The 56984-nt window shown below is 70.8% G+C and carries 50 protein-coding genes and 5 pseudogenes (1 of these 55 running past the window's edge); 23 read left to right on the top strand and 32 right to left on the bottom strand.

Going from position 1 to position 56984, the window contains the following annotated elements:
* On the bottom strand, window positions 1-609 hold the 5' portion of the coding sequence (locus ACFWB8_RS12380) for an asparaginase (RefSeq protein WP_385225012.1). The gene continues 393 nt to the left of window position 1, outside the view; the window shows 609 of its 1002 coding nt (coding positions 1-609); it begins with the start codon at window positions 607-609; its stop codon lies beyond the left edge, outside the window.
* A gap of 132 nt (window positions 610-741) precedes the next feature.
* On the opposite strand from ACFWB8_RS12380, the gene ACFWB8_RS12375 reads away from it, so the two are divergent.
* The 4 genes from ACFWB8_RS12375 to ACFWB8_RS12360 all read left to right on the top strand — a co-directional run bounded on the left by ACFWB8_RS12375 (window position 742) and on the right by ACFWB8_RS12360 (window position 6631).
* Window positions 742-1191, top strand: a complete 450-nt coding sequence (locus ACFWB8_RS12375) for an Lrp/AsnC family transcriptional regulator (protein WP_385225010.1) — start codon at window positions 742-744, stop codon at window positions 1189-1191.
* Between the two features lie 94 nt (window positions 1192-1285).
* Complete coding sequence (locus tag ACFWB8_RS12370) at window positions 1286-3391, top strand: PQQ-binding-like beta-propeller repeat protein (protein WP_385225008.1); 2106 nt, start codon at window positions 1286-1288, stop codon at window positions 3389-3391.
* Between the two features lie 82 nt (window positions 3392-3473).
* Complete coding sequence (locus ACFWB8_RS12365) at window positions 3474-4421, top strand: serine/threonine protein kinase (protein WP_385225006.1); 948 nt, start codon at window positions 3474-3476, stop codon at window positions 4419-4421.
* 5 nt (window positions 4422-4426) lie between these two features.
* A complete protein-coding gene (locus ACFWB8_RS12360) occupies window positions 4427-6631 on the top strand; it encodes a protein kinase (RefSeq protein ID WP_385225004.1) in 2205 nt (734 codons plus the stop codon).
* A 165-nt stretch (window positions 6632-6796) separates the two neighbouring features.
* Here ACFWB8_RS12360 and ACFWB8_RS12355 read toward each other — a convergent pair.
* From ACFWB8_RS12355 to ACFWB8_RS12340, 4 genes and pseudogenes are all read right to left on the bottom strand, one after another.
* Window positions 6797-7594 (bottom strand): annotated as a pseudogene (locus ACFWB8_RS12355) (serine/threonine-protein kinase); the annotation flags it as partial.
* A 174-nt stretch (window positions 7595-7768) separates the two neighbouring features.
* Window positions 7769-8455, bottom strand: a pseudogene (locus ACFWB8_RS12350) (SPFH domain-containing protein); the annotation flags it as partial.
* A gap of 361 nt (window positions 8456-8816) precedes the next feature.
* The gene (locus ACFWB8_RS12345) at window positions 8817-10148 is read right to left on the bottom strand and encodes a class I SAM-dependent RNA methyltransferase (RefSeq protein ID WP_385225002.1); all 1332 of its coding nucleotides are present in this window, start codon (window positions 10146-10148) and stop codon (window positions 8817-8819) included.
* 107 nt (window positions 10149-10255) lie between these two features.
* Window positions 10256-12304: an APC family permease gene (locus tag ACFWB8_RS12340; protein WP_385225000.1), complete on the bottom strand. Its 2049-nt coding sequence runs from the start codon at window positions 12302-12304 to the stop codon at window positions 10256-10258.
* Between the two features lie 219 nt (window positions 12305-12523).
* On the opposite strand from ACFWB8_RS12340, the gene ACFWB8_RS12335 reads away from it, so the two are divergent.
* Both ACFWB8_RS12335 and ACFWB8_RS12330 read left to right on the top strand, forming a co-directional pair.
* Window positions 12524-13192 (top strand): potassium channel family protein, encoded by a 669-nt coding sequence (locus ACFWB8_RS12335; RefSeq protein ID WP_385224998.1) that lies wholly within the window; start codon window positions 12524-12526, stop codon window positions 13190-13192.
* A complete protein-coding gene (locus tag ACFWB8_RS12330; RefSeq protein WP_385224996.1) occupies window positions 13189-13851 on the top strand; it encodes a potassium channel family protein in 663 nt (220 codons plus the stop codon). The genes ACFWB8_RS12335 and ACFWB8_RS12330 overlap by 4 nt, the downstream gene beginning before the upstream one ends.
* Window positions 13852-13952: 101 nt before the next feature.
* Here the strand turns inward: ACFWB8_RS12330 and ACFWB8_RS12325 are convergent, their stop codons facing one another.
* From ACFWB8_RS12325 to ACFWB8_RS12295, 7 genes are all read right to left on the bottom strand, one after another.
* Window positions 13953-14672: a DUF3159 domain-containing protein gene (locus tag ACFWB8_RS12325; RefSeq protein ID WP_385224994.1), complete on the bottom strand. Its 720-nt coding sequence runs from the start codon at window positions 14670-14672 to the stop codon at window positions 13953-13955.
* A 3-nt stretch (window positions 14673-14675) separates the two neighbouring features.
* Window positions 14676-15095 (bottom strand): OB-fold nucleic acid binding domain-containing protein, encoded by a 420-nt coding sequence (locus tag ACFWB8_RS12320; protein WP_385224992.1) that lies wholly within the window; start codon window positions 15093-15095, stop codon window positions 14676-14678.
* 24 nt (window positions 15096-15119) lie between these two features.
* Window positions 15120-15806, bottom strand: coding sequence for a response regulator (locus ACFWB8_RS12315; protein WP_385224990.1), 687 nt, complete (start codon window positions 15804-15806; stop codon window positions 15120-15122).
* Window positions 15803-18409 carry an ATP-binding protein gene (locus ACFWB8_RS12310; protein ID WP_385224988.1) on the bottom strand — a complete coding sequence of 869 codons (2607 nt, stop codon included), beginning with the start codon at window positions 18407-18409 and terminating at the stop codon, window positions 15803-15805. Before ACFWB8_RS12310 ends, ACFWB8_RS12315 begins: the two co-directional genes overlap by 4 nt.
* Before the next feature lie 184 nt (window positions 18410-18593).
* Window positions 18594-19373 (bottom strand): DUF3710 domain-containing protein, encoded by a 780-nt coding sequence (locus ACFWB8_RS12305; protein WP_385224986.1) that lies wholly within the window; start codon window positions 19371-19373, stop codon window positions 18594-18596.
* 1 nt (window position 19374) lies between these two features.
* The gene (gene dut / locus ACFWB8_RS12300; protein WP_385224984.1) at window positions 19375-19908 is read right to left on the bottom strand and encodes a dUTP diphosphatase; all 534 of its coding nucleotides are present in this window, start codon (window positions 19906-19908) and stop codon (window positions 19375-19377) included.
* A complete protein-coding gene (locus ACFWB8_RS12295) occupies window positions 19908-20492 on the bottom strand; it encodes a PaaI family thioesterase (RefSeq protein ID WP_385224982.1) in 585 nt (194 codons plus the stop codon). The genes dut and ACFWB8_RS12295 overlap by 1 nt, the downstream gene beginning before the upstream one ends.
* 58 nt (window positions 20493-20550) lie before the next feature.
* Here ACFWB8_RS12295 and ACFWB8_RS12290 point away from each other — a divergent pair, with 58 nt between their 5' ends.
* Window positions 20551-21006 (top strand): DUF3093 domain-containing protein, encoded by a 456-nt coding sequence (locus ACFWB8_RS12290; RefSeq protein ID WP_385224980.1) that lies wholly within the window; start codon window positions 20551-20553, stop codon window positions 21004-21006.
* Here the strand turns inward: ACFWB8_RS12290 and ACFWB8_RS12285 are convergent.
* From ACFWB8_RS12285 to ACFWB8_RS12270, 4 genes are all read right to left on the bottom strand, one after another.
* Window positions 21003-21941, bottom strand: coding sequence for a hypothetical protein (locus ACFWB8_RS12285; RefSeq protein WP_385224978.1), 939 nt, complete (start codon window positions 21939-21941; stop codon window positions 21003-21005). The two genes, ACFWB8_RS12290 and ACFWB8_RS12285, sit on opposite strands and share 4 nt — an antisense overlap.
* A 12-nt stretch (window positions 21942-21953) precedes the next feature.
* Window positions 21954-22250, bottom strand: a complete 297-nt coding sequence (locus ACFWB8_RS12280) for a DUF4193 domain-containing protein (protein ID WP_385224976.1) — start codon at window positions 22248-22250, stop codon at window positions 21954-21956.
* A 384-nt stretch (window positions 22251-22634) separates the two neighbouring features.
* A complete protein-coding gene (locus ACFWB8_RS12275) occupies window positions 22635-23879 on the bottom strand; it encodes a sensor histidine kinase (protein WP_385224974.1) in 1245 nt (414 codons plus the stop codon).
* Window positions 23880-23884: 5 nt separating this feature from the next.
* Window positions 23885-24538 carry a response regulator transcription factor gene (locus tag ACFWB8_RS12270; protein ID WP_243631034.1) on the bottom strand — a complete coding sequence of 218 codons (654 nt, stop codon included), beginning with the start codon at window positions 24536-24538 and terminating at the stop codon, window positions 23885-23887.
* Between the two features lie 245 nt (window positions 24539-24783).
* Here ACFWB8_RS12270 and ACFWB8_RS12265 point away from each other — a divergent pair, with 245 nt between their 5' ends.
* Window positions 24784-24951 carry a hypothetical protein gene (locus tag ACFWB8_RS12265; protein WP_385224972.1) on the top strand — a complete coding sequence of 56 codons (168 nt, stop codon included), beginning with the start codon at window positions 24784-24786 and terminating at the stop codon, window positions 24949-24951.
* Between the two features lie 95 nt (window positions 24952-25046).
* Here ACFWB8_RS12265 and ACFWB8_RS12260 read toward each other — a convergent pair whose 3' ends face one another.
* Entirely contained in the window at window positions 25047-25847 is an 801-nt protein-coding gene (locus ACFWB8_RS12260) for an inositol monophosphatase family protein (protein WP_385225086.1), read from the bottom strand.
* 14 nt (window positions 25848-25861) lie between these two features.
* Entirely contained in the window at window positions 25862-27031 is a 1170-nt protein-coding gene (locus ACFWB8_RS12255; protein WP_385224970.1) for a ferrochelatase, read from the bottom strand.
* A gap of 170 nt (window positions 27032-27201) precedes the next feature.
* Between ACFWB8_RS12255 and ACFWB8_RS12250 the strand changes: the two genes are divergently transcribed.
* Both ACFWB8_RS12250 and ACFWB8_RS12245 read left to right on the top strand, forming a co-directional pair.
* On the top strand, window positions 27202-28461 hold the full coding sequence (locus ACFWB8_RS12250; RefSeq protein ID WP_385224968.1) for an MFS transporter: 1260 nt from the start codon (window positions 27202-27204) through the stop codon (window positions 28459-28461).
* Window positions 28409-29740 (top strand): D-arabinono-1,4-lactone oxidase, encoded by a 1332-nt coding sequence (locus ACFWB8_RS12245; protein WP_385224966.1) that lies wholly within the window; start codon window positions 28409-28411, stop codon window positions 29738-29740. Before ACFWB8_RS12250 ends, ACFWB8_RS12245 begins: the two co-directional genes overlap by 53 nt.
* A 10-nt stretch (window positions 29741-29750) precedes the next feature.
* On the opposite strand, the gene ACFWB8_RS12240 is transcribed toward ACFWB8_RS12245, so the two are convergent.
* Entirely contained in the window at window positions 29751-30605 is an 855-nt protein-coding gene (locus ACFWB8_RS12240) for a hypothetical protein (RefSeq protein WP_385224964.1), read from the bottom strand.
* 539 nt (window positions 30606-31144) lie between these two features.
* Between ACFWB8_RS12240 and sepH the strand changes: the two genes are divergently transcribed.
* Window positions 31145-32161: a septation protein SepH gene (gene sepH, locus ACFWB8_RS12235; protein ID WP_385224962.1), complete on the top strand. Its 1017-nt coding sequence runs from the start codon at window positions 31145-31147 to the stop codon at window positions 32159-32161.
* Between the two features lie 135 nt (window positions 32162-32296).
* On the opposite strand, the gene ACFWB8_RS12230 is transcribed toward sepH, so the two are convergent.
* On the bottom strand, window positions 32297-33103 hold the full coding sequence (locus ACFWB8_RS12230; RefSeq protein WP_385225084.1) for a sulfurtransferase: 807 nt from the start codon (window positions 33101-33103) through the stop codon (window positions 32297-32299).
* 242 nt (window positions 33104-33345) lie between these two features.
* Here ACFWB8_RS12230 and ACFWB8_RS12225 point away from each other — a divergent pair, with 242 nt between their 5' ends.
* Window positions 33346-34131: a VOC family protein gene (locus ACFWB8_RS12225; protein WP_385224960.1), complete on the top strand. Its 786-nt coding sequence runs from the start codon at window positions 33346-33348 to the stop codon at window positions 34129-34131.
* Between the two features lie 447 nt (window positions 34132-34578).
* Here the strand turns inward: ACFWB8_RS12225 and ACFWB8_RS12220 are convergent.
* Both ACFWB8_RS12220 and ACFWB8_RS12215 read right to left on the bottom strand, forming a co-directional pair.
* A pseudogene (locus tag ACFWB8_RS12220) lies at window positions 34579-35199 on the bottom strand (thymidine kinase); the annotation flags it as partial.
* Between the two features lie 22 nt (window positions 35200-35221).
* Complete coding sequence (locus ACFWB8_RS12215) at window positions 35222-35692, bottom strand: MarR family winged helix-turn-helix transcriptional regulator (RefSeq protein ID WP_385224958.1); 471 nt, start codon at window positions 35690-35692, stop codon at window positions 35222-35224.
* A gap of 126 nt (window positions 35693-35818) precedes the next feature.
* Here ACFWB8_RS12215 and ACFWB8_RS12210 point away from each other — a divergent pair, with 126 nt between their 5' ends.
* A complete protein-coding gene (locus tag ACFWB8_RS12210) occupies window positions 35819-36418 on the top strand; it encodes an SgcJ/EcaC family oxidoreductase (protein ID WP_385224956.1) in 600 nt (199 codons plus the stop codon).
* On the top strand, window positions 36415-37158 hold the full coding sequence (locus ACFWB8_RS12205) for an SDR family NAD(P)-dependent oxidoreductase (RefSeq protein ID WP_385224954.1): 744 nt from the start codon (window positions 36415-36417) through the stop codon (window positions 37156-37158). Before ACFWB8_RS12210 ends, ACFWB8_RS12205 begins: the two co-directional genes overlap by 4 nt.
* On the opposite strand, the gene ACFWB8_RS12200 is transcribed toward ACFWB8_RS12205, so the two are convergent.
* The 6 genes and pseudogenes from ACFWB8_RS12200 to ACFWB8_RS12175 all read right to left on the bottom strand — a co-directional run bounded on the left by ACFWB8_RS12200 (window position 37134) and on the right by ACFWB8_RS12175 (window position 41133).
* The gene (locus ACFWB8_RS12200; protein ID WP_385225082.1) at window positions 37134-37307 is read right to left on the bottom strand and encodes a putative quinol monooxygenase; all 174 of its coding nucleotides are present in this window, start codon (window positions 37305-37307) and stop codon (window positions 37134-37136) included. The two genes, ACFWB8_RS12205 and ACFWB8_RS12200, sit on opposite strands and share 25 nt — an antisense overlap.
* 308 nt (window positions 37308-37615) lie before the next feature.
* Window positions 37616-38215, bottom strand: a complete 600-nt coding sequence (locus tag ACFWB8_RS12195; RefSeq protein WP_385225080.1) for a thymidine kinase — start codon at window positions 38213-38215, stop codon at window positions 37616-37618.
* Between the two features lie 87 nt (window positions 38216-38302).
* Window positions 38303-38572 (bottom strand): annotated as a pseudogene (locus ACFWB8_RS12190) (thymidine kinase); the annotation flags it as partial.
* A gap of 389 nt (window positions 38573-38961) precedes the next feature.
* The gene (locus tag ACFWB8_RS12185; protein WP_385224952.1) at window positions 38962-39351 is read right to left on the bottom strand and encodes a hypothetical protein; all 390 of its coding nucleotides are present in this window, start codon (window positions 39349-39351) and stop codon (window positions 38962-38964) included.
* Between the two features lies 1 nt (window position 39352).
* Window positions 39353-39916 (bottom strand): hypothetical protein, encoded by a 564-nt coding sequence (locus tag ACFWB8_RS12180; protein WP_385224950.1) that lies wholly within the window; start codon window positions 39914-39916, stop codon window positions 39353-39355.
* A gap of 624 nt (window positions 39917-40540) precedes the next feature.
* A pseudogene (locus ACFWB8_RS12175) lies at window positions 40541-41133 on the bottom strand (thymidine kinase).
* 46 nt (window positions 41134-41179) lie between these two features.
* On the opposite strand from ACFWB8_RS12175, the gene ACFWB8_RS12170 reads away from it, so the two are divergent.
* The 6 genes from ACFWB8_RS12170 to ACFWB8_RS12145 all read left to right on the top strand — a co-directional run bounded on the left by ACFWB8_RS12170 (window position 41180) and on the right by ACFWB8_RS12145 (window position 49922).
* Window positions 41180-42868 (top strand): recombinase family protein, encoded by a 1689-nt coding sequence (locus ACFWB8_RS12170; RefSeq protein ID WP_385224948.1) that lies wholly within the window; start codon window positions 41180-41182, stop codon window positions 42866-42868.
* Between the two features lie 1571 nt (window positions 42869-44439).
* Entirely contained in the window at window positions 44440-45360 is a 921-nt protein-coding gene (locus ACFWB8_RS12165) for a hypothetical protein (protein ID WP_385224946.1), read from the top strand.
* The gene (locus ACFWB8_RS12160) at window positions 45357-46055 is read left to right on the top strand and encodes an ATP-binding protein (RefSeq protein ID WP_385224944.1); all 699 of its coding nucleotides are present in this window, start codon (window positions 45357-45359) and stop codon (window positions 46053-46055) included. The genes ACFWB8_RS12165 and ACFWB8_RS12160 overlap by 4 nt, the downstream gene beginning before the upstream one ends.
* Window positions 46056-46935: 880 nt before the next feature.
* Complete coding sequence (locus ACFWB8_RS12155) at window positions 46936-47496, top strand: MobC family plasmid mobilization relaxosome protein (protein ID WP_385224942.1); 561 nt, start codon at window positions 46936-46938, stop codon at window positions 47494-47496.
* Window positions 47493-49208, top strand: a complete 1716-nt coding sequence (locus ACFWB8_RS12150; protein WP_385224940.1) for a relaxase/mobilization nuclease domain-containing protein — start codon at window positions 47493-47495, stop codon at window positions 49206-49208. Before ACFWB8_RS12155 ends, ACFWB8_RS12150 begins: the two co-directional genes overlap by 4 nt.
* A gap of 201 nt (window positions 49209-49409) precedes the next feature.
* Window positions 49410-49922 (top strand): hypothetical protein, encoded by a 513-nt coding sequence (locus tag ACFWB8_RS12145; protein ID WP_385224938.1) that lies wholly within the window; start codon window positions 49410-49412, stop codon window positions 49920-49922.
* An 11-nt stretch (window positions 49923-49933) separates the two neighbouring features.
* On the opposite strand, the gene ACFWB8_RS12140 is transcribed toward ACFWB8_RS12145, so the two are convergent.
* The 3 genes from ACFWB8_RS12140 to ACFWB8_RS12130 are packed head-to-tail and all read right to left on the bottom strand — an operon-like array spanning window position 49934 to window position 52558.
* Entirely contained in the window at window positions 49934-50362 is a 429-nt protein-coding gene (locus ACFWB8_RS12140; protein ID WP_385224936.1) for an NUDIX hydrolase, read from the bottom strand.
* Window positions 50355-51194 (bottom strand): DUF1932 domain-containing protein, encoded by an 840-nt coding sequence (locus ACFWB8_RS12135; protein WP_385224934.1) that lies wholly within the window; start codon window positions 51192-51194, stop codon window positions 50355-50357. Before ACFWB8_RS12135 ends, ACFWB8_RS12140 begins: the two co-directional genes overlap by 8 nt.
* Window positions 51191-52558 carry a hypothetical protein gene (locus tag ACFWB8_RS12130; protein ID WP_385224932.1) on the bottom strand — a complete coding sequence of 456 codons (1368 nt, stop codon included), beginning with the start codon at window positions 52556-52558 and terminating at the stop codon, window positions 51191-51193. Before ACFWB8_RS12130 ends, ACFWB8_RS12135 begins: the two co-directional genes overlap by 4 nt.
* A gap of 266 nt (window positions 52559-52824) precedes the next feature.
* On the opposite strand from ACFWB8_RS12130, the gene ACFWB8_RS12125 reads away from it, so the two are divergent.
* The 3 genes from ACFWB8_RS12125 to ACFWB8_RS12115 all read left to right on the top strand — a co-directional run bounded on the left by ACFWB8_RS12125 (window position 52825) and on the right by ACFWB8_RS12115 (window position 55409).
* On the top strand, window positions 52825-53421 hold the full coding sequence (locus ACFWB8_RS12125) for an ATP-binding protein (protein WP_385224930.1): 597 nt from the start codon (window positions 52825-52827) through the stop codon (window positions 53419-53421).
* A gap of 152 nt (window positions 53422-53573) precedes the next feature.
* On the top strand, window positions 53574-54008 hold the full coding sequence (locus ACFWB8_RS12120) for an NUDIX domain-containing protein (RefSeq protein WP_385224928.1): 435 nt from the start codon (window positions 53574-53576) through the stop codon (window positions 54006-54008).
* A 39-nt stretch (window positions 54009-54047) separates the two neighbouring features.
* Window positions 54048-55409: a radical SAM protein gene (locus ACFWB8_RS12115; RefSeq protein ID WP_385224926.1), complete on the top strand. Its 1362-nt coding sequence runs from the start codon at window positions 54048-54050 to the stop codon at window positions 55407-55409.
* Here the strand turns inward: ACFWB8_RS12115 and ACFWB8_RS12110 are convergent.
* Window positions 55372-56820 (bottom strand): NF041680 family putative transposase, encoded by a 1449-nt coding sequence (locus ACFWB8_RS12110; protein ID WP_385225078.1) that lies wholly within the window; start codon window positions 56818-56820, stop codon window positions 55372-55374. The two genes, ACFWB8_RS12115 and ACFWB8_RS12110, sit on opposite strands and share 38 nt — an antisense overlap.
* Window positions 56821-56984: the final 164 nt, after the last annotated feature.

Below are 56984 nucleotides of genomic sequence, written 5' to 3'. Positions count from 1 at the left end.
CGGCAGCTCCGGCATCGCCGGCAGCGCGAGCGCCGCCGACCGCTGGGGCGACCGCAGCACGGTGACCTTGCCGAAGCCGACCTTGCCCAGCAGTTCCTTCGAGGGGTCGGCGAACGCGTCCAGCGCCACGGCCTGGGTCTTCACGGTCCCGCGGGCCGCGTGCACCCGCCCGGCGAACGCGACCAGCACGCCCAGCCCCCGTACCGTCGCGGCGGTCAGCAGCGCGTCGTACAGATTGCCGGGACCGTCCCCGTCCGCCGTGCCCATGGGCCGCTGCGAGCCGGTGAACACCACGGAACGCGCGTCGTGGTGGTGCAGGTCCACCAGGAAGGCCGACTCCTCCAGGGTGTCGGTGCCGTGCGTGACGACGATGCCGTCCACGCCCGGGTCGGCGAGCACCTCGTGCACGGTGCGCAGCAGGGTGAGCTGGTGGGCGGTCGTCAGCCGGGGGCTGTTCACGCTGAACAGGTCCACGACCTCGACGGTGAGACCCTCGGGAAGCGGCGCGGTCGCCATGACCTCGCTCCCGTCGGCGTCCGCGGCGAAGCCGGATCCCTGCCAACGGCTGGCTATCGTGCCGCCGGTGCTGATGACGACGATGCGTCCCATGGCCGCCCTTCCCTCGCAAATCACCCAGAGGTCGTACAGATTTTCTATAGACGGCAATAGTAGGGGGATCTACGCGCAATGTGATTGCGGATTCAACCCGTCCTGTGACAAACCGTGGGGGATGATTGCGTCATGGACGCCATCGACAGAGATATCTTGCGTGAGCTCCAGGCCGACGGCCGGCTCAGCAACCAGGAGCTCGCCGCCCGCGTGGGCCTGACCCCCTCCCCCTGCATGCGCCGGGTCCGCCAGCTCGAACAGGACGGGGTCATCCAGGGGTACCGCGCGGTGATCTCCCCCGAGGCGGTCGGCCGCGGCTTCGAGGTGCTGGTCTCCGTCGAGGTCCGCCGCGACCGCGAGGCGGTGGAGGCCTTCGAGTCCGCCCTGCAGGACATCCCCGACGTCATCGAGGCCTACCGCCTCTTCGGCAGCCCGGGCTGCCTGCTGCGCATCGCGGTCGCGGACCTGCGCGCGTACGAACGCCTCTGGATCGAGAAGCTGACGGCCCTCTCCGGCGTCACCGAGGTCAACTCCCAGATCATCATGAAACGCATCAAGGAGCCGACGGGCCTGCCCGTCTGACACGGGGCCTGCCCGTCTGACACGGGCCTGCCCGTCCGGCCTCGCGGCCGCCGCCCTAGGATCGGGCCCGGCCCCGAACAGGAAGCAGCACCCCATGAAACCCCTCGGCTCCGGCGACCCGATCCGGCTCGGCCCCTACCGGATCCTCGGCGTCCTCGGCGAAGGCGGCATGGGCAAGGTCTACTTCGCCCGGGACAACGGCGGCGCCGTCGCCGCGGTCAAGGTGCTGCTGCCCGAGCTCGCGCACGATCCGCACCTCGCCCAGCGCTTCCTGCGCGAGGCCCACACCGCGCAGGCGGTCACCAGCGGTGGCGTCGCACGCGTCCTGGGCGCGCAGAGCGAGGACAGCCGGCCCTGGATCGCGACCGAGTTCCTGGCCGGTCCCACCCTCGACGAAGCCGTACGCCGGTACGGGCCGTTCGGCGCCGACGGGGTGCGCGCGCTGGCCGCCGCGCTCGCCGCCACCCTGCGCGACATCCACGCCGCGGGGCTGGTGCACCGCGATCTGAAGCCGGCCAACATCGTGCTGACGTCGACGGGACCGCGGGTCATCGACTTCGGCATCGCCCGCCCCGAGCACGGGCTGACGCTCACCACCACCGGCCAGGTGCCGGTCACCCCCGGGTACGGCGCCCCGGAGCAGGTCCTGGGGCAGCGCGTGGGTCCGGCCGCGGACGTCTTCTCGCTGGGCGCGGTGCTGGCGTACGCCGCCACGGGACAGCGCGCGTTCGACGGGACGCACGTGGCCGCGGTGCAGTACGAGGTGGTGCACGGGGAGGCGCGACTGGGCTCCGTACCCGATGAGTTGCGCCACCTGATCGCGCCGTGCCTCGCCAAGGAGGCCGCGTACCGTCCCACTCCCGACCAGGTCGGGGGTGCCTTCGCCCCGCCGCGCGGAGCGGATCTGGCCTGGCGCAAGGGGCCGTTGGCCGAGGACATCGCGCGCCGGACCGCCGAGGCCGCCCGCCAGGCCGTGCAGGGCGCACCGGGCGGGGGCCCGCAGTCCGGGGCCGGGCCGTCGCGGCGGCGGCTGCTGCGCACCTCGCTGGCGGCGGGCGGGGTACTGGCCGCCTCGGGCGGCGCCACCGGGGCCTGGTGGCTGATGCGCGACGAACCCAGGCGGTTCCCCGCTGCCGGCCTGCCGAGCAACGCACGGCCGCTGTCGCTTGCGGACGCGCGGTCAGGCGCCGCCCCGAAGCCGCTGTGGGGACCGCTGCGGGTGGCGGCGCAGCCCGAGGACGGCAGCGTCACCACCCCGCTGCCCCTGCGTGACGTGGTCGTCTTCGCGGCCGCGGGCGGCGGCCTGGCGGCGCGTCTGGCGACCGACGGCAAGGAGAAGTGGCGGCTGGCGGACGTCTCGCCGGCGGCCGGCGTCCTCGCGCTGTCCGAGAACTGGTTCACCGTCGCGGACGAGGCCGGCGCCCTGCACGCCTTCGAGGCCTCCACCGGCAAGCCGCTGTGGTCGGCGCCGGACGCCGACGCCGAACGCCTGCTGGCCGCCGACGAATCGGCGGTCTACCTGCTGACCCGCGACTGGCGGCTGCGCTGCGTGGAGACCCGCAACCGCACGGTCCGCTGGACCGCGCCGATCCCGGCGGGCACCGTGGAGAAACCCGGGCCGCGGGCCGCGGTGGGCAGGGACGCGCTCGTCGTCTCCGGCACGGACGGCACCGTCATCACCTTCGACACCGCGACCGGAGCGCAGGTCTGGAAGGCCGCGGGCCAGGCCCCGTCCGCCATGGCACCGCTGATCCACAAGGACATCGTCTACCTGGGCGGCCGGAGCCTGACGGCCCGTGTCCTGCGGACCGGCGTCGAGCGGTGGTCGGCCGAGGCGTCGGAGGTCCCGCAGAAGGGCGCCGGCGGCTGGGGCCCGCTGGTGCTCGGCGGCGACTTCGCCCTCGGCATGAACGGCACGTCCCTGTGCGAGGTGTCGCTGGACCCCGAGCGCGGGCGGCCCGTGACGCGCGGCCGCGCCGCACGGGGCCCGCTTCCGCACACCCCGCCCGTGGTGCAGGGCCGCGCGATCTGGGTGGTCGAGCCCGGCGGGCAGGGCGTCTCGGCGTACTCCGCGGCGCAGGGCGTACGGCTGTGGACCTGGGCGCCCGAGGCGCGGGGGGCCTGGGCGCTGTCCGGTGCCTGGAACCGGGTGTTCCTCGTCAACGGCGGGAAGCTCACGGCCATGCCGACGGTCGGATGACCCGGCCGGTTTTCGGTATGCCGTCGGGGACCGCTTAGGCTCGGGCGGCCGAGCAACCGACCCGGGGGACGGGACCACACGCATGGAAAGCCTTCGTCAGGACGATCCGACGCACGTCGGGCCGTACGTCACCCTGGCCCGGCTCGATGCCGCGTCCGCCGAACGGGCCGTCCCCGAACGCCGCTACCTCGCGCGCGGCGCCGACGGGGAGCGCACCGTGCTCGTCTGCGTGCCGCGCGTCGGGGCCGATCCCTCGCGGTGGGCCCTCGAGGCCGAGGGCGCCCGGCGGCTGTCGCCGTCGCTGCCGCGGTTCCTCCCTGTCACGGAAGTCGGCGGAACGGCCGGGTTCCCGTGGTACGCGGTCCCGTACACGCCCGTACTGCCGCTGCCGGCCGTGCTCGACGCGTACGGCGGGCCGCTGCCCGAGGAGTACGTACGCGGGCTCGGCGCGGCGCTCGCGCAGGCGCTGGCCGCCGCGCACGCCCAGGGGGTGGCGCACGCGGGGCTGTCGCCGGCCGCCGTGCTGCTCACCGCGGGCGGGCCGCTGCTGGGCTGCTTCGGCGCCGCACGTGCGGCGGCCCCCGACGGGGTGCACAGGGCGGGGCTGCCCGGGCTCGACCCGGGATGCCTGGCGGCGGAAACCGCCTCGGGCGGCCGGCCCGGGCCGCCGGGCGACATCTTCGCGCTCGGCGCGGTGCTGGCGTACGCGGCCACCGGTCACACCGTGCCGGAGCGGAGCGAACTCCCGCCCGGGCTCCGGGACTTGATCGGTGCCTGCCTGTCCTCCGACCCGGGGACGCGCCCCGGGTCGGCCCAGGAGCTGCACCGGATGCTCACGACGCCCGCGCCCGGCACCGGGCCCACCTGGGAAGACGCGGCCGCGCCCGTTGCGACGGTGCTCGATCACGCGGTCGCCCCGGCGGCGCCGGGGCGGGTCGTCGCCGCGCTCGCCGCGCAGTCCGCCCGCCTGCTCGCCGCGGAGCTGCCCGCCCCGCGAGATTCGTTCCCGCCGGCCCTGAAAGTGCACTGATCCCGATGCTCCCCACCCCGGCCGCGCGCGGCCCCCTCGCCCCGCTCGCCCATGACGATCCGCACCACCTCGGCGGTCACCGGCTGTTGGCCCGGCTCGGCAGCGGTGGCATGGGCACCGTCTATCTGGCCCGCTCGACGGCCGGACGCACGGTCGCGCTCAAGACCGTGCACGCCCGGATCGCCGCCGACGCCACCTTCCGCACCCGCTTCCGGCTGGAGGCCGACGCGGCCCGGGTCATCGGCGACCGGTACGGGGCCCGCGTGTTCGGCGCCGACCCGCTGGCCCAGACGCCCTGGCTGGCCACCGAGTACGTCATCGGCCCGCAGCTCGACGAGGCGGTCGCCGCCGCCGGTCCCCTGCCCGAACCGGTGGTCCGGGCCCTGGGTGCGGACCTGGCCCGGGCCCTGGGCCGGCTGCACGCCTCGGACGTGGTGCACCGCGACCTGAAGCCGTCCAACATCATGGTCACCGCCGCCGGGCCCAAGGTCATCGACTTCGGCATCGCGCGCGCCCTCGGCGACGAGCGGCTGACCGGCGTGGGGGTCGCGGCCGGCACCCCCGCCTTCATGTCTCCCGAACAGGCCGCCGGCCTCGAACACACCCCGGCCGGTGACGTGTTCGCACTCGCGGGGGTCCTGCTCTTCGCGGCCGCCGGGCACGGCCCCTTCGGCGGTGGGCAGGCCGCCGACCTGCTCTACCGGGTCCGCTACGCCGAGCCCGACCTGGGCGGCGTACCGCAGGCGCTGGCGCCGCTGCTCGCCCGCTGCCTGGACAAGGACCCCGCGCGGCGGCCCACGACGGCGGGGCTGGCCGAGCTGCTCGCCCCCGGCGCGGGGGTGTTCGCGGACGGGCTGCCGCAGCCGGTGCTCGCGGACATCGCCCGGCGCGCCGCGGCCGTGTGGCAGGAGCCGCCGCCCCGCCTCCCGGCCCCCGCCGGGGAACCGGCGACCGTGCCCGATGCCGGGACCACGGCCGGCGGCGGCATGTCGCGCCGCAGGCTGCTCACGGTCACCGGCGCGGCGGCCGGCGGGGTGGCGCTCGCCACGGGCGGCGGGCTGTGGGCCTGGCTGTCCGCCCGGGGGCAGGAGGAGGAGTCCCCGCCCGCCCTGGGCCAGCCGCCGGCCGCCCTGTGGGAGACGAGCGCCGTGAGCGCCAAACCCGGCAGCGAGCCGCTGCGTACGGGCGACGAGCTGATCGCGACCGCCGGCATGGGGGCCTTCGGCTTCAACCCGCAGAAGGGCAAGCCGCTTTCGGACCGGGGCATGGTCGGTGACGCCTGGCGCATCGCCACCGACGGCAAGGTGCTCTACGGGCTGAGGGACCACGAGGTCGCCGACAAGGCGCTCGTCGTCGTACGCCTCCCCCAGGGCGGGCGGGGGCAGCAGGAGACATCCGTACGGCTGGCGGCCTTCGACAGCGCCGAGCGGCTCAACCAGATCCTGTGCGTGGACGGCGACACCGTGTTCCTGTGCGCCAAGTCCGTTGCGGGCGGGCAGTGGTTCGTCCTGGCGGCGAGCCTGAAGTCCGGCGGTGAGCTGTGGCGCCAGCCCACCGCGCCGCCCGCCGAGGCCTCCCTTGCCGGGTCGCTCCCCTGCGTCGTGCGCGCCAAGACCCTGCGGGTGGGGCTGCTGGTGTGCCGGGGGGCGGGCCGGGGCGACTCGCTGCGCCTGTCGGTGCACGACCCGGCCACCGGCGCGGAGCGCTGGACGGTCTCGCTGCCCGCACCGGGAGCCCGGCCCCACCGGCTGGCGACGGACGAGGACCACGTCTACCTCGGCGCCGCGACCCTTCAGGCACTGCGGCTCACCGACGGGTCGGCGGCCTGGTCCTTCGGCGCGGGCCGCAAGGTGGGCGAACTACGGCCCGCCGAACGCCAGTACGGCATCCCGACGGTCCGGGACGGGGTGGTCTACGCCGTCGAGGGCACCCGCGGCATCGTCGCCGTCGACGCCCGCACCGGCAAGGTGCGCTGGACGGAGACCCCCCTGAAGGACGCCCGGCCCGACCGCGACCTGGCGCCGGTGGCGGGCACCGAGCAGGTGTACAGCATGGACCGAACGGGCCTGCGTGCGATCGACGTCCGCTCGCACCGCGCGGTCTGGCGCTACAAGACGTCCGCGATCACCGTGTCCCCGGATCCGGACCCGGCCGTCAACCAGCTCTACATCCGCGACGACACCCGCGTGCTGGCCCTCCCGACGCGGTAACCGCGGACAGCGCCACCCGCCCCGCACGCCAAACGCACGCGTACGACCCGCCCCCGTCCCCGTCCCCCGGGCTGAACACGACCCAAGGCGGCCACGCTCCCTGCCGAAGCCTCACCCGTCGCCGCGCACCGCCTCCAGGAACCGCGACGCGCTCCCCGTGGCGTGTCATCGGGAAGAGGGAGGGACCCGGGGCGGCGCGCTTGCCCAAGCCCCGGGTGCCGAGACGGTGGACACCTGATGCAGGCCGACCAGGGTGCGTACGGCACGCGGCAGCCAGTCCGTCAGGGTCTGCTCCTCGGCGCCTCCGATCCGTCGCAGGATCTCGGTGGGGGTGGGGCGGTCCGCGGGGTCCGACCTGAGGCAGTCCGTCACCACCGCGGACAGATCGCCGGGCAGCAACCGCAGCGCGTTGTCGAGAACGGCGCCCTCGGGGAAGGGGGCGGCTCCGCAGGCGTGGCACAGCACCATTCCGAAGGCGTACGCGTCCACGGCCGCGGTCAGCGGAGCACCGGTCAGCTGCTCCGGGGCGAGGAACCCGCGGGTGCCGACCACGAAGTCCGTGCGCGTGAGCGCCGTGCCGTCCGCGGCCCGCGCGATGCCGAAGTCGATGACGCGGGGTCCCGCATCCGAGATGACGATGTTGCTGGGCTTGAGGTCCCGGTGGATGATCCCGCAGGCGTGGATGCCCTCAAGCGCCTCGGCCACGCCGAGCGCCAGGGTCCGTACGGTCCGGGCGGGCAGCGCGCCGTGGGTGCGCAGCACCTCGTGCAGGGAGGGGCCGGGGATGTACTCCGTCACCAGCCAGGGCCGGGCGTCCTCCGCGCCCGCGTCGACCACGGGTGCGGTGTGGAAGCCGCCCACGCGGCGCGCGGCTTCGATTTCCCTGGCGAAGCGGCGGCGGAAGGACGGATCCTCGGCCAGCTCCTCCCGGACCACCTTGACGGCCACACGCCGGGCGCCCGGCGACAGGCCGAGGTAGACGGTGCCCATCCCGCCTTCGCCCAGCCGGGCCGAGAGCCGGTAGCGGCCCACCTGACGCGGGTCCTCCCGGCGCAGCGGCTCGTGGTGAACGGCGGGCGGGTTCGGCTCGGGCGGGGTGAGCGCTGAGCGTGGCTGAAGCGGCACCAGGAGCGCCTCCTGGGCCTCGGCCGCCTTGCGGATCTGCGCGATCTCGATCTCGCCCTCGGCGCGCAGGATGGCGGCCTGCTTCTCGCCTTCGGCGCGCAGGATCTCGGAGTGCCGGACGCTTTCGGCGTAGAGGATGGCGGCGCGCTTGTCGCGGTCGGCGCGCATCTGCTTCTCCATCGAGTCCTGGATGGCGGTCGGCGGCTCGATGGCCTTGAGCTCGACGCGGTTGACGCGGATGCCCCACTTGCCGGTGGCCTCGTCGAGGACGCCGCGCAGGGCCGCGTTGATCTCCTCGCGGGAGGTCAGGGTCCGCTCCAGGTCCATGCCGCCGATGATGTTGCGCAGCGTGGTGATGGCGAGCTGTTCGATGGCCTGGATGTAGCTGGCCACTTCGTACGTCGCGGCGCGGGCGTCGGTCACCTGGTAGTAGACGACGTAGTCGATGTTGACGACCAGGTTGTCCTGGGTGATGACCGGCTGCGGCGGGAACGGGACGACCTGTTCCCGCAGGTCGATCCGGTTGCGGATCCGGTCGAAGGGCGGGAACACCAGGTTGGGTCCGGTATGCAGCATCCGGGTGTGGCGCCCGTTGCGCTCGACGACGGCCACCGAGGCCTCGGGGATGATCCTCAGGGCCAGGGCCGCAAGGCCCGCGAGCACCAGCGCCAAGGCTCCCGACAGCACCATGACGTTCAACAGCGCCGCCCCTCACGCACCTGTCCACCCGGAACTGCAGTGTCGCAGAACTGCCTTGCCCCGCACAGGCTTTGGAAAGCCACCCGCACGACACCCGGCACGGTTGCCACGGGTGACCGTCTACCGACGCGGCGCGACCGGGCTGGCACCGGATGCGGCGCGCCGCCTCTCGGCGAGGCTACAGCGGGCGGTGCCGCGGAACGACGTGCCCCAGTCGACACGACGAACGGCCGCCCGCCGTAGCCGCGCCGGCAGCAGCGCGCGCCCTCCCGGACGGCGGCTGGCCCGGAGGGAAGTCACTGCGCTCAGCCGCACGGCTGGAGCGCGTGAACCCCGGCCGCACACTGCCCCAACCCGCAGGTCAGGCGCCCTTGCCGACCGGCTCCAGGATCGCCACGCACTCCACGTGGTGGGTCATCGGGAAGAGGTCGAAGACGCGCAGGGTACGGACCTTGTAGCCCGCCTCCTTGAAGTAGCCCAGGTCGCGGGCCAGGGCCGCCGGGTCGCAGGCCACGTAGGCGATGCGGCGCGGGGTGAGGCCGGCCACCTGGCGGACCGTCTGCTTGCCGGCGCCCGCGCGGGGCGGGTCGAGGACGACCAGGTCGCACTCGGTGATGCCGGTCTTCGGGAGGATCTGCTCGACCTTGCCCTGCTCGACGCGGACCCGGGGGAAGTCCGCCAGGTTGTGCCGGGCGTCCTCGACCGCGCGCTTCGTGGACTCGATGCCGAGCACCGCGCCCGTCTCGCCGAGGCGCTCCGCCAGGGCGCCCGCGAAGATGCCGACGCCGCAGTAGAGGTCGAGGGCCATCTCGCCCTTGCGCGGCATCAGGCCCTGCATGACGGCCTTGATCAGGGTGTCGGCGGCCTGCGGGTGGACCTGCCAGAAGCCGCCCATGCCGACGCGGTACGTACGGCCGTCCGCGCGCTCCCGTACGAAGGGGCGGCCGTGGACCCGGTGGACTCCGCCGTCCTTCTCCTCGACGCGCAGGACGGAGACCGGCTTGTCCAGCTCGACGAGGGGGAGGCGGCCGCCGGGGCGGGGGGTGAGGACCACCTGACGGTCGTTCGAGCCCGAGGCCGCGATGGCCTCGACCGACGCCATCTGGGGCCAGTCCTGCTTCTCGATGCCCAGCTCGCTGACGCCCGGCGCCGCGATCATGCAGTGGTCGATCAGCTCGATGTCGTGCGAGCGGTGCTTGCGCAGGCCCGCGTTGCCGTCCTCGTCGATGGCGAACTGCACGCGGGTGCGCCACTGCGGGACCTGCCCGGCGGGGAGCTTGTCGCCCTCGGCCGGCATGACCGTGCCGTCCCAGCCGGCCTCCTCCGGGGTGAGCCCGGCGAGCCGCTTGAGCTGCTCGGCGACGACCTCGCCCTTGAGCCGGCGCTGGGCGCCCGGCTTGGCGTGCTGCCAGTCGCAGCCGCCGCACTTGCCGGGGCCGGCGTACGGGCACGGAGCCTCGACGCGGTCCTTGGAGGGGTCCAGCACGGTGATCGCGTCGGCGCGCAGGAAGCGGGAGTCGACGTCGCCCTCGGTGACCTTCGCGACGACCTTCTCACCGGGCAGGGTGTGGCGGACGAAGAGGACCCGGCCGTCGGCGGTCCGGGCGATGCAGTGCCCGCCGTGCGCGACGGGACCGACCTCGACCTCGTACTCCTCCCCGACCAGTGACTGCTTCTCGTTCTGCTCGGTCATGGTGGGGAGGCTCCAAGGCTAAGAAAGGGAGAGACGGGGAGAAAACAAGGAACGGCCGGACGGCCGACCCACCAGTTTACGTGGATCTCGTCCGGCCGTTCACCACGCTACTTCGCGGCGGGGTCCTTGGGCCGCGGCGTGTCCACGGGCCCGCGGCGCACAGCGCCCGGGGCGCTCCACTCGGCCCGCTTCTTCGCCCGCTTCTTCGCGAGCTCGGAGGACTCCAGCTGGTAGGGCACCGAGGTGACCATCACACCGGGGGTGAACAGCAGCCGGCCCTTGAGCCGCAGCGCGCTCTGGTTGTGCAGGAGGTGCTCGTACCAGCGCCCGACGACGTACTCCGGGATGTACACGCTGACGGCGTCGCGCGGGTTCTCGCTGCGCAAGCCCTTGACGTACTCCACGACCGGCCGGGTGATCTCGCGGTACGGGGAGTCGAGGATCTTCAGCGGGACGTTGATCCCGCGGCGCTCCCACTCCTCGCGCAGCGCCTTGGTCTCGGCCGTGTCGACGCTGATGCTGAGCGCCTCCAGGGTGTCCGAGCGGGTCAGCTTGGCGAAGGCCAGGGCGCGCAGGGTGGGCTTGTGGACCTTGGAGACCAGGACGATCGAGTGGACCCGGGAGGGGCGCACGCTGTCGTCGCTGGGGCCCTCGGCCGCCGCGATCTCGTCGGCGACCCGGTCGTAGTGCTTGCGGATCGCGCTCATCGTTCCGTAGAAGATCAGCATTCCGAGCAGGGCGACCCAGGCGCCGTGCGTGAACTTGGTGGCCAGGACGACGACCAGCACCATGCCGGTGAAGAAGGCGCCGAAGGTGTTGATCGCCCGCGAGCGGTGCATCCGGCGGCGGGCGACCGGGTCGTGCTCGGACGCCAGGTGGCGGTTCCAGTGCCGGACCATGCCGATCTGGCTCAGCGTGAAGGAGACGAAGACGCCGACGATGTAGAGCTGGATCAGCTTCGTCGAGTCCGCGTCGTAGATCCACACCAGCAGCATGGCCGCGCCCGCGAGGAGCACGATGCCGTTGGAGAAGGCGAGCCGGTCGCCGCGGGTGTGCAGCTGGCGCGGCAGGTAGCGGTCCTGGGCGAGGATCGAGCCGAGCAGCGGGAAGCCGTTGTACGCGGTGTTGGCGGCGAGGAACAGGACCAGCGCGGTGGCCGCGGCCAGCACGATGAAGAGGAAGCTGCCGTTGCCGAAGACGGCTTCGGCCACCTGGGAGATGACCGGGTGCTGGACGTAGTCGGGTCCGACCGGGACCCCGTCCTTGAGCAGGTCGGTGGCGGGGTTCTCCGCCATCCGCACGTTGGTGGCCATGGCCAGGCCGATGATCCCGCAGAACATGGTGACGGCCAGGCCGCCCATGAGGGCGAGGGTGGTGGCCGCGTTCTTGCTCTTGGGCTTGCGGAAGGCGGGTACGCCGTTGCTGATGGCCTCGACACCGGTCAGGGCCGCACAGCCGGAGGAGAAGGCCCGCAGGAGCAGGAAGACCAGCGCGAAGCCTGCCAGCCCCTGTTGCTCGGCCTTGATCTCCAGGTCGGCCGTCGGGGCCTCCATGGAGTCGCCCATGACGAGGCCGCGCCAGGCACCCCAGGCGATCATGACGAATACGGCGCCGACGAAAATGTACGTCGGGATGGCGAAGAGGTTTCCGGATTCCTTCACGCCGCGCAGATTCATCAGCGTGAGCAGCAGAATCATGATCATCGCCGAGAGCACCTTGTGCTCGATGACGAAATCGACGGCGGAGCCGAGGTTCTCCACCCCGGAGGAGATCGACACGGCGACGGTCAGGACGTAGTCGACCAGGAGGGCGCTGGCGACGGTGAGACCGGCCTTGGGGCCGAGGTTGGTGTTGGCGACCTCGTAGTCACCGCCGCCGCTGGGGTACGCGTGGACGTTCTGCCGATAGGAGGCGACCACGGTGAACATCAGCACCACGACCGCGACGGCGATCCATGGGCTGAACTGGTACGCCGACACACCCGCGATCGACAGGACCAGCAGAACCTCGCCAGGGGCATATGCCACTGAGGAGAGCGGGTCGGAGGCGAAGACGGGGAGGGCGATTCGCTTGGGGAGGAGCGTTTCCCCGAGGCGGTCGCTGCGTAGCGCCCGGCCGATCAGGATCCGTTTGGGCACGTCGGTCAGTTTGGACACGCAGAGGATCGTAAGCGTTCGAAATCAGCCTGACGAACCCCCCGCCGGTATACGGGGCAAAGTGCCACCGCATCGAGGGCAATGCGCCGCCCCCTCCAGCGCAAATGGTCACACTGGTGACCGCCCGTGTGTAGCTTGGGCCATGGTCTGAGACCCTGTTAAGCCAGAGCAGCAATGAGGCTGGAAACCAGCGAGCCGCTGACAGCCGGAAGGACGGCCGTGCACATCGTCATTATGGGCTGCGGAAGAGTGGGTTCCGCCCTCGCGCAGACCCTGGAGCAGCAGGGGCATACGGTCGCCGTGGTGGACCAGGACCCCACCGCATTCCGTCGGCTGGGAGCGTCCTTCGGCGGCCGCCGCGTCACCGGCGTCGGCTTCGACCAGGACACCCTGCGGGAGGCCGGCATCGAGGATGCGGGTGCCTTCGCGGCCGTCAGCAGCGGTGACAATTCCAACATCATCGCCGCCCGCGTGGCCCGTGAGATGTTCGGCGTCGAGAACGTCGCCGCCCGCATCTACGACCCCAAGCGCGCCGAGGTCTACCAGCGCCTGGGCATCCCCACCGTCGCGACCGTGCGGTGGACCGCCGACCAGATGCTGCGCCGGCTGCTGCCCTCGGGCGCGGAGCCGCTGTGGCGCGACCCGAGCGGCGGTGTCCAGCTCGCCGAGGTACACACCTCCGCCGCCTGGATAGGCCACAGGGTCAGCAAGCTGCAGGAGGAGACCGGCGTCCGCGTCGCCTTCCTCACCCGACTGGGCGAGGCCATGCTGCCGACGTCGGCGACGGTCCTCCAGGAGGGCGACCTCGTCCACGTGATGATGCGCACGGACGAGATCGACAAGGTCGAGGCGTCCTTCGCCGAGGGGCCTGAGGAGGCACACGCATGAGGGTCGCGATCGCCGGAGCCGGCGCGGTGGGCCGCTCCATCGCCGGTGAGCTGCTGGAGAACGGCCACGAGGTGCTCCTCATCGACAAGGCGCCGACCGCCATCTCGGTGGAGCGGGTGCCGCAGGCCGAGTGGCTGCTGGCCGACGCGTGCGAGATCACCTCGCTGGACGAGGCCGCGCTCCAGCGCTGCAACGTCGTCATCGCGGCGACCGGCGACGACAAGGTCAACCTGGTCGTGTCGCTGCTCGCCAAGACCGAGTACGGGGTCCCGCGGGTGGTCGCCCGCGTGAACAACCCGAAGAACGAGTGGCTCTTCAACGAGTCCTGGGGCGTCGACGTCGCGGTCTCCACCCCGCGCCTGATGTCGGCCCTGGTCGAGGAGGCCGTCAGCGTCGGCGACCTGGTGCGGCTGCTGCGCTTCAGCCACGGTGACGCCAACCTCGTCGAGCTGACCCTGCCGCCCGACTCCTCGGTGGCGGGCACCCAGATCAGCGAGATCGCCTGGCCCGAGGACACCTCGCTGGTCACGATCATCCGCGGCAACCGGGTCCTCACCCCCCACGGCGAGGAGACCCTGGAGCCGGGCGACGAGCTCCTCTTCGTGGCCGCTCAGGCCCGCGAGGAACAGCTGGAGGACCTCCTCCAGGCCCGCCACTAGCCCCTGCGGGCACGCTGCCGGGCAGCCCCCGGCAGCGGCGCCGCACCCGCGCGCACGAAGGGGCGGGGTGACCATCCGGTCACCCCGCCCCTTCGTAGGGGTCAGGCCCCGCGCTCCCGGGCGGCGGCGTCCTTGGCCTCCCACTCCGCGATCACGTCGATCGGCGGCGGCGCCTTCGCCAGGAAGACCCACGTGAAGTACACCGCCAGCACCATCGGCGGCAGCTTCAGCGCGATCAGCACCCAGCCCAGCTGCGTCGCGTCGCCCCACCAGTACAGCGGGAAGAGGATCGCGTACTTCGCGAGGAAGATCAGGCCCCAGGCCAGGCTGGCCTTGGTGTACGCCTTCTTGCGCCCGGGGTTGCGCGTACGCCAGGACAGGTTCTCCTTGAAGACCGGCCCCAGCACCACGCCCAGCAGCGGGAAGCCCACCAGCGCGGAGAGCGTGAAGGCCACGCCCAGGCCGGCGCCGTAGATCATGCCCGGCAGGTAGAACCCCTTGGCACTGCCCGTGAACAGGGCGAAGGCGACACCGACGCCCACTCCGAAGACCCCGCTGAAGGCGTGCTTCACGGTGTCCTTGCGCAGCAGCCGCACGATCACCAGGAGCACCGCGAGGGCGCCCGCCGCGATGGCGGACAGCTTCACGTCCTTGTTGACCGTGTAGATCATGACGAAGAGCAGGCCGGGGAGCATCGTCTCCACGGTGCCCCGGATGCCCCCGAAGGCGTCGAACAGCGCCGCCTGGGTCACCGCCTTCTGGTCCTCGGAGGGAGCCTGGTCAGCGGATTGCGGGCTGGTCGGTTTGTCGAGTGACGTCACCGGTTACTGCTCCTGTCCGAGCGGTCGGAGTTCGTACTTCGGGTTGAAGAGCACCCGACGGCCGTGGCTCATCGAGATCCGCCCTGAGGCGATCATGCGACGGCCGGGTTCGATTCCCACGATCGAGCGACGCCCGAGCCATACGACGTCCAGCGCGGCCGAGCCGTCGAAGAGCTCGGCCTCCAGGGCGGGGACGCCCGCCCGCGGCCGCAGGGTGACGGTCCGCAGGGTCCCGGTCACCTTGACTATCTGGCGGTCGTGGGAGTCGCAGATCCGCGTGCACCCCGCGGCCTCTGCGTCCTCCTGCAGCTCCGCCGAATGCAGCTCCTCCTGCGAGGTGGACAGCCGCTCTATCATCCGGCGGAACCGGCCCGCCGGCCTGGCCGGCTTGGTGAGCTTCTCGGGACGCGGTTCAGCACTCATACAGGAAGCGTACCGGCGTGCCCGCTACCTCTCGAAGCGGTATCCCATGCCCGGTTCCGTGATGAAGTGCCGCGGGTGCGAGGGGTCCGCCTCCAGCTTGCGGCGCAGCTGCGCCATGTACACGCGCAGGTAGTTCGTCTCGGTGCCGTACGAGGGCCCCCAGACCTCCCGCAGGAGCTGCTTCTGGCTGACGAGCTTGCCGCTGTTGCGGACCAGCACCTCCAGCAGGTGCCACTCGGTGGGCGTGAGGCGTACGTCGCGCCCCTCGCGCACCGCCTTCTTCGCCGCGAGGTCGACGGTGAAGCCCCCGGTCTCCACGATCACCTCGTCCTCGCCGGACCCGGCGGCGGGCTCGGCCCGGCGTACGGCGGCGCGCAGCCGCGCCAGCAGCTCGTCCATGCCGAAGGGCTTGGTGACGTAGTCGTCGGCGCCCGCGTCGAGGGCCTCGACCTTCTCGTCGGAGCTGTGCCGGGCCGAGAGGACCAGGATCGGAACCCGGGTCCAGCCGCGGAGCCCCTTGATCACGTCGACGCCGTCCATGTCGGGCAGGCCGAGGTCGAGGACGACCACGTCGGGGTGGCGGGCCGCGGCGAGTTCCAGGGCGCTCGCGCCGTCGGGGGCCGCGTCGACCTCGTACTTGCGGGCCTTCAGATTGATCACGAGGGCTCGCACGATCTGCGGCTCGTCTTCCACCACGAGCACCCGGGTCATTGAGGTCCTGCCTTCTGTCGTATCGGGTCAAGATCGGAATCTACGGGGTCGGCGCCGGCGCGGCCTTCGGCGTCCAGCGTGACCCGCGCGTGCGTGCCCCCCCGGGGCACGGCCCGCAGGGTCAGCACCATGGTCAGTCCGCCGCCCGGGGTGTCCTCGGCGGCGAGGGTGCCGCCCATCGCCTCGGCGAAGCCGCGGGCCACGGCGAGCCCGAGGCCCACGCCGGCGCCGCGCGGCGCGTCCCCGTGCCGCTGGAAGGGGGCGAAGATGCGGTCCTTGGCCTCGTCGGGCACGCCCGGCCCGCGGTCGACGACGCGTACCTCGACCCGGTCCCCCAGGAAGCTGGCCGCCACCAGCACCTGCTCCCGCTGCGGGCTGTACTTGACGGCGTTCTCGACGACGTTGGCCACCGTCCGCTCCAGCAGCCCCGGGTCCACCGCCACCATGGGCAGGGTCTCGGGGATGTCGAGCAGCACGCTGTCCTCCGGTACGCCGCCCAGTGCCATCGGGACCACCTCGTCGAGGTCGATCTCCCGGATCAGGGGGGTGACGGTGCCGGTCTGCAGCCGGGACATGTCCAGGAGGTTGCCCACCAGGTGGTCCAGCCGGTCGGCGCCGGCCTCGATGCCCTCCAGGAGCTCGGCCCGGTCCTCCTCGGACCACTCCACGTCATCGGAGCGCAGGGAGGTCACGGAGGCCTTGATGGAGGCCAGCGGGGTGCGCAGGTCGTGGCTGACGGCGGCCAGCAGGGCGGTGCGGATCCGGTTGCCCTCGGCCTGCCGGCGGGCCTCCTCGGCCTCCCCGACCAGCCGCTGCCGGTCCAGGACCACGGCGGCCTGGGCGGCGAAGGCGCCGAGCACCCGGCGGTCCTCGGCGGGCAGCACCCGTCCGGACAGGGCCAGGGCCATGTGGTCGCCGATCGGCATGTCCACATCGGCGTCCTCGGGCCGCTCCACCGGGTTCGGTCCGACTCTGCCGGCCCGCTTCCAGGGCTCGACGTCGGCCTCGCGCTCCAGCAGGGCCACCGATTCCATGGCGAAGGTCTCGCGGACCCGCTCCAGCAGCGCGTCCAGGGCGGTCTCCCCGCGCAGCACGCTGCCGGCCAGGAAGGAGAGGATCTCGGACTCGGCGCGCAGCCGGGCGGCCTGGTGGGTGCGCCGGGCGGCCAGGTCCACCACGGAGGCGACCGAGGCGGCCACCCAGAAGAAGACCGCGATGGCGACGATGTTCTTGGGGTCGGAGACGGTGAAGCGGTGCAGCGGCGGGGCGAAGTAGTAGTTCAGCAGCAGCGACCCGACGGCCGCCGAGGCCAGCGCCGGAAAGAGCCCGCCCAGCAGGGCGGCGGCCACGGTCAGCGCCAGGAACAGCAGCATCTCGTTGGCGAGGCCGGGATCGGTCTGGATGTGCGTGAGCAGCGCGGCGAGCAGCAGCGGCAGGAGCACCCCGACCACCCAGCCGGCCACGATGCGGGCCCGCCCGAGCCGGGCGGCCGACCGGGCCACGGGCAGTCCGCGGCCCTTGGCGACCTCCTCGTGGGTGACGATGTGCACGTCGAGGTCGGGCCCGGAGTCGCGGGCGACGGTGAGCCCGACGCCGGGGCCGAGGACGTACTGCCAGGAGCGGCGGCGGCTGGAGCCCAGCACGATCTGGGTGGCGTTGACCCCGCGGGCGAATTCGAGGAGGGCCTCGGGGATGTTGTCGCCGATCACATGGTGAAACGTTCCTCCAAGATCTTCGACCAGGGTCCGCTGGACCGCGAGCTCCTTCGGCGAGGCGGCCGTCAGCCCGTCGCTGCGGGCGATGTAGACGGCCAGGATCTCGCTGCCGGAGCCCTTGGCCGCCATCCGGGAGGCCCGGCGGATCAGCGTGCGGCCCTCCGGGCCGCCGGTCAGGCCCACCACGATCCGCTCGCGCGCCTGCCAGGTGGAGCGGATGCCGTGCTCGCCCCGGTACTGCTGGAGGTACTCGTCGGTCCGGTCGGCCACCCACAGCAGCGCGAGCTCGCGCAGGGCGGTGAGGTTTCCGGGGCGGAAGTAGTTGGACAGGGCCGCGTCGACCTTGTCGGGCTTGTAGATGTTGCCGTGCGCCATCCGTCGGCGCAGCGCCTGCGGGGACATGTCGACGAGCTCGATCTGGTCGGCCCGCCGCACCACCTCGTCCGGCACGGTCTCCCGCTGCCGGACGCCCGTGATGGACTCCACCACGTCGCCGAGCGACTCCAGGTGCTGGATGTTCACCGTCGAGATCACGTCGATCCCGGCCCGCAGCAGCTCCTCCACGTCCTGCCAGCGCTTGGCGTTGCGCGAGCCCGGCACATTGGTGTGCGCCAGCTCGTCCACCAGCGCGACGGCGGGCATGCGCGCGAGCACCGCGTCCACGTCCATCTCGGTGAAGACCGCCCCGCGGTAGGTGAGCTCCTGGCGCTCCACCTGCTCCAGGCCGTGCAGCATCACCTCGGTGCGCGGCCGCCCGTGGTGCTCCACGAAGCCGACGACACAATCGGCGCCCCGCTCGACCCGGCGGTGGCCCTCGGAGAGCATCGCGTACGTCTTGCCGACACCGGGTGCCGCGCCGAGATAGATCCTGAGCCTGCCGCGTCCCATGCGCCCCATTCTCCGGGACGTCCCCGCTGTTCACGCACGGATGACCGCCCGGACGGCCATCCCTGACGCAACCCTGACGCCGGCGTACGCCCCCGGACGGGCCGGTGGGCCGTACCCCGCTCGGGAGTACGGCCCACCGGCCGAAAACGTGCGCACGGGACCCACGCGGCCACCGCGCCCGGGGTCAGCGGACCTCGGTGATCTCCGGACCGCGCTCCAGCTGGCCCATGCCGCCGGAGAAGCGCGAGCCCTCCTGGTCCTCCGTCTGCACGCCGTCCGGCACCATCTGCGCGTCGTTCGGCAGCTTCAGGACGATCGGGTCGCGCGGGGCCATCGGGCCGTCGCCGCGGACCACCACGGTGTCCAGGAAGATCCGCTCCAGCACACCGGCCGACTCGGGGCGCACCGCGCCCTGGCCGGAGATGACACCGCGCAGGAACCAGCGCGGGCCGTCCACACCGACGAAGCGGACCAGCTGGGCGCCGGTCTGCCCGTCCGGCAGCGGTACGGGCACCTGTGCGCGCAGCTCCCAGCCCAGCGGACCCTCGACCTCGTCGATGATGCCGCCCTGCTTGGTGATGCCCTCGGCGATCTCCTCGCGGACCTCGCCCCAGATGCCTTCCTTCCTGGGCGCCGCGAAGGCCTGCAGCTGCACGGCGCTGTCGCCCAGGACCACGGTCGCGGCGACGATCGCGTCCCCGGCGACCTCCACGCGCAGTTCCATGCCCTCGACACCCGGTACGAGGATGCCGCCGAGGTCGACCCGGCCGTCCTCGGGGCTGCCGGGCACCTCGGAGACGTCCCACGGGCCGTCGGGCCGCGGGGCCGGCGGCAGGTTCACCCTGCGCGGGCCGTCGGAGTCGAGCTCCGTGGCGTCGTCCCGCTCATCAGCCACGCCGTCGACGACCTGCTCGGCCGCGCCGCCGTCGTTGACGGAGTCGTTCTTCTTGCGACGTCCGAACACGTCACTGTCCTTCCCGGTCGGATACGACCGAAGCGTAGCCATTCCCACCCTGCTGACCAGCGCCGGATCCGGCCACGGCCGCATGACCACCGGTGGAGCCGAAACCCCCCTCGGCCCGCGCCGAATCGGGAAGCTGTGCCACCTCGTGGAAGCGCACCTTCTCGACTCGCTGGACAACCAGCTGGGCAATGCGGTCGAAACGCTCGAACCGGACGCTCTCGCGCGGGTCGAGATTGACCACGATCACCTTGATCTCCCCACGGTACCCGGCATCCACCGTCCCCGGGGCATTCACGAGCGCGAGCCCGCAGCGTGCGGCCAGGCCGGAGCGCGGGTGCACGAACGCCGCGTACCCGTCGGGCAGCGCGATGGCGACCCCGGTGGGCAGCACCGCCCGCTCGCCCGGCTCGAGCTCCGCGGCCACCGTGGTGACCAGGTCGCAGCCGGCGTCACCGGGGTGACCGTAGGCGGGGATCGGCACCTGCGGGTCGACGCGCCTGATGGCCACGTCCACGCCGGTGTAGTTCTCAGACATCAGGGGTTCACCTCGAAGGCGCGTGCGCGCCTGACCTGGTCCGGGTCGGCCATCGCCGCCCGGATCTCCTCGGGCCGTCCGTTGTCGATGAAGTGGTCGACCTTCACCTCTATGAAAAGGGCGTCCGCGCGCAGGGCGACGGGCCCCTGCGGACCGCCTATTCGACCGACGGCGCTGGAGTAGATCTTCCGTCCGGCGACGGCGGTGACCTCGGCCTCCAGGTACAGGACGGTGTCCACCGGCACGGGCCGCACGAAGTCGGTCTCCAGCCGGCCGGTGACCGCTATGACGCGCAGCAGCCAGTTCAGGGAGCCCAGCGTCTCGTCGAGCGCGGTGGCGAGCAGACCGCCGTGGGCGAGGCCCGGCGCGCCCTGGTGGGCGGCCTTGACGGTGAACTCGGCGGTGACGCGCACGCCTTCTCCCGCGCGGGCCTCCAGGTGGAGCCCGTGCGGCTGGCCGTCGCCGCAGCCGAAACAGCGCTCGTAGTGCGCGCCGAGGAGCTCCCCGGGTGCCGGGGCATCGGGGTGCCGGACCGGCGCGGCGGCGTCGGCCGGGGGCGTCAACGCTGTGTTTCGTCCACTCACAGCCGCAGACCTTACCCGCGCGGCTACCCGGCGGTCGCCTCGTGGCAGGCTTGGCGGCATGCAGCTCTCCCCCGCGCACCACGACGAACGTCTGACCGCCCCCCGCTCCTGGTGGGGCATCGCCGTCCTGACCGGCCTCGCCTGTGCGCTGATGCTGCTGCCGCTGGGGACGCTGCCGCTGCTGGCCGGACTGTTCGGGGGCACGGCGCTGACGGGGCTGCTGGTGAGCTCGTACGGGTCCGCGCGCGTGCGCGTGGTCAACGGCGCCCTGGCCGCCGGCGAGGCCCGGATCCCGGTGACGGCGCTGGGCGACCCGGAGGTCCTCGACCCCGAGGAGGCCCGGGCCTGGCGCACGTACAAGGCCGACACCCGCGCCTTCATGCTGATGCGCAGCTACGTCCCGACGGCGGTCCGCGTCGAGGTCACCGACCCGCAGGACCCGACCCCGTACGTCTACGTCTCCACCCGCGAGCCCGAGGCACTGGCCTCGGCGATCCGCGCGGCGAAGGGCTAGGTCCCGGCGCCGCCCGGGCCGGGGCCCTGGCTCCGCTCCGGGCCCTCCACCGCGGCCCTGATGGCCTCGGGAAGGGGCTGGGAGGGCCGCTCCAGGGGCGGGAGCTGCCGCAGGGCGCCCCAGGGCACGGCACGCGCCCGCAGGTCCGTACGCACCTTCTCGGCGAGCTTGCGGGTGCTGCGGCGGTTCACGACCGCCCCGACCGCCGCACCGATCAAGAACGGCATCAGGCTCGGCGTGCTGCGGAGCATCCGCTTCATGATCTGTTGGCGCAGTTCGCGCTTCATCTGACCGCCGAGCGCCGCATTCAGCGTCGCCGGCTTGGCCAGGTCCACCCCGCGCTCTTCCGTCCACGCGGTCAGGTAGGCGAGGTGGCGGTCCTTGAGCGAGCCGGGCGGCCTCAGCCCGTAGACCTCGTGCAGCTCGGCGACGAGCTTCAGCTCGATCGCCGCGACGCCGGTGATCTCGGCGGCCAGCTCGGCCGGCACCGCCGGCGGGACCGGCAGCATGGCCGCGGCGCCGATGCCCGCGCCGACGGTCGACGTGCCGTTGGCGGCGCCCGCGATCAGCTTGTCGGCAAGCTGATCCGGATCGAGGCCCGGGAACTGGGCGCGCAGGGTCGCGAGGTCCCGAACCGGAACGCGCGGTGCGTTCTCGATGATGCGGTCGGTGATGTAAAGGGCGGCGGCCCTGGCACCTTCGCCGCCCTTGCGTACACCGTTCTTGACGGCTTGCAGCCGATGAGCCCCGTGCCGGTGGCGGGACTCCTCGTCGGCCTCCGTGGCCGACGGCACCGCCGGGGCGGTGTCGGAGGGCACGGCGGGGTCGCCGGGGGCTCCAGGGCCCGTTTCCGGGCCCGTGGCTCCCACCCGCGTCTCCGCCGGATCACCAGACTTTCGAAAGCGCCGCTTTCGAAAGGGTGTCGAGCCAGTCACGGCCGACACCTCTCAGTCGCAGTCGCGACAGATCGGCTGACCGTTCTTCTCACGCGCCAGCTGGCTGCGGTGGTGTACCAGGAAGCAGCTCATGCAGGTGAACTCATCGGCCTGCTTGGGCAGCACACGGACGGCCAGTTCCTCGTTGGAGAGGTCCGCGCCGGGAAGCTCCATGCCTTCCGCCGCGTCGTAGTCGTCCACGTCGACGACCGAAGACGACTTCTCGTTGCGCCGGGCCTTCAGCTCTTCAATGCTGTCGTTGTCGACGTCGTCGTCGGTCTTGCGTGGGGTGTCGTAGTCCGTTGCCATAGTTCGCTCTCCCCCTCTGGGATTTAGCGGGTGTCTCAGCGCACGTAACGCGCGAGAGGCCGGACTTGTGCCCGACCTGAGGCGGAGATTTTGCCTCACATCAAGGTCTGTTACTCAATCGACACCCAGCCGGCCGCCCCGAGGGGTATTTGGCTGCGATGTCGAGCGGGACCGTACACGGTCTTGGGGCCGTCTTGCACAAACGCCACCCCGTGTATTTCCCGCCATCAGGGGTGCCGGAAACCCGGACTTCCCGGGCTTTCCGGCCGCCCCGGGGTCACTGGCCGCACAGGACCCGACGCTCCTCCCTGTGATCGATCACACAGGAGCGGACGCCTTCCCACTCCCGGCATTCAGCCAACAGCGAACAAGCGCATGACCAGGTCACAGGGGAAGAGTGACACGCATCACGAGGCCACCGCCCTCGCGGGGGATCGCCTGGATCCGTCCGCCGTGTGCGCGCGCCACGGAGCGCGCGATCGACAGACCGAGCCCCACACCCTTGTCACTGCCCGTGCGCTCCGTACGCAGCCGTCTGAAGGGCTCGAAGAGGTTGTCCACCTCGTACGCGGGAACAACGGGACCCGTGTTCGATACCAACAGGACGGCCTGGCCGTGCTGGGCCTCGGTCGTGACCTCCACCCAGCCGTCCTGCGGGACGTTGTACCGGACGGCGTTCTGCACCAGGTTCAGCGCGATGCGCTCCAGCAGCACGCCGTTGCCCTGGACCACGGCCAGCGCGCGCTCGCCGCGGATCTCCACGCCCTTGGCCTCGGCCTCCCCCCGCGCCTGGTCGATGGCGCGCGAGGCGACCTCCGCCAGGTCCACGGGCTTGCGCTCGACGATCTGGTTCTCGCTGCGGGCGAGCAGCAGCAGGCCCTCGACCAGCTGCTCGCTGCGCTCGTTGGTGGCGAGCAGGGTCTTCCCGAGCTGTTGGAGCTCCACCGGGGCCCCGGGATCGGAGAGGTGCACCTCCAGCAGCGTGCGGTTGATCGCCAAGGGCGTTCGCAGCTCGTGCGAGGCGTTCGCGACGAACCTCTGCTGCGCCGTGAAGGCCCGCTCCAGCCGGTCGAGCATCTCGTCGAAGGTGTCGGCGAGCTCCTTGAGCTCGTCGTCCGGACCGTCGAGCTCGATGCGCCGGGTCAGGTCGGAGCCGACCACCCGGCGGGCGGTACGGGTGATCTTGCCGAGCGGCGACAGCACCCGGCCGGCCATCGCGTAGCCGAAGGCGAAGGCGATGATGCTCAGGCCCAGCAGGGCCATCAGCGACCGGCTCAGCAGGTCGTCCAGGGCGTGCTTGCGCTGGTCGAGGATGCACTGGCCGATCGCGGCGTTGAACTGGTCGATGGACTGGTCGATGCCCACCCCGGAGCAGGTGGAGCTCGTGACCTCGACCTTCTGCCCGCCGACGATCTTGAACGGGAGGGCGTTGCCCTCCTTCAGGGCCGTCGCGGCCAGCAGGTAGATGATCGACAGCAGCAGGATGCCCGCGATCAGGAACATCCCGCCGTACAGCAGCGTGAGGCGTATGCGGATGGTCGGCCGCAGCCAAGGGAAAGGACCCTCGGGCTGGCCGGGGTCCCAGGTCGGTTTCGGTGGCGCCGGTGGTGGCGCCGGGTTCGCTGCCACCGCCGTCAGATCCGGTAGCCGGAACCGGGCACGGTCACGATGACCGGCGGCTCGCCGAGCTTGCGGCGCAGGGTCATGACCGTCACGCGCACCACGTTGGTGAACGGGTCGGTGTTCTCGTCCCAGGCCTTCTCCAGGAGCTGCTCGGCGGAGACCACGGTCCCCTCGCTGCGCATGAGGACCTCCAGCACCGCGAACTCCTTCGGCGCCAGCTGCACCTCCTTGCCCTCGCGGAACACCTCGCGCCGGTTCGGGTCCAGCTTGATCCCGGCGCGCTCCAGTACGGGCGGCAGGGCGACGGTGGTGCGCCGCCCGAGCGCCCGCACGCGGGCGGTCAGCTCGCTGAAGGCGAAGGGCTTGGGCAGGTAGTCGTCCGCGCCCAGCTCCAGGCCCTCGACCCGGTCGCTCACGTCGCCGGAGGCGGTCAGCATGAGCACGCGCGTGGGCATGCCGAGCTCGACGATCTTCCGGCAGACGTCGTCGCCGTGCACGAGCGGGAGGTCCCGGTCGAGCACGACCACGTCGTAGTCGTTCACCCCGACCCGCTCCAGGGCGGCGGCGCCGTCGTACACGACGTCCACGGCCATGGCCTCCCGGCGCAGTCCGGTGGCCACCGCATCGGCGAGCAGCTGCTCGTCCTCGACGACGAGTACGCGCACGTCGTTTCCTTCCTTTGAGCCCTGAAGGGCACACGTGTATGGCGCCTCCATCCTGCCGGTTTCAGCCGTAAACCGGCTGTAAGGCGCCTTGCGGCGGCCCCGAGCGAGGCGGAGGTGAGGATTCCCTCGCCTGGCGAGGTTTCTGGGCCCAGGGGGCAGGGGAAGACGACTGCACACCCCGAACATTCCCTGACGGCGGACAGTCACGTGCCGCCGCCGAGCCACGAAGAGGGGGCGCACCCATCATGGACGCATTCACCGCGGGTCTCCTGCAGCGCATCAGGAGCACGCAGTCGGACCTCAGGCAGGCCCGCGAGACGGGCGACGACTTCCTCGTGGAAGTGGAGCAGGCGGAACTGGAAGACCTCCAGCGCCTCGCAGCGGAACACGGCGTACCCGTATCCGTCTGCTGACCACGCACCACCCGACCCCGCACCACCGCGAACCCCGGCCGCCCACCCTCGGCAGCCGGGGTTCCCCCATGCACGGGCCCTGTGCCCGGCGGCGGTCAGTCGTGCCAGGCGCCGGCCTCCTCCAGCAGCGGCTGGAGCGAGGCGAAGACGGCCGGCCCGGCAGCCAGGGCCAGCTCCCCCGAGGCCCGCTCGCCCGGCCGCCCGCCCGTCAGGGCGCCGGCCTCGCGCGCGATCAGCTCGCCCGCGGCAAGGTCCCACGGGTTCAGCCCGCGCTCCCAGAAGCCGTCCAGCCGCCCGGCGGCCACGTCACACAGGTCCAGCGCCGCCGAGCCGCCGCGCCGGATGTCGCGTACCAGCGGGATGATCCGCCGCGCGACCTCTGCCTGGTGGGCCCGCCGGGTCTGGACGTACGCGAAACCGGTGGCGATCAGCGCCTGGTCCAGCGGCGCGGCCGGCCGGCACGCGAGCCGCGCCCCGGCCATCCACGCGCCGCCGCCGAGCACGGCGTGGGAGGTCTCCCCGCGCATCGGCGCGGCCACGACGCCCACCACGGTCTCCCCGCGGTACTCGGCCGCGATGGACACGCCCCAGTTCGGCAGCCCGTAGAGGTAGTTCACGGTGCCGTCCAGCGGGTCGATGACCCAGCGCACCCCGCTCGTGCCCGGGGTGTCCGAGCCCTCCTCGCCCAGCAGTCCGTCCTCGGGCCGCCGTTCGCCGAGGATGCCGGTGATCAGCTTCTCCGCGGCGATGTCCATCTCGGTCACCACGTCGATCGGGCTCGACTTGGTCGCGGCGACCGCCAGATCGGCCGGCCGCCCGTCACGCAGCAGCTCACCGGCCCGCCGGGCGGCCTCCAGGCCCACGTCCAGCAGTTCGGCCTTCAGCTCGTCAGAGATCACGGTCCCTCTCCCTACGCGTACGGACTGTCCACGCCCGCGGCCGCCGGCCGGGGCCCCCGCGCCGGGCAGCAGCCCACGGCGCACAGATCATGACTCGCCCCGAGCAGGCCGAGCGCGCACCGCTCCACGCTCTCGCCGCGTTCGGCCGCGGCCCGCTCCAGCACGAGGTCCCGCACCGCGGCGGCGAACCGCGGGTCGGCCCCGACCGTCGCCGACCGGGCGACGGGCAGTCCCAGTTCGGCGGCCTTCGCCGTGGCCTCCGTGTCGAGGTCGTACAGGACCTCCATGTGGTCCGAGACGAAGCCGATCGGGACCATCACCACCGCCGGGGCGCCGGCCTCGTGCAGCGACTCCAGGTGGTCGCAGATGTCCGGCTCCAGCCACGGGATGTGCGGGGCCCCGCTGCGCGACTGGTAGACGAGCTCCCAGGGCAGTTCGGTGCCCGTCTCGGCCCGTACCGCGTCCGCGATCACCCGGGCGACGTCGAGGTGCTGGTTCACGTACGCCCCGCCCGCGCCGCCCTCGGTGTGGTCCTCGGCCGGACCGGAGGCGTCCGCCGCCGCGGTCGGGATCGAGTGCGTGGTGAAGGCCAGCCGGGCGCCGCCGCGCACCTCGGCGGGCAGCGACTCCAGCGCGGCCAGCACCCCGTCGATCATGGGCTGCACGAAGCCGGGGTGGTTGAAGTAGTGGCGCAGCTTGTCCACCTTCGGCAGCTCGGCCACCCCCTCCCCGGCGAGCGCGGCCAGCGCGTCGGCGAGGTTCTCGCGGTACTGCCGGCAGCCCGAGTACGAGGCGTACGCACTGGTCGCGAGGACCGCGATGCGGCGGCGCCCGTCGGCGGCCATCTCCCGCATCACGTCGGTCAGGTACGGGGCCCAGTTGCGGTTGCCCCAGTAGACGGGCAGGTCCAGCCCGTGCTCGGCGAAGTCCCCCCGCAGCGCGTCCAGCAGCTCGCGGTTCTGCCCGTTGATCGGGCTGACCCCGCCGAAGCCGAAGTAGTGCTGCCCGACCTCTTTGAGCCGCTCGCGCGGGATGCCGCGCCCGCGCGTGACGTTCTCCAGGAACGGCACGACGTCGTCGGGTCCCTCGGGGCCGCCGAAGGACAGCAGCAGCAGGGCGTCGTACGGGGCGGCGAGGCCTTCGGCCACGGGCGCTTCGGGGGCACGGAGCTGGTCAGACATGTCTCGAATCCTGCCACCCGGCACCGGCTGCCGAGAACCGGCCTGGTCCCGCCCCTGCCCCGCGCCGGAGGTAAGGTCACCCTTACTTCCTGTTCGTTCCTTCGCCATGCGGGTGCCCAGTCGGCGGTCGTAACCTGTATGGGCCAATGACGTCCCTTACGGAGGGCACCTTGCCCAGTCCCTACCGCGCGATCTTCTCCGCCCCCGGGAGCCGGGGGTTCAGCGCGGCCGGCCTCATAGGCCGGATGCCGCTGTCCATGGTCGGCGTCGGCATCCTCACGATGATCTCCGAGCTCACCGGCCGGTACTCGCTGGCCGGCGCGCTCACGGCCACCCTCGCGCTCGCCGCCGCCGTCGTCGGCCCCCAGGTCTCGCGCCTGGTGGACCAGTACGGCCAGCGCCGCGTGCTGCGCCCGGCGACCCTGCTCGCGGTCGCCGCCGTCGCCGGGCTGCTGCTCAGCGCCGCCAGCGAGGCGCCGGACTGGACCCTCTTCGTCTTCGCGGCGCTCGCCGGGTGCGTACCCAGCGTGGGCTCGATGATCCGCGCCCGCTGGACCGCGATCTACCGGGACTCCCCCCGCGAGCTGCACACGGCGTACTCCCTGGAATCCGTCCTCGACGAGGTCTGCTTCATCTTCGGCCCGATCCTGGCCATCGGGCTCTCCACCACGTGGTTCCCCGAGGCCGGCCCGCTGGTCGCCGGGGTCTTCCTGCTGGCGGGCGTGTGGTGGCTGACCGCGCAGCGTGCCACCGAGCCCGCCCCGCACCCGCGGGACGAGCAGGGCGACCGGACCTCGGCGCTGCGCTCCCCCGGACTCCAGGTGCTGATGGCCACGTTCGTGGCGACCGGCGCGATCTTCGGCTCCATCGACGTGGTGACCCTGGCCTTCGCCGAGGAGCACGGACACAAGGCCGCCGCGAGCTTCATCCTCGCGATCTGGGCCACCGGATCCTGCCTCGCCGGCATCGTCTTCGGCCTGCTGCACCTCAAGGGCAAGCCCGAAGGCCGGTGGGTGCTGGGCATATGCGCGATGGCCGTGAGTATGATCCCCCTCCTACTGGCCGGGAACCTTCCGTTTCTGGCCGTGGCGCTCTTCGTCTCGGGCCTCGCCATCGCTCCCACGATGATCACCACGATGGCCCTGATAGAGGCGCACGTACCACGCGCGAAGCTGACCGAGGGCATGACCTGGATCAGCACCGGCCTCGCGGTCGGTGTCGCGCTCGGCTCCTCCGCGGCCGGCTGGGTCATCGACTCGGCCGGGGCGAGGACCGGGTACGTCGTCTCCATCTCGGCGGGAGCGGCCGCGGCGGCGGTGGCGTTCGCGGGATACCGCCGGCTGACGAGGCCGGCGCAAGGGGAGGAGCCAGCTACCGATGGGGACGGCGACAGCAGGGAAGAACGGCGCGGCACCGACCGCGTGGCATAACTGGGCGGGGAACGTCAGCGCCACACCCGCCCGCGTGGTGACTCCGGCCTCGGTCGGGGAGCTTCAGGAGGCGGTCCGCCGGGCCGCCGAGGACGGACTGAAGGTGAAGGCCGTCGGGACCGGCCACTCGTTCACCGCGGCGGCCGCGACCGAGGGCGTGCTGGTACGCCCGCAGGCGCTGGCCGGGATCCGGTCGGTCGACCGGGACGCGGGCACCGTGACGGTGGCGGCGGGCACCGTGCTCAAGGACCTCAACCAGGCCCTGGCCCGGCAGGGCCTGTCGCTCACGAACATGGGCGACATCATGGAGCAGACGGTCTCCGGCGCCACCAGCACCGGCACCCACGGCACCGGCCGCGACTCGGCCTCCATCGCCGCCCAGATCCGCGGCCTGGAGCTGGTCACGGCGGACGGGAGGCTGTTGAACTGTTCGGAGAAGGAGAATCCGGAGGTCTTCGCGGCGGCGCGGCTGGGCATCGGGGCGCTCGGCATCGTCACCTCGATCACCTTCGCGGTGGAGCCGGTCTTCTTCCTGACGGCCCGTGAGGAGCCCATGAGCTTCGACCGGGTGACGGCCGAGTTCGACCAGCACCACGCGGAGAACGAGCACTTCGAGTTCTACTGGTTCCCGCACACCGGCAACTGCAACACCAAGCGGAACAACCGCAGCCAGGGCCCGGCCGCCCCGCCCGGAGCGGTCAGCGCCTGGGTCGATGACGAGCTGCTGTCCAACGGCGTCTTCCAGGCCGTCAACTCCCTGGGCCGCGCCGTCCCGGCGGCCATCCCCGGCATCGCCCGGATCGCCAGCCGCGCGCTGTCGGCGCGGACGTACACGGACATCCCGTACAAGGTGTTCACCAGTCCGCGACGGGTCCGGTTCGTGGAGATGGAGTACGCCCTTCCGCGCGAGCGCGTGGTCGAGGCGCTGCGGGAGCTCAAAACCATGGTGGACCGCTCCGACCTGCGGATCAGCTTCCCGGTGGAGGTGCGGACGGCTCCGGCGGACGACATCACCCTGTCGACGGCCTCGGGGCGCGAGACCGCGTACATCGCGGTGCACATGTACAAGGGCACCCCGTACCAGGCCTACTTCACGGCCGCCGAGCGGATCTTCACCGCGCACGGCGGGCGGCCGCACTGGGGCAAGGTGCACACGCGGGACGCGGAGTACTTCTCCGAGGTCTACCCGCGCTTCGGGGAGTTCACCGCGCTCCGGGACCGGCTGGACCCGGAGCGGATGTTCGGCAACGACTACCTGCGGCGGGTCCTGGGCGAGTGAGCCCGCGGGCTCAGGAGGGCGTCTGCTGACCGCTGCCCGGGCCCGAGTTGCCGGGGCCCGAGTTACCGGGGCCCGAGTGGTCCGGGGCCGACCCGCCCGGGGTCGGCGTCTTGCCGGGCTTCGGCGGGGTCGGGCTCGGGCTCGGCTTCGGGCCCCCTGAGTCCGATGGGCTCGGGCCGGGGCTCGGGCTCCGGCCGCCGGGCGAACCCGAAGGGCTCGGGGAGGTCCCGGACTCCGGGGTCTCGCCGCCCTTCCCGCCCTCGCCGTCGTTGTTCTCGGCGTCCTTGCCGTTCTTGCCGTCCTTCTCGCCGGTGCCGGATTCCTTCGCGGGCGGGGAGGGGTCGTGGTCGGGGGCCGTGCGCAAACCGCCCGTGAGGATGGTGCCGCCGCCCTCGCTGATCGAGGTCCCCGCGAGCGCCTCGTACGTCCCGAGGCCGCCGAGCGCGATGGCGAAGGCCGCACCCGAGGCGACCGCCGTGCGCTTCCAGCCCCGTACCCGGGTGCCGTGCACGGTGGCCTCGCCGAACTCCCCCGGGGGCAGGGCGCCGCCCTCCTCGCCCGGCACCGGCACCGGCTCCGCCACCGGCAGCTGACGGGCCCTCGGGCAGGCGGTCTCGCGCAGCTGGTCGCCGGTGCGCTTGAAGAAGTGCTGGATGACGGGTCCGCCGGCGGTGGCGACCACGCTCACCACACCCGCGCCGAGGATGGTTCCGTAGACGCCCATCTGCGAGGCGAGCAGGGCCGCCGCGACGGTGGCGAGGGAGGAGCCGGCGATCTGGGCCACGCTCAGATCGAGCTTCTTCTTCCCGTCCGTCTCCTTGGCATCCTCGGTCGATTCGATGCCCTGCGTCGTCTTCTGTCCCATCCCCAACCTCTGTGCGCCCTGCCTCGTCCGCTTCACCGCTCTCAGTAATGACCGACGAATCAACCGAAGCGAAGAGTTCCATTTCTGCCGATTCTGTGAAGCAAGACACCCGAAAAGGGGCACGCGTGCAGGTCCGGCCGGATATCGACCGGACAGAGGGCAGCCCAACTCCCGCCGTCCGGGACAAGTTCGGCGGCGCGGCGGTCCACCCAGGTGGTCCGAATGGAGTACTGTGGCGAGCCCTGGGGCCGTCCTTCCTTACGGATGTCCGGACTCGGGAGAGGGGGCCGACTGATGGAAAAACGGCACTCGAGACCGGCGATGCCGCGGTATTGCACGGATTCCTGCTGCGCACAGTAATCGCTCGGTCACTGTGCGTGCTCAACAGGTAACCGTGCCATAACGGCGATCATGGGCGCATGCCCGACACGCCGGTTGAACTCGGCAAGGTTGTGGCAGGCTGCACCCGGGCAGGCCACACTCGACTAGCGGAAGCAGCGACGCACGTGACGTCGGCAGGCACCACCCGGGAGGTCCCCATGCCCGAACTGCGTGTCGTGGCCGTCTCAAATGACGGCACACGACTGGTGCTCAAGGCTGCGGACAGCACGGAGTACACGCTTGCGATCGACGAGCGTCTACGGGCTGCCGTGCGCAACGACCGTGCGCGCCTGAACCAGATCGAGATCGAGGTGGAGAGCCACCTCCGCCCCCGCGACATCCAGGCCCGCATACGGGCCGGTGCCTCCGCGGAGGAGGTCGCCCAGCTCGCCGGCATCCCCGTCGACCGCGTACGCCGCTTCGAGGGCCCCGTGCTCGCCGAGCGCGCGTTCATGGCGGAGCGGGCCCGGAAGACCCCCGTGCGCCGCCCCGGCGAGAACACCGGACCCCAGCTCGGCGAGGCCGTGCAGGAGCGCCTGTCGCTGCGCGGCGCCGAGAAGGAGACCGTGCAGTGGGACTCCTGGCGCCGCGACGACGGCACCTGGGAGGTCCTGCTGGTCTACCGGGTCGCGAGCGAGTCGCACTCGGCGAGCTGGACGTACGACCCGCCGCGCCGGCTGGTCGTGGCCGTGGACGACGAGGCCCGCTCCCTGATCGGCGAGTCCGACGACCTGCCGGCGACGCCGGAGCCGAGCTTCCCGTTCGTACCGAGGATCGCGCGGCTGCCGCGCGACCGGCCGCTTGACCGTGCGCTCGACCGGCAGTTGGAGCGCCCGGTCGCGCCGGCTCCGCCGGAGCCGGAGGAGGAGCGGGACACGCTGACGAGCCTGCTGGAGGCGGTACCGAGCTTCCGCGGCGACCTGGTGGTCCCGGAGCGACCCGCCGAGCCGCAGGACGAGGAGCCCGAGGCGGAGGAGGCCCCGGCGGCATCGGCCGGCGCCGGTACCGCGTACGCGGACGTCCTGATGCCCCGTACGGTTGCCGGCCACCGCGACCGCCTGACCGGCACCACGGACCGCCAGGCGGAGGCCGACGGGGTCCGCCCGGGCCGCCGCGCGGCGGTACCGAGCTGGGACGAGATCGTCTTCGGGACCCGGCGCAAGAAGCAGGAGTAACAGGAGTAAGGGGTGCGCGCAGCCGGGGCCGCACCGGCTCCGGCTGCGTTTTCGCGCCGTGCCGCGCCCGCCTTTCCTTCGGCTGCCTTTGCGCGGCCGGCGTGCCCCGGCCGGCGGCCGGGGCCGCGTCCGGCGCTACTCGGGCTGCGGGCCCGTGGCCACCGGGCGCGCCGGGTCCGAGGACCACTCCGACCAGCTGCCCGCGTACAGGGCCGCCGGAACGCCCGCCACCGCCAGGGCCAGCACCTCGTGCGCTCCGGAGACGCCTGAGCCGCAGTAGACCCCCACCGGAGTGCCGGCCGAGGCGCCCAGTTCCGCGAAGCGGGCCCGCAGCGCGGGTGCCGGGAGGAAGAGGCCGTCCGGGCCGACGTTCTCCACGGTCGGCGCCGACACCGCGCCGGGGATGTGGCCGCCGACCCGGTCGATCGGCTCCACGTCCCCGCGGTAGCGCTCCCCCGCGCGCGCGTCCAGCAGGGTGCCCGCCCGCGCCAGAGCCGCGGCGGAATCCGCGTCCAGCAGCCCGAGCGCTCCCGGAGTTGGCTTGAAATCGCCCTCCTCCGGAGACACCGGATCGGCCGTCACCGTGCCCCCCTCCGCCGTCCAGGCGGCCAGGCCCCCGTCCAGTACCCGTACGTCCCCGTGACCCGTCCAGCGCAGCAGCCACCACGCTCGGGCGGCCGCCCAGCCCTGACCGCCGTCGTACACGACCACCGGCGCGCCCGCACGGACCCCGGCCCTGCGCACGACCGCCCCGAAGGCCTCCGGATCGGGCAGCGGGTGGCGGCCGCCGGACCCCGCGGGACCTGCCAGTTCGCGGTCGAGGTCGACGTAGACGGCGCCGGGCAGGTGCCCGGCCTCGTACTCGGACCGCAGATCGGGGCCGCCGAGCTGCCAGCGGACGTCCAACAGCACCGGCGGCCGGCCGCCGGCGAGCGCGCCCATCAGTTCGGCCGCCGAGATGATCTCGGAGTGCGCGGGAGTCGCGGGGTTCGCGGGAGTAGCAGTCATGCGGCCCATCTTCCTCCCCACCGAACTCCCCGTGTAACAAGCCCGACATCGACGGGCGCACTGATTCGGTCATCTCTGCCCGGCTCAAGCGAAACGCGGCCGGGTCGGGGCGCGCCCGGGGCCCGGGAGTGGAAGCATCAGCCCCGGGACGCGACTCGACGGAGGAGACGGCTGACATGACCGAGGCAGTGGAAGCGACCCGGCGCACGCCCGGCACGCCGTGCTGGGTGAGCCTGATGGTGCACAGCCTCGGGACCACCGAGGAGTTCTACACCGACCTGTTCGGGTGGGAGTACGAGCCGGGCCCCGAGCAGCTCGGCAAGTACGTCCGGGCCATGCTCGACGGGCAAGAGGTGGCCGGCATCGGCGAGATGCCGCCGGACCGCCATCTCCCGGTGGCCTGGACGACGTACCTCGCCACGGACGACGCCGACGCGACGGCCGAGTCGATCCGCTCCTGCGGCGGCACGGTGGCGGTGGGTCCGCTGGACGCCGGCATCGCGGGGCGGGTGGCGATCTGCTCCGACCCGCTGGGCGCGATCTTCGGGCTCTGGCAGGCCGACACCCATCTGGGCACCCGGCTCCAGGGGGCGCCCGGCACCCCGGTCTGGAACGAGCTGGTCACCCAGGACACCTCCACGGTCGGCAAGTTCTACCAGCACGTCTTCGGCCACGAGGCCCGGACGCACGCCACGGCGTCCGCCGACTTCGACTACCTGACGCTGCTCCTGCAGGGCCGGCCGGTCGCCGCCGTGCACGGCGTCGGCCGGTCGCTGCCGCATGACCGGGGGCCGCACTGGATGACGTACTTCGAGGTCGAGGACACCGACGCGGCCACCGCCAAGGTCGTCCGGCTGGGCGGACGCGTCGTCGAGCCGCCCCGCGAAGGCCTCGGCGGCCGGCTGGCCACGGTCGCGGACCCCGAGGGCGCCGTCTTCACCCTCGTCCACAGCCGACCCTGACCCGGCAGGCTGAATTCGATCACCCATGGGCCATGAACGATCAACCAGCCCGCACCCCTCCTGCCCCCCGGCGCGCCGGCTGCTGTCCCGGACGCCCTCGACGGCGTCGCCGCGGGGGGACGCCGCGAGCGGCCGGGACCGGACCCGGCGGCACGGTCAACTCCCGTAGAGGTTGGAGGAGACGGTCAGGAAGACCAGGAGGTTCGGCACCGCCCCGACCTCGGCCTGCGCCCAGGCCCGGGGCCGGCCGTGCTGACGGACGTTCACGAAGCCCCCGCGGACGTCGATCGTGTCGATGTCCGGCCAGGACAGGGCCCCCTGGCGCCTGGAGCAGATCGCAGTCTTCCGGCCCCGCGAGCAGGTCGTTCGGTGGAGATGCCGGTGGCGTCCAGACCGAATGGGACGAAGCTCAGCCTCTTGCCCTCCCGCACTCCCGCCCACACCTGTTGGGGAGAGGGCGTCGGCGTGGGCGGCAGCCGAGGTCATCCGCTTGCGGTGGCGGCGGCGGCAGAGGACCTCGTAGCCGATCTCCTCCGCCGGGCGGTTCACGTCGCCGACCACCACCTGGGCGCCTTCGACCACCATCTCCCCGCCCACCGTACGGGCGTTGTGGGTGGGGCGGGCGCCGCACCAGCACAGGGCTTCCACCTGGAGCTGCTCCAGGCGGTCCGCCAGCTCGATCAGGCGCTGCGAGCCCGGGAAGAGCTTCGTGCGGAAGTCCGTGGTGATCCCGAAGGCGAAGACGTCCAGGCCGAGGTCGTCCACGATGCGGGCCAACTGGTCGATCTGCTCGGGGGCCAGGAACTGGGCCTCGTCCAGGATCACGCAGTCGGCCTTGCCGCCCTTGGAGAGCTGGGCGACCAGGTACGCGTACAGGTCCATGCCCTCCGGAGCCTCGACCGCCTCCGTCACCAGGCCGAGGCGGGACGAGAGGTTGCCCTCGCCCGCCCGGTCGTCGCGGGTGAAGATCACGCCCTGGAGCCCGCGGGCCGAACGGTTGTGTCCGATCGGGAGCGCCAGTGTTCTTTTGCGTGACCATCCACCAACTCGGCCAGCAAGTGACGTCATGGCCCTGCCGTCGCGACAGGTCCTAGCGGTCACCCTTGCGTTCCTGCTTCGCTGCCCGGATCTCCTCCGTCGCCTCGCGGAACGCGGGGGCCGCGCGCCTGAAGTAGTCGAACAGTAGGTCCTGTTCCTCGGGCGTGTACCCGGCGAGCACCTCGCCGATCCGCTTCCGGGCCGGTCCCACGGCGGCCTCGACCCCCGCCAGTGCGTCGGGTACGGCCTCGACCACGACCTTGCGCCGGTCGGCCGGATCAGCGGTGCGGCGCACGTACCCCGCGCGCTCCAGCCGGTCGATCAGCCGCGTCGTCGCCCCCGTCGTGAGCCCGGTCCGGGCTGCGAGCTCGCCGGAAGTGAGCCCGCCCGACAGGGTGATGCTGCTGAGCGCGTACCACTCGGACGCCTGGAGGCCGGCCGCCTCCGCGCCCGCCATGCCGTGCAGCCCCACGGCGTCGATGTAATCCCGAAAGACCGCCCGCCGGTCGTCCTGTTCCGTCATCGCGACACCTTCCCCTTGCCATTTATCTGCACACGTGCAGATAATGCATCTATGCAGTTGCTGCGTCAGTGTAATCAATGCGGCGGCGGCCGTCATCTGCCCGCACCCACCCATCGGAGGCATCCCGTGAACAAGAAGACCGTCAAGCGCGCCGCTCTCGCCACCACCGCCGTCCTCGCCCTGGGCGCCGGCGCCGCGTACCTCTACCTCGACGCCACCTCCGATGTACGGCGCACCGGCACGGAAAACTGCGCCGACGTCATACCGGCGGGCGCGAGCCGCGCCGACGGCGAGGCCATCTGCGCCACCCTCGACGCCCTCACCGCCGCCTGGGCCCGCGGCGACGCGGACGCGTACGGCCGCCAGTTCACCGAGGACGGCACCTACACCACGTACATCGGCAGCCACTACGAGGGCCGCGCCGACATCACCGAAGGCCACAGCGCACTCTTCAAGGACTTCGTCAAGGACACCAAGCTCGCCGCCACCTACCTCGACCTGCGCTTCCTCGGCACGGAGGCCGCCATCCTGACCGGCCGCGGCGACGACTACACCGGCAGCAGGCCCTCCCCCACCGAGCTGTCCAAGATCCAGACGTACACCCTGGTCCGCGACACCGACGGCGCCTGGCGCATCGCCGCCTTCCACAACACGCAGCGCCAGAACGTGATGGAGCGCTTCTCCTTCCTCTACTCGCCCGCCACGGCCCCGAAGGCGGAGAAGTGACCGCCCTGATCACCGGAGCCACCGAGGGCATCGGCCGCGCCTTCGCCCGCGCGCTCGCCTCCGAGGGCCGACCCGTCACCGCCGTCGCCCGCACCGAGCAGCGCCTGCAGGCTCTCATGACCGAACTCGGCCCGGGCGGACACGACTACCTCGTGGCCGACCTCACCACCCCCGAAGGAGTTCGCACCGTCGCGGACGCATTGAAAGCCACCCCCTACGACCTCCTGATCAACAACGCGGGCCTCGCCCGCTCCGGTCCCTTCACCGACACCCCGCTCGACCAGGCCCTGCCCCTGCTCCGCCTGAACTGCGAGGCGGTCGTCACCCTCGCCCACGCCTTCCTCGCCACCGCCCACCCCGGAGCTGCCCTGGTCAACGTCGCCTCCACCCTCGCCTTCGCCCCAAAGCCCGGCCAAGCCGTCTACAGCGCGACCAAAGCCTTCGTCACATCCCTTTCCGAGGCGCTCTGGTACGAACAGAAGCCGCGCGGGGTCCATGTGATGGCCCTCTGCCCCGGCCCGACGGCCACCCGCCCCGGCCTCCACGCCGACACCCCGTCCGTCTTGGTCCAGACCCCCGAGGCCGTCGTCGCCAGCGCCCTCGCCGCCCTCAGCCGACGCCGTCGGCCCACCGTCGTCCCCGGCCGGGCGAACACCCTCCTCGCCGCGGCCGCCCGCGTCCTCCCCCGCACGACGGCCCTCTCCCTCCTCGCCGATCACCAGGCCTCGTATGACAAATGATCGGCCCGGCTGTCAGCCGGCCTCAAGTGACGGATCGTGAAGGGGGCCTCCAAGAGGTCGTCCAACACTTCCGCCACGTGGCGGAAGTGGGGGGTGGTGAAGTGAAGCTCGAGTGCCTGCCTGTCGGCCCACTCCTCGACGATCACCATCCGTCCCCGTTCGGGACACGGCAGCGGTCTGAAGAGGAGGCGGACCATGGAGAGGACTGGCATGACCCTGACTGTCATCGCCGCATTCGAAACCAAGCCGGGGCGCGAGGCTCACTGCGGCTGCCGGCCCGCAGAACCCGGGCTCTCCGTCCGAAGCCGTGCTCCGTCTCCTCGCCGACCGAGCAGGCGCCATGACGTGAGCGGCTGCCGGCCCGCGGCTGGCCATCATGGCCTCGGTCGGCACCGACTCGGTGTCGTCACGACAGCGCAGCTGAGGCAGCCGCTGTGACGCTCGCAACCGGGACCCGTCAGGCGTGGTTGACCGGGAGGACGTCCGGGGAGAGGGCCCCGGCGTGGGCGGCAGCCGAGGTCATCCGCTTGCGGTGGTGGCGACGGCAGAGGACCTCGTAGCCGATCTCCTCCGCCGGGCGGTTCACGTCGCCGACCACCACCTGGGCGCCTTCGACCACCATCTCCCCGCCCACCGTACGGGCGTTGTGGGTGGCACGGGCACCGCACCAGCACAGGGCCTCGACCTGGAGCTGCTCCAGGCGGTCCGCCAGCTCGATCAGGCGCTGCGAGCCCGGGAAGAGCTTCGTGCGGAAGTCCGTGGTGATCCCGAAGGCGAAGACGTCCAGGCCGAGGTCGTCCACGATGCGCGCGAGCTGGTCGATCTGCTCCGGGGCGAGGAACTGGGCCTCGTCCACGATCACGTAGTCCGCCTTGCCGCCCTTGGAGAGCTGGGCGACCAGGTACGCGTACAGGTCCATGCCCTCCGGAGCCTCGACCGCCTCCGTCACCAGGCCGAGGCGGGACGAGAGCTTGCCCTCGCCCGCCCGGTCGTCGCGGGTGAAGATCACGCCCTGGAGTCCCCGCGCGTCGCGGTTGTGCGCAATCTGGAGCGCCAGTGTGCTTTTTCTGGGGTATCCGCCATCTCAGCTGAGCCAGCCGCCCCGGATTCTCTAGACAGGCGGCGCTTCCCTTCGGTGCTCCAGGGTGGTGATGCCGAAGGCGAACACGTCCAGCCCGAGATCGTCAACGGTACGGGCGAGGTGGCCGATCTGGCCGGGGGCGAGGAACTGTGCCTCATCCGCGATCACGTAGTCCGCCTTGCCGCCCCTCGACAGCTGGTCCACGAGGTACGCGTACAGGTCCATGCCCTCGGTGGCCTCGACCGCCTCCGTGACCAGGTCGAGGCGGGAGGACAACTTACCCTCGCCCGCACGGTCGTCGCGCGTGAAGATCACGCCCTGGAGTCCGCCGGCTGGGACCGCCTGCGCGTGCTGCGAGTCCCGAGTCTCCTGGAATTTCCCGGAGGGAAGATGGTCGACATCTTCGCCGAGGGCGCGAGTTCCCAGAAGAAATCGAGCAATCGATTTAAGGTTAGGGCATCGCATTTCATAGAAGGAGCTTCGCCTGCTCTGAGCAGATAAAGCCGATTTCACTCTCCTCTTCTCTACTGAGAAGCGTAATGTCGAGAATCAGCCCGAGCTCAGCCTTAGCCGCCTTGCCTGCCTCGCTTCTGAACTTCCTGGCCCGAATCTCCTCTCCACCCCGATACACGGCCAGAAGGTCGACGTCTCGCCCCCCACCCAATGGCGCCATCCACGATGAGCCGAATATGAAAAGGTCGCAATGCGACCCTTCAAACTCGTCATCTACGATCTTGCGGAGCAATGTAATCAAGGAATTCATTTCCGGCATAGTTCAGAGCTCCCATCATCTCATAAAATCGAAAGAGCCCCACTCCGATCGCCTTGGCATACTCCCTCGCCTGAGGCGTGTAGCTATTCCATGCACTCACAGTCAGGATGCACGTGATCGAAGCCTCCCCCTCAATGATTTCCTGCACGTCTGCCACGCCGACGGTGTAGATGTTTGTCACGTAGAGATTAACGGCAGGGTGCTTGAAGCGATCGACTTTAAAGAACTGAGTCTCGACTTCCTCATAACCTCGAATTGCCGAGTGTTGCGAGAGCACCCTCTTGACGGTCTGAAGCGACTCCGGGCGCGGCGTCTTGGCGTAGTAGCCACCGTCTGGCACGTTATATGATCCCTTCGCACAGCAGTTCATTCATACCTATCGGAAACTGCGGGACAGCAGTGGATGGCATGTCGAATACATGCCTGCGCTCAAATTCTTCGACGTGGATCCGAAATCGCTCCACAGTGACCACTTCGTCGGGCCTAAGTAGGGTCGAATTCGCATCAACTATCCGAAGGATCATCCGATTGTTTGGGATAATCACCTCACGCACTCGGACCTTCCAGATCTCGGCAGCATCCGAGAATGGATCTCCCGCCGTCTCTGAATTCGGCCCGAACCCATCGAAGGTTGCGCGATTGGATTGGAGATATCGCTCGATTGCCCCCCGAGCCTCGACTCTGTCACTCAGTGGGCGCGCGTCGAATGCGTCCGAAATACGGGATGAATGCAGACGCTTCCAGCCATGAAGAAGCTCGGGCGGGTAAGCACTGTCTTCCGAGTCGATGATCTTATGGCACACGAGACAAAGAAGCACGAGATTATCCTCCTGCGCCAGCACCTCACCTTCGATATAATCGCTGGCCCGTGGCCCTTGAGGCGAGGCTGCGATGATATGCGCCATTTCGCCCACGTTAACGCGAACTTTATTTATCGCTTTAACCAACACCGAGCTAAGGCAGTTGGGGTTCTGGCATCGCCCAGCGGCATCTGCGTATAGATTTCTGACGGTGTTGGCCGCGATCGCCCTGGCCGCATTCTTGCATCTCTTCACGCTGCTCCTACCGTCCGAGCCCTGCGGTCATAGGTGTGCGCATCACAGGATACGCAGCCCGCTGCCACTATTCACCGACTATCGCTTTAGCTCTACCTATTTCAATACTCTGACCTGCCACAGTCTGGGCTGCCACTGCTTGGGCCACCCTCGTCGCAAGCGACGAAGGTGCAGCGATGGTGACGCACGCCGTGGTTGCTGACTGGCCATAGTGTGAGGGCGACGATGGTAGTCACCAAGAGGGAGTACGGGTAGCCCACTTCGATGGCAGGCAGCGGCGCAGCCCTGTCGGGCCGGTCATCTGGGCTCTGGAGCCCAGCGGCAGCGAAGGAAGCGCATCTGATGCGGCGATGGCACTACGGCTGCCGGCTGTCCTCGTCGAATAGGAGACGAGGACGGCTGTTCGTTCCGGTCACCCCTACGGAGCCGCGAGTTCAAACCGGCCATGGACAGGCCATGGCGTCGACCGGCCGGTCAGGCATGGTTGACCGGGAGGACGTCCAGGGAGAAGGCGCTGGCGTGGGCTGACGCCGAGGTCATCCGCTTGCGGTGGTGGCACAGGACCTCGTAGCCGATCTCCTCAGCCGGGCGGTTCACGTCGCCGACCACGACCTGGGCGCCCTCGACCACCATCTCCCCGCTCACGGTACGGGCGTTGTACGTGGGGCGGGCGCCGCACCAGCACAGGGCCTCGACCTGGAGCTACTCGATCCGGTCGGCCAGTTCGATCAGCCTCTGCGCGCCCGGGAAGAGCTTCGTGCGGGAGTCCGTCGTAATGCCGAAGGCGAAGACGTCCAGGCCGAGGTCGTCCACGATGCGCGCGAGCTGGTCGACCTACTCCGAGGCGAGGAACTGGGCCCCATCCACGATCACATAGTCCGCCTTGCCGCCCTTGGACATCTGAGCAACCAGGTACCCGTACAGGCCCATGCCCTCCCCCGCCTCCACCGCCTCCGTCACCAGGCCCAGGCGGGTGGACAGCTTGCCCTCGCCCCCCGGTCGTCCCGCGTGAGGATCACGCCATGAAGCCCGCGAGCAGAACGGTTGTGGGTGATTTGTAGAGCCAACTTCTTCTTTCTTGACCAACCACCAACTCACGCTAGGGTCATCCCCATGACACTGCGCGTCCTGGGTTCCCTGCGGCTCTCCGTCGACACCGACGACTCCACGGCGATACCCCGCCAGAAGGAGCACGTACAGCACTGGGTCGAGGCCCCCGGGCGAGACGCACGAGTCGTCGCCTGGGCCACGGACACGGACGTCTCCGGCGGGCTCCACCCCTTCAAGCGCCCGGACCTGGGCAAGTGGTTCGACGACGAGCACAAAGACCTGTGGGACGTGCTCTGCGTCATGAAGGTGGACCGGCTGAGCCGGCGGGTGGCCCACTTCAGCGAGATCGTCCAGTGGTGTCAAGACAACGGCAAGATCATCGTGTCGACCCAGGAGGGGATCGACATGTCCACTCCCATGGGCAAGATGTTCGCCCAGATCCTGGCCGTCTTCGCCGAGGGCGAGCTGGACACGATCCGGTCGCGGGCGCTCGACGCCGTACAGACCCGCCTCGCCGCGGGCATGTGGGTGGCCGGCCTCCCGCCCTTCGGTTACGAGATCGTCCAGGTGGGCAAGGGCAAGGGGAAGCGACTCGAAGGACTCCCCCACTACACGGAGCTCGCGCAGGAGATCGCGAAGAAGATCCTGGACGGCGAGAGTCTGCGCTCCATATCGAGAGACCTCGCCACTCGAGGTGAGCCCACCTGGCTCTCGCTGATCCAGCCCAACAGCAAGCGGGCGCAAGAGAGCCAGTGGTCCAACTCCTCGATCCGGGGCATGATGCTCAACCCCAAGATCGCCGGGCTCTACACGTACAAGGGCGAGATCGTCGAGGACGACGCGGGCAATCCGCGCATGATCACGGACACCCCCCTTCTCGACCTCGCCACCTGGAACAAAGTCGTCCTGAAGCTGGCGGACAACCGCGCCTTCGGGCCCAAGGTGACCAAGAGCCAGGCCATGCTGGTCGGAGTGGCCTCGTGCGGCTCCTGTGGCGGCCCGCTGACGAAGGCCGTCTTCACCAACCGAAAGCCCGCCAAGGGGGACCGCCCGGCGAAGGAGTGGCACTACTCCCGGTACAAGTGCAGCCGGCACAAGGTCCAGGGGACCTGCGAGAGCGCCGCGGCCGTGGACTCGGCGGAGCTCGAGGGCGAACTCACCAAGGTGTTCCTGGAGCACATGGGCCATCTCCCCGAGGCACGGGAGGTGGCAGCCGATCTGTACGACCCGTCCAGCGACATCACGGCCACGCAGGCGCGCCTGGACCGGCTGAAGGCCGACTTCGGGGCGGGAAAGTACGACGCCCCGGAGAAGGAAGAGGTCTACTGGTCGCTGCTCAACTCGCAGTCCGCGAAGCTGTCGCGGCTTCGCACCCAGCTCGCCGAGTACGAAGAACAGCGCGGGAAGTTCGCTCTGACAGGCCGCACCTTCGCGGACATCTGGACCTCGCGGGACGACGAGGGCAAGCAGCTCTTCCTCCGAGAACATCGGGTGGCCGTCAAGGTCTACCGCGATCCGATCCCCGGCAAGCCGTTCGGGTTCATGGTTCAGCTGGGCGACGTCCGGCGGATGGCCAAGGCCGTGCACGTCGAGCTGACCGACGATGTCGCCCACGGGGTCGTCACCCACAATCTGCCGACGCAGCAGCACGTGGCGAGCCAGCAACTGGATGAGCGGCAGCTCCAGATCGGGCTGGACGTCATCGATGCCATCGAAGCATCGCTGCGACTCGCCGGGGAGTCGCCGGCGTAGAGAAGCGTGGCGCACGAACGAACAGCAGCCCCCGCGAGTGCGGGGGCTGCTGTTCGTTTTCGAGTTGCGGCGACAGACCACGGCTAGGCTCCGGCTGGGTGGCTGTCCTCCCGCTCCAGCCGCAGACGGTTGATCTCACGGTTGAGGTACCGGCGCGCCCTGCTCAGATCACGCATTGCGTCCCCGGTCCCTTGGCCTTTCGAAGCGACGTACTTCACGACGGTGTTGCGACGGCAGTCGGTCTCCTCGATCACTTCAAACCCGCTCGGCCGCCACGGCGATCCACCGGTGGGATGCGTAGCCCTTGGGGCATCGGGTTCGTCGTGCGTAGTCCACGAGGAAGAGTCGCGTCCTACATCACCCTCCAGCCGCGCAAGCACTCGCTCTCGGGGCGCCCGTCCCTTCTGGCCCCGGGCGTGGAAGGTGAGACGTGAGGCGAGCAGGTCGGTGCAGGGCTTCGCAGCGGTGGATCCGTTGCCAGTACAGCGGGAGGGGGACGTCAAACTTTCTCCTTCGGCAGGGGCATGGAGACGCCGGGCAAACGGCTGGCGGACAGCGAGACGCCAGGCGGAATAGGTGAGGACCTTCGGCAGGCAGAGCCAGCGGCCAACTGGCTCCGCGGGCGCCGTAGGAGCGGGGAACCGAGTGGGAGACCCCCCGGGGAGGGCGCCGAGGCGGAGGAAGCCGCGCGGCACCGCCCGAGGGTGCTGCTACAAGGCCGCAGCGGGAGTCGGGGCGAATGGAGACCCCGCCCGAGGGCGGCGGCGATGGCAACGAGGTCGTCGACGTCGCAGCGGCGCCGGCGCATTCGATGCGGGGCAGCGTCGTGTTCGACATGGGGCGGCCGAGCCCGGTGACACGGCCAGTGAGCTCGCGCTGGGCGAAGCCGCGAGCGGTACGCGTGCGCTCGATGGTGCCGACAGTCCGCACTCGTGCAGGAGCGGATTCCGTGGGGTGTTTGGGCATGCATCTGTTGTAACTCTGAATCCCCGGTTTGGGTGACCGGGGATCGTGGGGTATAAAGCCCCGCTGCCGTCTTTCGCGCAGGACCGAATAGGGGTCCATAACCTTGCAGAGGAAGTTGACAGTCGACAACTTCCAGGCAATTTCGGACATCCGGCACCATGTACCCAGACGGGTCGGCTGGATGGGCTGCCATGTGCCTGACGTGGGAAGCGGCGGCAACATAGACGGCGCTAACGGCAGAGGTCAAGGCCTTCGCGGTGCGATCTTTCCCGCTCCGCATTCGGCGCCGACTTTTTGGTCAACCTGGGATCCGGCCCTACCGTTATGGCATTCCCCGTGCACCATTTCGACTGGTGCTGCTTCGTAACCGGAATCGCTGGACTTGCCCGAATCAGGTGTGGCTATGTTGGTCACGGCCCGGTTCGGGAATTGATGGCCCGATGCAAATGCGCTGCGGACCTCCAAGCCCCCACCGAACTGCCGCTCCCTGCTGGACGATCGAGAGGAACATCTGTGCCCCACCGCACGGCCCAAGTGGCCGTCCGCGCCCCCCTGCCGGTCCGCAGGACCCCGTCCGCCTACAGCACGAAGGCGGGGCGATAAGCATGGCGCGCATCCGCACCATCAAGCCGGAGGCGTTCATCTCGGAGTCGCTCGCTGCGGTCACCATCGCCGCCGAGCGGACCTTCTTCGGCCTGCTCACCCAGGCCGACGACCACGGGCGCTTCCGCGACCAGGCCGCCGTCATCGCCGGCGCCTTGTGGTCCCTGCGACCCGAGCACGGCGCGCTGGAGGTCGAGGACGACCTCAACCAGCTCGACATGGCAGGGCTCGTCTGCCGGTACGAGGGCCCCGATGGCAAGCGGTACCTGCACATCGTCACCTTCTCCAAGCACCAGAAGGTGAACCGGCCCAGCGGTGTCCGCCACCCGGCGTGCCCGCACCACGACGGCGGCCAGGCCCCGGCGGTTTCACTGCCGGCACACGGAGGGCTCCGTGAGGACGCCGTGCGTGCTCACGGACCCCTCGCCGAGCCCTCGCCGCAACGGCGCGAGCCCTCACCGAGTCACGTATCCGCAGGTCAGACCGGGTTCAGTGACCTCTCCCGGAGCATTCTGGGAGGACTCCTGGAGGCTGCCGTGAGTCCTCATGGTCCGGATCTAGGACCTAGGAACGTGGATCTAGGATCAACTCCGTTGGGGGGCGCGAGCGCCCCACCACCCGACCCTGTCTCCCCCGCCCAACTCGTCGCCGAGTACGCCGCCGCGTGCACCAACCGGCCGCCCACCGCCGTACTGGGCCAACTCGGCAAGGCCGTCGGCAAGCTCCTCGCCGAGCCCAACGACCCCGCCCACATCCGCGCCGGGCTGGTCCGGCTTCGGGAGAAGGCCCTGCACCCGAGTGTGCTGCCCAGCCTGGTCAACGAGGCAATGAACCCGCCACAGCGGCGTCCCAATGGCCACCAGGCCCACCGGCCTTACGCCAACCCCGCCGACGCCGAAGCCGCCTACGGAGGTGCCCTGTGACGACAGCGACCCGTGAACCCCAGCGCGCCGGGCTCCTGGCGGCCCGCCTGAACGCGATCCTCACCGCCAAGGGCATCGATCCAGACGCGGCCCCCGCCCAGCCCGTAGCGGAGCCGGTAACGGCGCTGGAGCTGGCCGACCGGCGGATCCCTCCCCGCTACCGGGAGGCCACCGCCACAGACCCCGGTGTGCGCGCCTGGGCCGAGAGGGTCGCAGGCATGGGCAGCGTGGGCCCCGGCGGCACGCGGGGCATCTCGTACGGGCCCTCGCTGCTGATCGCCGGCCCCACCGGCAGTGGCAAGACCCACGAGGCCTACGGAGCCGTCCGCTCGCTCCTCGGCGCGGGGGTCCGGCTCCGCTGGCAGGCGGTGACTTCCGCCGACCTGCACGCCCAGTCCCGCCCGCGCCCCAACCACGACCCCGAGCGGGAGATCCAGGAACTCGGCCGGTGCCCGCTGCTGATCCTGGACGACCTCGGCGCGGCCAAGCAGTCCGAGTGGACAGAGGAGCTGACGTACCGGCTGATCAACCGCCGCTACGCCGAGATGCTCCCGACGCTGATCACCACCAACCTCCCCACCGAGGAGCTGCGCAGCGCGGTCGGGGACCGTGTCGCCTCCCGCCTCGCGGAGATGACCACCCGTGTCATCCTGACCGGCCCTGACCGCCGCCGCACACCCCCGCTGGCCGCCTGACGACTACGGTCCCCCATCCGCCACGGTCCCGGTGACCCTTGGGGACCGTCCCATCGCCACGTTTCGGTCCCACCGGAGCGGGACCGTCCCCAAATCCACACCTCGGTCCCGCCAAGGGGACGGTCCCCCAGACGATCGGGGACGGTCCCGGATTGCCGCCCGGCGACGGGGACCGTCCCCGCAACCACCACGGTCCCCGGCGAAGGACATGGGACCGGTCCCCACATCGGGGTGGGGACCGGTCCCTACATCGGACCGTCCCGGAACGCTTTCCGCAGGTCAGATGGCCTATAGGCGACTCGGTCCCCAATTACCCGCGCGATATCCCCGCCGGGTGGGGACCGTCGGGACGGTCCCCACCCTCTGGGGACCGTCCCCATGTCCGATCGGGGACCGTGAGGTCATCGGATTCCGGGACCGGAGGGGACCGGTCCCCCGCGTCCACGGGGACGGTCCCCCATCCGGTCCCCGAGCCTTCTCCCGCCGGTCCCCGGGCTCGGGACGGTCCCCCATTTCCTTCTGGTCTCAGTTCGGGACGGTCCCCGATTCCCCTGGTCCCGGTGGTCCGCGGCGGCCCGGTCCCCGAAGGGCTGCGGGGACCGGGCCCCGCACTCCTCGCCCGGGGGACCAGCCAGCAGCCCACGCCCCGGTACGGGCCTGCCCCGAGACCGCGAGGCAACCACCCCACTCACCTCACCCCACAGGAGAACGACCCATGACACCCGCCCCGGAGCACAACGACGACACACCCTCACCGCCTTCGAAGTCATCTACGCTGATGGACCATTGGCGGCGCGCGTTCGGAATGACGGCTCCTGGCGGAGCCAGTAGTACCCCGAGTCCGACTCAAGGCCGGTCTTCGGGGATCTCCGCCCCGGGGGTGGCGGAGACGGCACAGCGCCAGGGGGCGCCGGACTGTGAGGTCGGGTCCGAGGGCGGCCCCGACCAGGACACGCTCCACGCCGTCCAGCACGAGATCCTCCACACCGTACGCAGCGCCGAGCCCGCCGTCGGCGAGCCGACGGTCAAGAGCGTCCAGCCCACGATCCGCCGCTTCACCGGCAACAAGCGCGGTGACCGCGTCGGCCCGCTGCGCTTCACGGACGACGAACACCCCCGCCTTCAGGAGGCCGCAGCTGAGCACGGCTACAAGGGCATATCCGGCTTCGCCGCCGACATCGTCCTGGCCTTCATCAATGGGCGGTTCACCGCCAACCTGCCCCTGTCCGAGGACCGGCGCCGCACGCACGTCTTCCGCGCCCAGGTCCTGCGCCAGTGCAACCGCATCGGCGTCAACATCAACCAAATCGCCCGCGCCCTGAACAGCGACCTCACCCCGCCCGACATACGCCAGCGCCTCGACGAGCTCCACGAACTGCTCGTCCTGATCGCCGAGACCCTGCGCGAGCCCGCCCACCCGAGGGAGGTCCGACAGCCGTGATAGCTACCATCAAGCCTTCCGGCGCCAACACCCGCGGACTGCTCGCCTACCTCTACGGCCCCGGCCGCCAGGATGAACACACCGACCCGCACATCGTGGCCGGCTTCGCCATGCTCGCCATGCCCGACCCCGGCCGCGACGAGAACGCCACCCTCACCCAGCTCGCCCGCAACCTCGACGAACCTGTGCATCTCCGCAACAGCGAGTTCGGCAAGAAGATCACCGACCACGTCTGGCACTGCCCCGTCCGCGCCGCCTCCGAGGACCGCCACCTCTCCGACGCCGAGTGGGGCGAGATCGCCCAGCGCATCGTTGCCGCGGCCGGCATCGCCCCCGAAGGCGACGACCTGGCCTGCCGCTGGATCGCCGTACGACACGCCGACGACCACATCCACATCCTCGCCACCACCGTCCGCGAGGATGGCCGCCGCCCCAAACTCCACGACAGCGGCATCCGCGTCGGCGACGCATGCCGGCAGATCGAGAAGGACTACGGCCTGCGCCGCTTGAAGAAGGGCGACCGCACCGGGACCCGCGCTCCCACCCAGGCGGAGATGCACAAGGCCGAACGGCTCGGCTGGGAGCAGACGAGCCGCGAGTGGCTCCAGGACCGTATCCGCGCCGCTATCCCCCACGCCCGCACGGCCGAGGAACTCCTCGCCTACATGGAAGCTGACGTCATCGCGGTCAAGGTCCGGCGCGGTCCCTCCGGAGACCTCCTCGGCTACGCCGCAGGCCGCCCCGGCGACCTCAACAAGGACGGCGAACAGATCTTCCACCCAGGCGGGAAGATCGCCCCCGACCTCACCCTCCCCAAACTCCGGGCCCGCCTCGAAGCCGCCCAGCCCGAGGAACACCCCACCGCCCGCCGCAACCGGCCCGCCACCCCCTGGCACCAGGCCACCGAAGCCCTCGACACCTTCCGCACCGACCTCGCCGACGACACCCACGCCCAGGCACACATCACCGCCCTCGGCGAACTCCTCGAAGCCACCGCACAGAAAGCCCCTACCCGCCTCCGCGTCGAACTCCAGTCCGCATCAAAAGCGTTCGCACGCGCCCAGCGCTCCCAGATCCGGGCGGAAGACCGCGCCGCCCACGCCATCCGCAACGCGGCCCGCGACATCGTCCACACCTCCACCGGCCCCGACGGCAGCGCCCTCGCCGCCCTCATCGCAGCCCTCCTGTGGGCCGGAATCATCGCCAGCCGCTGGCACGAGGCCAAGGGCCACGCCCACCAAGCCGACGCCGCCCGCCAAACCCTCCACCACCTGCAGGCAGCCGCCGACCAAGCCCTCACCCCCACCCTCGTCGTACTCGAACAGCGTCAGCCGAGGGAGGACCACCGCCGAACCCTCGCCCACGACGTACGCGCCGCCGTCCCCGACCAGGCCGACCGGATCCTCACCGACCCCAGCTGGCCCGCCCTCGCCGCCCTCCTGGCGGACGCGGAGGCCCGAGGCCACCAACCCCACCAGCTCCTGAAGGAGGCCGCAGCCCAGCGCGAACTCGGCACAGCCCGCCAACCGGCCCGCGTCCTGATCACCCGCCTCCAGCACACCAGCCGCAACCCCGCCCCCAACCGCCGCGCCGATGCAGCCCGTCGACGCTCGCCCTTCACGGGCGCCCAGACTCCCACTCATACGGCCAGTAGCCGTCAGTCCGCGGTACCTACGCCTCCTGCGAGCCAGCAACACCAACACCGCCGATAGCCGCGGTCGCAGCCGCCGGGAGCGGCTTCACAGTGCGCCCCGGTGGTCCGCGGTGGCACAGCCGAGCAGAGGAGTAGCACCCGATCGGCTTTGACCGAACCCCAGTAGTCGACCGGCCAAACGCGCGCAAGTCTTGTCATTGGGCGAAAGGGAAAAGGCTCTTCCCCTGCTGTCCGATCCTCTGCGGTTACGGTGCCGCCCATGCGCGAGGTCGAATACAAGAGCCACAGCGTCCCCCTTGAGGACTACCAGCTCACGCGACGTGACCATCAATGGCAGAAGGAGCTGGAGGGGATCTGCGACGTTGCCAGTCGACGGGTCGATGAACACCTTGCCGAGGTGCGAGCGAATCCCGAAATGGTGGAGCGCCAGCGGGAGCACCTGGAGGAGGTCTGCCGGCTGATGCTGTCGTTCAAGACACCGGAGCACCTGATCATGCGGTGGCGGGTTCGGCTCTACTGCGGGCACATCGCCGAGACCTCGCGTCACTGCGAGAACGCCGAACCCAGCCGCAAGATTCGTTGCCCGGAGTGCGGGAAGAATCCCTCGACGATCGTGGCCTTCGAGCCCCTCGGACTAGCCGGCGGACCACCCACTCCATCGAAGGCAGAGCTGCCTGCGCCGACAAGACGCACTCGGGCTGATCTAGAACGCCGCGTGGCTGCGCTGGAGAAGGAGAATCAACTCCTGCGGACGGAACGAGGTATGGGCTGACACGCCTCCGGTCACCCGATCACGGCGTCGAGGTGCTGTTGCACCGGCTCGAAGAGTCCGTACGGGACGTACCGCGGGATCTGCGCGAGGGTTGCCAAGGCGACCTCGGCTATCTCGTCAGCGTCCGCAACGTGCGCCGTTCCTCCCACCACCGCGCACGCCGTGTATGACATCAGCCGCCCGGTGACGGGGTGGACGCGCTCACCGAGCAGCGTCACCGCAGTTACATCCAAGCCGGTCTCCTCCTTCGTCTCCCGTACAGCGGCAGCTTGCCCAGTCTCACCAGCCTCGACCTTGCCTGCCGGGAACTGCCAGGAGAGTCGTCCCTCCGCCACACGGCGTCGCACCAGCAGCACCCGCCCCTTGTGGACGACGACGGCAGCGGCGACGGGTTGCTGCTGGACTTCGTCCGCGGAGAGAACTGGTCGCTGCTCAGCCACCCTGGCTCCGCAGGTGGGACAAGACGTCGGTGAGCTCTAGGTTGTACTGGTCCTTGTCTCCTTCCCAGCGCGACATGACCGCTACCGCGGCCTCGGCCATGTCTGCGGGCAGACCGGCTGCGCGGAGAGTCTCAGCGATGTCCTCCATCTCCGGTGCCCAGCGCCAGGCTCGCGCGGCCACGCTGGGCAGGTATCCGGGGTCGGAGAGGATGTTGGACGCCATGACCTGCGCTTCGGCGGTGAGCTGGTCCCCGACGCCGTGGGCGTCGGCGAGTGCGTGGGCGACGCCGGCGAGGGTTCGGGCGGCCTTCTGGTAGCTGGCAAACGCCATCTTCAGGGCGGAGGCGGAGCCGACGGTGCCGCTCGCGCGGCGGACGTGCAACGCGGTGTCCTTGAACACGGGCTCCACCGTGTCCACGGCCTGGGCTTCGCCGGCGAGGTAGAGGCGAGCAGCCCGCTGGCCACCGGGCGGCGGGCCGAAGATCGCACCGTCGAGGACCATGGCGCCCGGCCTGATCTCCTCCGCGATTCGCTGCATGCGCTGGGGGTTGATCGCGTTGGCGTCCACGTACACCCCGGCGAAGGCGTGGCCGGCGACCGTGGTCGCCACGTCTTCGGCGGCCTGCGGAGGACAGATCGACAGGACGATCTCGCTGCGTTCCAGCGCCTCGCCGAGCGAGACACACGCGGTGGCCCCGGCGTCCTTCGCGCGCCGGTGGGTGGCGTCGCTGCGGCCTTTCGGCACCCACAGCACCTCGTGGCCTGCCTTGACGGCCTGGGCGGCGACGGCCGCGCCCATGGCGCCGGGGTGCAAGAGGGTCACGGTCGTCACTGGCTGCCTCCTGGCGGGAGCTGAGCGGGCATGCGTTCCTGATGAGCAATGATCACCTCACGAAGGCCGATCGCGGCAGGTGATCCAGCCCCGGGGTGCAGTGCGAGCTGACGGCTGAAGTGACCGATCCGGCGATCGACGCTCTCGGTGCGACGCCGGGCACTGACCCCGAGGACAGCGTGGATCTGCGTCGCGGCCCCGTCGATGTCTCCACGGCCCAGCCGCGCCATGGCCAGGTCCATGCGGGCCAGGGACATCTCGCCGAGTCTCTGCTGCTCCGGCGGCGCGGACTGGAACATCTCCACCGCTTCGTCGGCGCGGGCCTCGGCGTCGCTGAGGTGCTGCGTGCCGGCAAGCCAGAGGTGCGTGCTGCTGGAGTAGAACAGTTGCTTCTCGGCGGGGAAGGCCATCATTCCGCCGGGCAGTTCGTCCCCTTCGACGAGACGCTCGCGCAGGCGGTCGGCGGCGCTCAGGGAGGCCATGGCATCGCTGCCCCGGTTGAGCTGGCCATAGGCGCGTGCCTTGATGCTCTCCAGCCGGATCTGCGCCGTGCCGGATTCGGGGGTGAACGCGCTTCCGGAGTCGGCGAGGCGTACGGCGTCTACGGGGCGGCCGTCCCAGTACGCGATGAGTGCCTGGAGTCCGCGTACCCAGGAGCGCAGTCCGTTGTGGCCGGCGAGCTCGCCGAATAGGAAGGCGGTGCGTGCCTGTGTTTCGGCGGCGTCGTAGCGGCCCAGGTCGAAGCTGGCATTCGCGAGTACGCCGCACAGGACGCCAGCGCCTACGTAGAGGTCGCTGGTGTACCGCGGTGGCTGACGTCCTTCGAGGAGTTCGAAGGCACGGTCACGAAGGGCACGTACCTCGCGGAACAGGGGCCCGACAGGCCGGTTGGGGTACGTAATGACGAGGCGGCGGATGTCAGCTTCCAGCTGCTCCAGCGTGTGCGGTCCCACGTTGCTGCTCTCTGCCCTGGCCGCGAACTGCGCCGACTCATTCGCCGCCGCCATGACCACGTCTTCAAGGCCGTACTCGGATGGATCCACTGCGTTGCGGTCGTCAGCCGCCGGGTGGTGCGGCGAGGCCGTCGGCTTGGGCTCCGCAGGCCCGAGGAGTCGGGCGGCCGGGAGGCCCGGGAACATGAACTCGAGGACGCGGCGGCCGACGGTCTGCGGTATCCGGACCTCGCCGTGCGCGTACCGGAAGAACTGCCGCTTCTCGATCGTCGCGGTCGCGATCGATGGCGGCCCCTCCAGCTCGGCTAACTGTTTGGCCGCCTGCTCGTAGCGCCGCTTGAAGACCTGGTAATCCTGCCAGCCCCGCTGGTTGATCAGAGTCTGGAAGAGGGTCGGTCCTGATGGCTGCACAGCCGCTCCCTCGTGCCGGGGGTCCTTGTCCGACATCCACGCTAGACATCAACAGCCGCCGATCGAAGATCTGTTGTCCAGAAATTCCAGGTGGACAGCGAATAGACATCGGTTAGGCACGAAAGGACGGCGTTCGGCGCCGCTCAGGGCCTCGTTCAGGCGGGAGCCGCCGGGAACACTTCATCTTCGCCCCGGCAAGACAGCGGCCCTGCGAGGCCGAGTCTCCGCCGTGGTTACGCAAGTCAGGCAGCCCAGGAGGCCCGCTCATGGCAGCGCACCACCAGCTCGCGTTCACCGTCGCCCGCACGGCAGCCGCCGCCCAGCAGGCACGACACCACGTCGTCGCCGGCATCCGTTCTTGGGGCATACGGCTCGACGAGGAGGCACTGGACGGAATCGAGCTGGCGGCTGATGAGCTGATTACCAACGCCGTGCGCCACACCGCGTCGGGGCTGGTCACCGTCAGTGTCTGCCAGGAGGGGCCTGTGCTTGTGGTCGAGGTGCATGACGCTACGAAGGTGCTGCCGCGGCCGGAGCCCTTGAGCGGTAGTTCCGAGTCCGGGCGCGGCCTGTATCTCGTATCCGTGCTCGCCGACCGCCACGGTGCTGATCTGACGGCGACGGGCAAGCGCTGCTGGGCGGAGTTCGATCTGCCCAGCAGTGCGGGTGATCGAAGGGCAGATCGGGGCAGCAGTCGCGATCAGCAACTGCTCTCCGGCCACGCCGCCGAAGTGGCTGATCGAGCGGCGACGAGGGTTCCCACATCGACAGCGGGCTCGTCATCGAACACCCGCACGAGGGCCAGGCGTCGGACCGCGGCCCCAGCGGCCGACAGGTCCCGCGTGGGCCAGCTGCTCGACTGAATAGCGCTGATTCGACGGCAAGTTGGGGGCCTAGACTCGTGGGCTTCCCCAGGACACCGGCCGATCACGGTCGGCCACGGGACAAGCAGTCCCCGGCCCTCTACCGGGCCGGCCCCACGAGTCAGCTTCTGTACCAAGTGGAGGTTTTCGTAATGCCCGAGAAGGTCACGAAGGAAAAGGTCCTCGTCTACGTCGTGCGCGACGGGCGCCTGCTGGTGTTCCGCCACACCGACTACTCCTACGAGGAGGTTGGCATCCAGGTCCCCGCGGGCAGCATCCGCCTCGGTGAGACCCCGGAGGCCGCCGCTCTGCGCGAGGCCCGCGAGGAGACCGGCCTGTCGGACTTCAAGATCGTCCGCAAGCTCGGCGAGACCGAGTACGACATCAGCCCGTACCGGTTCGAGATCCAGCACCGGCACGTCTTCCACCTGGAGCTCACCGAGCCGACCCCGGAGCGGTGGATGAGCCAGGAGAACCACGACGGCGAGCAGGAGCCGACTCACTTCGAGTGCTTCTGGATGCCGCTGGAGGCCGCGCACATTCTCCAGTCCGGCCAGGGCGCCCTGCTGGGGCGTCTGTCCGACTAGCCAGGCATCCGGTCACGGCAGCATAGGAGGGGGCAGCCGATGAACCTCAGCACAGAACAGCGCCACACGATCGACGGGCTCTACCGGAGCCTGGACGCCGATGACACTGGCACCGCGGTGTCGGTCATCGTCAAGACGCGCGGCGAGACGTGCGACATCGACTGCCTCTACTGCTACGAGAAGCGCAAGGAGGCGCCAGGGGGTGCAAGGGTCAGCGCCGACCAGATCAGGCGCCTGGCCAGCATCTTCAAGGGCCGCAAGCTCGCCGTCGAACTCCACGGCGGCGAGCCCCTGACTGCGGGACGGGAGCACATCGGCGAGATCCTCGCGGAGCTGGCCGGCCTGCCGCAGGTCGTCCGCGTGAGCCTGCAGACCAACGGTGTCCTGCTCGACGCCGACTGGCTCGACATGTTCGACACCCTCTGCCCAGACCTCCGGATCGGTATCTCCCTCGACGGTGACGCCCAGGGCAACGCCTGGCGTGTCGGCTACGACGGCAAGCCCGTGTATCCGCGCGTCGCCGCCTCCCTGAACCTGCTCGCGGAGCGGGGCCGGAGCGTCGGTGTGATCGCCGCGGTGACCCCGGCGGTGCTGGACCGCGCCGAAGAGGTGCTGGACCACCTCGCCGCCTTCGGTTCGGTCAACGCGATCAGCTTCGTTCCCTGCTTCGACTCCACGATCCGCCGTTCCACGGCCCTGCCGAGCAGGCGCAAGTCGGCCAGCCGGCTGCTTCAGCAGGCTGCCGTGAACGCGGCCGATGGCCCGGCCTGGGCGATCCATCCCGACGAGTACGCCCAGTTCGTCCTTGCCTCCACCGCTCACTGGATCACCGCCGGACACTTCGCCCGCATCAAGATGGAACCAGCCGTGTCCACGATCCGGCGATTACGGGGTCTGACAACAGGGTTCTGCCACTTCTCCGACCTCAAGTGCGACCACGTCTTCACCCTCTACCCCGATGGCCGCCTCGGGAGCTGCGACGAACTGCCCTGGCCCCAGGCCCGCCTTACCCAGCTGGAGTCCACGGCCGACGAGCACGAGGTGGTCCGCGCCCAGCAGGACTCCGTCCTCCTGGATCAGGGCAAAGCCCTGATGGACAAGTGCACGACCTGCGACTACCGCACCACCTGCGGCGGAGGGTGCATCGCCACCCGCTGGCGCCAGGACCCGGCCAACGATCACGACGCGTACTGCGACTACCGCATGCGGATGATCGACGGCGTCGCCGCACTGCTGGCCCAGCCAGCGCACCCCGCCGGCGCCTGGTGCCAGAGCGTGCGCTGGCGCCCGCGCACCCCGAACAGCATGCGCGACGTGAACGCCTTCCTGACCAGCTGGGACACTCCCGACCTCAGCTTGATCTTTAACCTCGTTGTTCTTTCAAGCGGACGTGTTCGGTGAGTGTCTCTGCTCGTTTCACTGTCTTGCCAGGCTCGTGTCGTGGGGCTGGCCTGCGGTTTTTCGATCCGGGTGGGCGTCCGGGACCGGGCAGGGATGGTTGGGGCACGCCTGCGGGCTGGGTGGTCTTCGCGCGGAGGTGTCGGAACCCGCGGCGGACTCGGGCGGGAGTGAGCCGGCGGGGTTCCGCGGGCCGTTCCCAGGGGCGGCGGAGGTCCTCGGCGAGCGGGCGGGCGAGGCGGAGCTGGGTGTGGGCGGCGATGATCAGCCAGGTCCACAGATCGGCGGTGTGCGGGTCGCGGACCTTGGGGACGGTCCAGCCGAGAGTCTGCTTGAAGAGGCGGAAGGTGTGCTCGAGGTCGAAGCGCCGGAGGAATGCCTGCCACCGCAGGTCGATGTCCTGGTCCGTCATCCCGGTCTTGGAGGACCAGAGCCAGACCGGCTTCGGGTCGCGGTCACCAGGGAGGTACTCGACCTTCAGCCGGAGTAACGTGCCGTGGATCAAAGGGAGTTCACCGCAGTGATCGAGCCAGGGGCCTCGGGCTTGCAGGCGCGGGTGCATGCGGTCCCAGGCAAGGGTCTCTGCCGCGCCGTAGTGGGTGGTGGCACGGGCGGTGGTGCGGTCTGGGGTGTGCCAGGAGTCGGGTTTGGAGAAGGTGAGGACACCGCCGTGTTTGCGGGGCTGCCCGCCGCGTGGGGTGGAGCGGCGCGGTCCTGCGTCGCGGAGCATCACCCTGTCCGAGCGCAGGCGGCCGACCAGTTCGACGGGCAGGTCGGCCAGGACGTAGGCGAGGCGGGTGACGTCGTAGCCGGCATCCACGACGACGAGGATGTCCTGGTCGCCCGGCTTCCACTGGCCTGCCCGCAGGAGCCGGGTGACAACGTCGCGGAGTTGTGCGGCGGTGACCGCGGTGGCGTCGTCGGCCGGGCCCAAACGGATCGCGTCCAGTACCGCGGTCCACGAGGTCCGGCCCGTTTCCAGGGCTGCAACGAAGGAGTACGGCCAGCCGGGAATCATCTGGTCCGCACTGCGGCCTCGCCCGTATACGTGGCAGAACAGCAGGTCCGGGCTGGTGGGAGCGTCGGGCCGCAGCCAGTTGCTCACATCCACCGCGAGGACGATCCGTCCGTCGGCAGCTCTTGGCAAGGGTGTGGAGGCCAGCAGCCGGCGCAACCGGACGGGCTCCAGCCAGCCGTGATTGACAGCGTCGTACATCGCTCCGTGCCCACGCCGGTGCTCGGCCGTCAACGTCAGCTCAACCAGAGACCTGACCGGCCCGTCCGCACACAGCACCGCGTCGGCGAGCTCGAAGAGCGTGTCCGCACGGGCATACAGGCAGTCGTAGAACTCCACACGAAAGCGGGACAGGACACCCAACGCCTCGACGCCGGGAACATCAACAGGGAAACTCATCCTCAGCGGCCGTTCCTCGACACTTCGTGAGCGTGTCTGAAAGATCGTGTAAGTCCGTGATGTGGAAGCCTGGCCCGGGGCTCGGCCTCGGGCCTGTGGGCCAGGCGGATCGGACGAGTCATGGCAGACAAAAACGAAGCGGCCGCGTCCGTGGCCGGCGACGA

It is taken from the genome of Streptomyces sp. NPDC060031, assembly GCF_042736805.1.
In the GTDB taxonomy this organism is placed as follows: domain Bacteria; phylum Actinomycetota; class Actinomycetes; order Streptomycetales; family Streptomycetaceae; genus Streptomyces.
This window is presented reverse-complemented; position numbering and strand designations above follow the sequence as displayed.

Bases quoted from the DNA above. Each gene is read 5' to 3' on its own strand.
- ACFWB8_RS12375 (WP_385225010.1), top strand. From the start codon at position 742: ATGGACGCCATCGACAGAGATATCTTGCGTGAGCTCCAGGCCGACGGC.
- ACFWB8_RS12370 (WP_385225008.1), top strand. From the start codon at position 1,286: ATGAAACCCCTCGGCTCCGGCGACCCGATCCGGCTCGGCCCCTACCGG.
- ACFWB8_RS12365 (WP_385225006.1), top strand. From the start codon at position 3,474: ATGGAAAGCCTTCGTCAGGACGATCCGACGCACGTCGGGCCGTACGTC.
- ACFWB8_RS12360 (WP_385225004.1), top strand. From the start codon at position 4,427: ATGCTCCCCACCCCGGCCGCGCGCGGCCCCCTCGCCCCGCTCGCCCAT.
- ACFWB8_RS12345 (WP_385225002.1), bottom strand. From the start codon at position 10,148: ATGACCGAGCAGAACGAGAAGCAGTCACTGGTCGGGGAGGAGTACGAG.
- ACFWB8_RS12330 (WP_385224996.1), top strand. From the start codon at position 13,189: ATGAGGGTCGCGATCGCCGGAGCCGGCGCGGTGGGCCGCTCCATCGCC.
- ACFWB8_RS12320 (WP_385224992.1), bottom strand. From the start codon at position 15,095: ATGAGTGCTGAACCGCGTCCCGAGAAGCTCACCAAGCCGGCCAGGCCG.
- ACFWB8_RS12315 (WP_385224990.1), bottom strand. From the start codon at position 15,806: ATGACCCGGGTGCTCGTGGTGGAAGACGAGCCGCAGATCGTGCGAGCC.
- ACFWB8_RS12310 (WP_385224988.1), bottom strand. From the start codon at position 18,409: ATGGGACGCGGCAGGCTCAGGATCTATCTCGGCGCGGCACCCGGTGTC.
- dut (WP_385224984.1), bottom strand. From the start codon at position 19,908: ATGTCTGAGAACTACACCGGCGTGGACGTGGCCATCAGGCGCGTCGAC.
- ACFWB8_RS12290 (WP_385224980.1), top strand. From the start codon at position 20,551: ATGCAGCTCTCCCCCGCGCACCACGACGAACGTCTGACCGCCCCCCGC.
- ACFWB8_RS12280 (WP_385224976.1), bottom strand. From the start codon at position 22,250: ATGGCAACGGACTACGACACCCCACGCAAGACCGACGACGACGTCGAC.
- ACFWB8_RS12265 (WP_385224972.1), top strand. From the start codon at position 24,784: ATGGACGCATTCACCGCGGGTCTCCTGCAGCGCATCAGGAGCACGCAG.
- ACFWB8_RS12255 (WP_385224970.1), bottom strand. From the start codon at position 27,031: ATGTCTGACCAGCTCCGTGCCCCCGAAGCGCCCGTGGCCGAAGGCCTC.
- ACFWB8_RS12245 (WP_385224966.1), top strand. From the start codon at position 28,409: ATGGGGACGGCGACAGCAGGGAAGAACGGCGCGGCACCGACCGCGTGG.
- ACFWB8_RS12240 (WP_385224964.1), bottom strand. From the start codon at position 30,605: ATGGGACAGAAGACGACGCAGGGCATCGAATCGACCGAGGATGCCAAG.
- sepH (WP_385224962.1), top strand. From the start codon at position 31,145: ATGCCCGAACTGCGTGTCGTGGCCGTCTCAAATGACGGCACACGACTG.
- ACFWB8_RS12230 (WP_385225084.1), bottom strand. From the start codon at position 33,103: ATGGGCGCGCTCGCCGGCGGCCGGCCGCCGGTGCTGTTGGACGTCCGC.
- ACFWB8_RS12225 (WP_385224960.1), top strand. From the start codon at position 33,346: ATGACCGAGGCAGTGGAAGCGACCCGGCGCACGCCCGGCACGCCGTGC.
- ACFWB8_RS12215 (WP_385224958.1), bottom strand. From the start codon at position 35,692: ATGACGGAACAGGACGACCGGCGGGCGGTCTTTCGGGATTACATCGAC.
- ACFWB8_RS12200 (WP_385225082.1), bottom strand. From the start codon at position 37,307: ATGGTGATCGTCGAGGAGTGGGCCGACAGGCAGGCACTCGAGCTTCAC.
- ACFWB8_RS12180 (WP_385224950.1), bottom strand. From the start codon at position 39,916: ATGGCGCATATCATCGCAGCCTCGCCTCAAGGGCCACGGGCCAGCGAT.
- ACFWB8_RS12170 (WP_385224948.1), top strand. From the start codon at position 41,180: ATGACACTGCGCGTCCTGGGTTCCCTGCGGCTCTCCGTCGACACCGAC.
- ACFWB8_RS12165 (WP_385224946.1), top strand. From the start codon at position 44,440: ATGGCGCGCATCCGCACCATCAAGCCGGAGGCGTTCATCTCGGAGTCG.
- ACFWB8_RS12145 (WP_385224938.1), top strand. From the start codon at position 49,410: ATGCGCGAGGTCGAATACAAGAGCCACAGCGTCCCCCTTGAGGACTAC.
- ACFWB8_RS12125 (WP_385224930.1), top strand. From the start codon at position 52,825: ATGGCAGCGCACCACCAGCTCGCGTTCACCGTCGCCCGCACGGCAGCC.
- ACFWB8_RS12120 (WP_385224928.1), top strand. From the start codon at position 53,574: ATGCCCGAGAAGGTCACGAAGGAAAAGGTCCTCGTCTACGTCGTGCGC.
- ACFWB8_RS12115 (WP_385224926.1), top strand. From the start codon at position 54,048: ATGAACCTCAGCACAGAACAGCGCCACACGATCGACGGGCTCTACCGG.
- ACFWB8_RS12110 (WP_385225078.1), bottom strand. From the start codon at position 56,820: ATGAGTTTCCCTGTTGATGTTCCCGGCGTCGAGGCGTTGGGTGTCCTG.